The following is a 46924-nucleotide window of genomic DNA, read 5'->3' as shown; positions in this document are numbered from 1 at the left end:
CTGGATATCGTCTTGTGGAGTGCCCACACAGATTGTCTGATAAATTGTTAAAGAGCGTTCGTTACTGAGATAACTCTCGGTAACGCGGGAGGTGCATATTACGCCTTCCCGCTGAAGAGTCAAGCTTTTTTCTTATTAAGAAACGGTGTTTTCACCGGCTTGCTTCTTCCTGGCTGGGCGACTGGTTCTCGTTAGAGGAGTCGTTGTTCCCGGTCAGTGGAGGCGCATTATAGGGAGTTCTCAGAAGCCCGCAACCCCTAATTTCAATATTTTTTCCAACCGTTGAATGTTTAACCAAAACCCCGTTAAAGAGGCAGTTTTTTCAACGATTTAAAGCCATAACCCTGCAAAACGGGCAATAAAGCGTCAGTGTCTTCATTCAACGCCATGCAATACGCCAGATTATCTTCCTGAGTCGACACCAGATTTTCCTGCGAAGAAATAAGCCAAGCGGTGCGGCGAGCAATAGCCGCACCGGAATCCACCAGTCGGGTTCCCTCAGGCAACACCTGCATTAACTCTTCGGCTAATAAAGGGAAGTGGGTGCAACCGAGTACCACGGTATCCGGCGGCTCGCGCATGCTCAGCCATGGATGCAGAATTTTCTTCAGCGTGGCCAGCGGTACGGCTTCACCGTGCAGCTTGGCTTCCGCCAGTTCCACCAGTTCTGAAGATCCCAATAGCTCGATCTTGCAATCGGTAGCGAAGCGGGCAATCAACTCATGGGTATAGGTGCGCTGTACGGTACCCCGGGTCGCCAACAGCCCGACAACGCCATTGGCGGTCAAGCGGGCAGCAGGTTTAATCGCGGGCACTACGCCCACTACCGGGAAGGTAAAGCGCTCGCGCAGCGCCGGTAGCGATACGGTACTGGCGGTATTACAGGCGATGACGACGATCGCCAGAGGATGCCGCTGTTGCACCGCGCTGACAATCTCCAGCACGCGTTCAACGATAAACTCTTCGGATTTCTCGCCGTAGGGGAATGCCACGTTATCGAAGGCATAGATATAGTGGAGGTCCGGCAGCAATTGCCGAACCTCCTGATACACCGACAGCCCGCCGACGCCGGAATCAAATACCAGCACCGTCGGGCGGGGCGTCGCGGTGGTGTTAGAAGGTATAGCTTCCAGTGAGGTAGTATTCTCTTCCTGGAGTAGCGTAGCCATAAGCCGTCTCATAATCTTTATCAAACAGGTTGGCAATTCTACCACGAACTGTCAGATGAGATGTGACCGGATACGAAACTGCGAGATCCCACAGGCTGACGCCGCCGAGTTTAACGCTTTGCTCTGGGTAGGTGCTGTAGTCTTTGTCATAACGCTCACCCAGATATTGATAGGTGACTGCCCAGTCAAAATCATAAACCTGCCAATCCAGCTCATACTTCACCTGCTGTTTGGCACGACGCAGCAGAACTTCATTAGTTTTGGCATTGCGTGGATCGACATAGTCGTAACCAATGTGATGGGTTAACGGACCGGTGTCGAATGAGGCAGTAGCTTCAATACCTTTAATAGTGGCCTTGCCGACATTGTAATAAACGTAATTGGTCTCGCCGGTGGCATCAATCAGGTTATCAATATCGTTGCGGTAGCCGGACACGCGCCAGGTTACCGGCCCAGTCAAACCTTCAAAGCCGCCTTCCCACTGTTTGCTTTCTTCTGGCTTCAAATTAGTGTTGTTGCCGAAGTTGCCATACAGTTGGCTCATATTGGGTGCTTTAAACGCCGTGCCATAAGAAGCGATGAAACGATACCCGTCGACAAATTCCCAGGCAGCGCTAGTTTGCCAGGTGCCGTGCCAGCCGAATTCAGAGTGATCATCGCCACGTACCGCACCTTCCAACGTGACCGGGCCAACCAGTTGCTGCGCGGTAAGGTAAACACCGGCATTGCGTTGGGTTTTTTCACCGTTAACCGTAGTAGAGTCTGGCTTGATTTGCTGGTGTTGCCAGTCAATCCCTGAACTGACCGTCCCTTGGCCCACCTGAAGCGTGTTCCCCCACTGCAGATTGTATTGCTCGGCGTCTACCAAACTTGCCGAGCTGTCATGCATGCCCAGACGTGGATCGTAATCATAATCCTTACTGTGGCTGTAGCTGCCGATCAACTGCGTTGCGTAGATACCTTCCTTATAACGCAGGCCAGTATCCCAGGTTTGACTGTACAGTTTGCGGGTATCGACCAGCGGACTGGTTGGCGAAGAGTAGTAAGCGTCATAAGCCGTACGGTTGTCATAACCGTAGCCACGAACAAAACCGCTGATAGCCTCGCTGAATTGATGATCAACGGCGCCGTACAGCGACTTGCTCATGAAACCGTCGCGATCCTGCTGGCTTTGCATGCCAGTGTTGCCATAGGCCACCACATCATAGCCTTTGGTATAGGTATAGTTGCCTGCAACCGTCGCTACCGTACTCTCGCCCAGTTGTTGCTGAGTAGACGCATCGTAAGCCTGATAGCCATTGGAACCTACACCGGCGGAAAGCGTGGTGCCATTCTTCTCGCGGGTAGTAATAATGTTGACCACCCCGCCGATGGCATCAGATCCGTACGCTGCCGAACGCGGTCCGCGGATATATTCGACTTTTTGCACCAGCGAGATCGGGATCTGGCTGAGGTCGGAAGAGCCGCTGACGCCGGCCTGATTAAGGCGAATACCGTCAATCAGCACCAACACATGGCTGGAGTTGGTACCACGGATAAACAGCGAGCTTTTTTGCCCCAGGCCACCATTTTGCCCGACATCCACGCCCGGCAAACGACGCATCACGTCGGTCAGGCTTTTGGCCTGCCAGCGGTCGATATCATCACGGGTAACAACAGAGGTTGGCGCCAGCACGGAAGAAACCGGCTGCGGGAAGCGGTTGGCGGTAACCACCAGGTTATCGCTGTTATTGGCTGTGGTGTTGTCTTGCGCCCATCCAGAAAAAGCCGTGACGGAGGAAACCACCATCAGCAGCGTATTTTTTGTAATTGTCATGAAAAAGCATCCAAACTTAATTGGCGGATGCCGCAGGATCATGGCCGGTAATTCGCGACGGCCACGGACATTGCGACGTAATACCGGCAGGTCTTCGGGCTTGGGAGTTACAAGTTGCACAGGCAACCTGCACCAGGCGATGACTTCCCATCCTGCAGTGGACAGTGTCTGCGTAAAAACGCTATCGCCGTGACTTCCCCTTACCGCTGCGCGTCAGCTCCGGATTCACACCGGATTCCCTTTTCACTCGCTGCTTGAGGCCGGACGGCAATGCTACGATCAATGTAAATAGATGTCTAGACTTCCACTAATGTTACAAATAATAAACACGACAAAACTGGACTTCACGGGCTGATTCCCTACAATCCCCGCTGATCAAATTTGCCTGACGAGAAGAAACATGACGCCCGAGAATTTGCCTATTGAACGTTACGATGACCAACTGGCGGAGAAAACTGCCCGGCTGAAGACGCTGATGTCACCGTTCACGGCACCCGAGCCGGAAGTGTTCCGCTCGCAAGTCGAACATTACCGTATGCGCGCCGAATTCCGCATCTGGCATGATGAAGACGAGATGTATCACATCATGTTTGACCAGCAGACCAAGCAACGTATCCGCGTCGATCGTTTCCCGGCCGCCAGCGAATTGATTAACCGCCTGATGAGCGCACTGATCGCCGCTATCAAGCCAGAGCCCATCCTGCGCCACAAGCTGTTCCAGATTGACTATCTGTCGACCCGCAGCGGAAAAATCATTGCTTCGCTGCTGTATCACCGCAAACTGGATGAGGCCTGGCAACAACAGGCGGAAAAGCTGCGTGATAACCTGCGCGCACAGGGCTTTGATTTGCAGCTGATTGGCCGCGCGTCGAAAATGAAAATCATGCTGGATCAGGATTATGTAGACGAAGTCCTGCCGGTCGCCGGCCGCGATATGATCTACCGCCAGGTGGAAAACAGCTTCACCCAGCCGAACGCGGCAATGAACATACAGATGCTGGAATGGGCGCTGGACGTGACGACCGGATCTAAAGGCGACCTGCTGGAACTCTACTGCGGCAACGGTAACTTCTCGCTGGCGCTGGCGCGTAATTTCGAGCGGGTGTTGGCCACCGAAATAGCCAAACCTTCGGTCGCGGCGGCGCAGTACAACATTGCGGCCAACCATATCGATAACGTGCAAATTATCCGCATGGCGGCGGAAGATTTTACCCAGGCGATGAACGGGGTACGGGAGTTTAACCGGCTTAAAGGTATCGATCTGAGCAGCTATAACTGCGAAACCATTTTTGTCGATCCGCCGCGCAGCGGGCTGGACGATGAAACGGTAAAAATGGTGCAAGCCTATCCGCGTATTTTGTATATCTCATGCAACCCGGAAACGCTGTGCGCCAATCTGGAAACACTGCAGGAAACTCACCGCGTCAGTCGTCTGGCGCTGTTTGATCAGTTCCCGTACACCCATCATATGGAATGCGGTGTGCTGTTGGAAAAACGCGTATAACCTGACAGGGGCGCCGTTGCTGCGCCCCTGCCTAACCTTTACGCCTGCGTATTCCCCTCCAGCGCCTTGCGCGCCTTCAGCTTCACGCCAATCCAGAGCACCAGCGCCACTGCGACAATCGCAGGCAAGAAGTTAGAGCCAATCTGCGGGTATTCCGCGCGCACGATCGCACTGTATAACAACACCCCCAACAGGAAACAGGCTGCGGCCAGTTTCGGCATGCCATCCGGCATGGCGCGGTGCTGATAACGTTGGTGCAGGCAGTACACCGCCAGAGCCAAAGCGATTATCGGGAAAATAGAAAACGGCACTACCGAGCTGAACAACGCGGCAAACGAACCGTTGATTGAAAGGCCGGCAATCAACGCCAGCAGTAAAGTGCCATTCTCACGGCCTGATTTTTCCATCATTTTCTACCTTTATACGTGGGACACAGAAGCTTTTTCTTGCTCGCGGCGATACCAGTAATAAGCGCCCTTGGAAATCATCCGCAGTTGCAACACTAAACGTTCCTCAAGCCGACGACGTTGGTCGATGTCAATATCCAGCGCTTCGGCGCCGGCGCTGAACACGATAGTCACCATGGCTTCCGCCTGCGCTTCGGTGAAGCTGCGCGGCATATGGTTTTCCAGCTCGAGGTAATCCGCCAGTTCGGCGATAAAATGTTGGATCTCGCGCGCCACCGCCGCACGGAAGGCGGCCGAGGTACCGGAACGTTCACGCAACAACAGGCGGAAGGCGTTGGGGTTGTTGCCGATAAACTCCATAAAGGTGGAGACCGAGGTGCGGATCACACTGCCGCCCTTGGCGATACGCTGGCGCGCCTGCCGCATCAGTTGGCGCAGCATCAGGCCACTCTCATCGACCATGGTCAGCCCAAGCTCGTCCACGTCACGGAAGTGGCGGTAAAATGACGTTGGCGCGATGCCCGCCTCGCGTGAGACTTCGCGCAAACTCAGGCTGGCAAAGCTGCGTTCGGCGCTTAGCTGGCTGAATGCCGCCTCAATGAGGGAACGACGAGTCCGTTCTTTTTGTTGTGCTCTGACGCCCATATGCATATCCAGATAAGATCCATTCATTGAGTCTAACGCCGTGGAGTCGGCAATATAGCAAATTTTATTGCAACAGCATTTATACAAACGCGTCCTGTCACAGTTTCAGCCTGTACCATTTGTGCTTTGCCTCAAAAAGCCTAATGGTGATTGGGCGCTCAGCGCTATGATGTTAAGATACCGTTGTAATTTTGTATAAGAACAGGTCTCTCCTACATGCAACAGCACTATCAATTTGATGCCATTGTAATTGGCTCGGGCCCTGGTGGTGAAGGTGCCGCTATGGGGCTGGTGAAACAGGGCGCCCGCGTGGCCGTTATCGAACGGTACAATAATGTGGGCGGCGGATGTACTCATTGGGGTACCATCCCGTCCAAAGCCCTCCGCCACGCCGTCAGCCGCATTATCGAATTCAACCAGAACCCGCTTTACAATAATTCACGCACGCTCAGTGCAACCTTCCCTGACATTTTACGCCACGCCGATAACGTCATTAATCAGCAAACCCGAATGCGCCAGGGTTTCTATGAACGCAACCAGTGCAAACTGTTTGCCGGCGACGCGCGCTTTATCGACGCCAACACCGTCAGCGTCAGCTACATGGATGGCACCCAGGACACCATCCGCGCCGATCATATCGTGATCGCCTGCGGCTCGCGCCCTTACCACCCGGCCAGCGTCGACTTCAATCATCCGCGCATCTATGACAGCGATTCCATTCTCGAACTGAGCCACGAACCGCGGCACGTTATCATTTACGGCGCCGGGGTGATCGGTTGTGAATACGCGTCGATCTTCCGTGGCCTGAACGTGAAGGTGGATCTGATCAACACCCGCGATCGCCTGCTGGCATTCCTCGATCAGGAAATGTCGGACTCGCTGTCATACCACTTCTGGAACAATGGCGTGGTGATCCGTCACAACGAAGAGTTCGAGAAGATCGAAGGCACCGAAGACGGCGTGATTGTTCACCTGAAATCCGGCAAGAAAGTGAAAGCGGATTGCCTGCTGTACGCCAACGGGCGTACCGGTAACACCGATTCACTCGGGCTGGAGAAGGTCGGTCTGGAGTCAGACAGCCGCGGCCTGCTGAAAGTGAACAGCATGTACCAGACCGCGCTGTCGCACATTTACGCCGTGGGTGACGTGATTGGTTATCCGAGCCTGGCATCCGCCGCTTACGATCAGGGCCGCATCGCCGCACAGGCGATCGCCTCCGGCGAAGCCAGCGGGCATCTGATCGAAGACATTCCGACCGGTATCTACACCATTCCGGAAATCAGCTCCGTCGGTAAAACCGAGCAGGAACTGACGGCAATGAAAGTGCCGTATGAAGTGGGCCGCGCCCAGTTCAAGCATCTGGCACGTGCGCAAATTGCCGGGATGAACGTCGGCAGCCTGAAGATCCTGTTCCATCGCGACACCCTGCAGATCCTCGGGATCCACTGCTTCGGCGAGCGTGCGGCGGAGATCATCCACATCGGCCAGGCGATCATGGAACAGAAAGGTGAAGGCAATACTATCGAATATTTCGTTAATACGACCTTCAACTATCCGACCATGGCCGAAGCCTACCGGGTAGCAGCGCTAAACGGCTTAAACCGCCTGTTTTAACGTGGTACTGAAGTAGTTCTGCATGTGCTCGCGGATCGCCTCGGCCAATTGCTCATAACGACTGCGCAATGGGGAGCCGGGGCGGTACACCAGCGCAATGGTGCGCTTCGGTTCCGGTTTATAACAGTCGAGGTAGCAGACGCCGTCTCGCTCACGCTGCGGCGGTACCGCAAGCGTTGGCAACAGGGTAATGCCGCTGCCTGCCGCCACCATATTGCGCAGCGTTTCCAGACTGGTCGCGCGAAAGTGGGTATCCTCGTCCGCCCCCGCCTGGAAGCAAAAACCCATCGCCTGATCGCGCAGGCAGTGGCCATCTTCCAGCATCAGCAGTTTTTCGCCCGCCAAATCCGGCATCGCTACGCGATCGCGCTGCGCCCATGGGTGATCGGAATACACCGCCAGCTTCATCGGCTCATCAAATAGCGGCACTTCGATAAAAGCTTCCGTTTCCTTCACCAGCGCCAGAATGGCGCAGTCCAGCTTGCCGCTGTCGAGTTGCGCCAGCAGTTGATGGGTCTGCGCTTCATGCAGGTACATTTCCAGCTTGGGAAAGGTTTTATGCAGGGTAGGAATGATCTGTGGCAGCAAATAAGGCCCGACGGTAGGGATCAAGCCGATATGCAGCGGCCCTGACATAGCTTCCCCTTGTTGGCTGGCCATCTCTTTCAGGACTTTGACTTCGCGCAGCACGGTACGCGCCTGCTCCACCAGCAACAAGCCCGCCTGGGTGAATAACACCTTGCGGCTGGTACGTTCGAGCAGCATCACGCCCAGTTCGTCTTCCAGCTTGCGGATCTGCCCACTGAGCGTGGGTTGGCTAACATGGCATGAATCGGCGGCACGGCGGAAATGCCGGTGCTCGGCCAAGGCGACCAGGTACTCTAAATCACGAATATTCATTTTTTCCCTCCAGACCATGATAGCTCATGGCGATAGATAAGATAGCAATGAGCGATTAGATCTATCAAGCCCCGACGTCAATAATGTGTCCCAACGAAGCGATACAGCGCTAACGGTCAAAAATTATTTTCCTAATTAAGGGGTTAATTCATGTTTACCAGCCAAGAAGGCAAAAAAGTTCCTCAGGTTACTTTCCACACCCGTCAGGGCGACCAATGGATTGATGTCACCACCAATGACCTGTTCAAAGATAAAACCGTCATCGTATTTTCTCTGCCGGGCGCGTTTACCCCGACCTGCTCTTCCAGCCATTTGCCACGCTACAACGAGCTGTCCAGCGTATTCAAACAGCACGGCGTTGACAGCATCTTGTGCGTCTCGGTGAACGACACCTTCGTGATGAACGCCTGGAAAGCCGATCAGCACGCCGAGAACATCACCTTCGTACCGGACGGCAACGGAGAGTTCACCAAAGGCATGAACATGCTGGTCGAGAAAGCCGATCTGGGCTTCGGTCCACGTTCATGGCGTTACTCGATGCTGGTGCGCAACGGCGTGGTGGAAAAAATGTTCGTCGAGCCCAACAAACCGGGCGACCCGTTTGAAGTCTCTGACGCCGACACCATGCTGAAATACCTGGCGCCGGAATTCAAAGTGCAGGAATCGGTTTCGCTGTTCACCAAGCCCGGCTGCCCGTTCTGCGCCAAAGCCAAACAGATGCTGCAAGAACGCGGTATCCAGTATGAAGAAATCGTGCTGGGCAAAGACGCCACCACCGTCAGCCTGCGTGCCGTCAGCGGCCGCGCCACCGTACCTCAGGTATTTATCGGCGGCCGTCACATCGGCGGCAGCGATGACCTGGAAAATTTCCTGTCAGCCTGATTAATCAATAATAACGAAGCCAACGTGAACTTTGGCGGGCTCCGGCCCGCCCTTTTTTTTACCTTTCAGGAGCGGATATGAAACAGTTGAATGTTGACGTCGCGGTTATCGGCGGCGGCACCGCCGGTCTGGGCGCCTATCGCGCTGCCAAACTTTCTACCCCCAGCGTGGTGATGATCGAAGGCGGGCCTTATGGCACCACCTGCGCACGCGTTGGCTGCATGCCATCCAAATTGCTGATCGCCGCCGCCGAAGCAGTGCATCAAATCGAGCGCGCACCCGGCTTTGGCGTGTATCCCGCCGGTAAAACCACCGTTAACGGCCGTGAAGTGATGGATCGCGTCAAACGCGAGCGTGACCGCTTTGTCGGCTTTGTACTGGAAGGCGTCGACGAGATCCCGGCCGCCGACAAGATTCACGGCTACGCCCGCTTTATCGACGACAATACCCTGCAGGTCGATGAACACACGCGCATCGTGGCGCAGCGGATCGTTATCGCCACCGGTTCCCGCCCAAGCTGGCCGGCAGCATGGAATGCACTGGGTGACCGGCTGATCGTCAATGACGACGTGTTTAACTGGGACGATTTGCCGCAGTCCGTCGCGGTGTTTGGCCCGGGTGTCATTGGCCTGGAACTGGGTCAAGCACTGCACCGTCTGGGCGTCGACACCAAAGTGTTTGGCGTCGGCGGCGCCGTCGGCCCATTAACCGACGGTGCGGTGCGCAGCTATGCCGCCAAAGCCCTGGGCGAAGAGTTTTATCTTGATGCCGACGTGAAGGTCGAGATGATGCAGCGCGAAGGCGACAAGGTGTTTATTCGCTACCAGGATCTGCAGGGTCAGCCGCAGGAAATCATGGTGGATTACGTACTGGCCGCCACCGGCCGCAGGCCGAACGTCGATAAGCTGGGTCTGGAAAACACCGGCCTCAAACTCGACGCTCGAGGCGTGCCACAGGCCGATCGTTCGACCCTGCAAACCAACGTGCCGCATATTTTCATCGCCGGCGACGCCAGCAACCAGCTGCCGCTGCTGCATGAGGCCAGCGATCAGGCACGCATTGCCGGGGCCAACGCCGGCAGCTTCCCGGAAATCACCCCAGGCCTGCGCCGCAGCGCGATTTCGGTCGTATTCTCCGATCCGCAGATAGCCATGGTCGGTTCGACTTTCCGCGAACTCAACGAGAAATTCAGCGCTTGCGGCTGCTTCGACGTCGGCGAGGTTTCGTTCGAGAATCAGGGGCGCTCTCGCGTGATGCTGCGTAATAAAGGCCTCTTGCACGTCTACGGCGAGCAAGGCACCGGGCGTTTCCTGGGTGCGGAAATGATGGGGCCGGACGTGGAGCATATCGCTCACCTGCTGGCCTGGGCGCATCAGCAGCAGATGACCATCAACCAGATGCTGGATATGCCGTTCTACCACCCGGTGATCGAAGAAGGCCTGCGCACCGCACTGCGCGACCTGCAGACCAAGCTCAAACTGGGTGAGACCGAGGCGGAACGCTGCCAGCGCTGCCCGGGCGAGTAAACCTCCATAAAAAAAGCGCGGCTCACACTGTGAACCGCGCCTTTATGAACCGACTAACTTAACTTAAAACAACCGCTGTTTCGCTTCGGCGATCGCGCTGGCGACCTGCTGAGGAGAAACGCCGCCCTTGGCCGAACGCTTGTCCAGGCAAGATTGCAGCGCCAGAATCGGGTACACGTCGTCGCCAATCACCGCGCTGAACTTCTGCAATTCGGTCAGCGTCAGCGCCTCAAGCGCCTTGCCCTGTTGGATGGCTTCTACCACCGCTTCACCGACGATATGGTGCGCCTCACGGAACGGCACGCCTTTGGCGACCAGATAGTCCGCCAGTTCGGTCGAGTTGGCGTAACCCTGCTCAGCCGCCTCTTTGCAGCGTGGGCGTTTCACCTGAATGCCGTCCAGCACCAGCGCCGCCATCTGCAGGCAATCCATCCAGGTATCCAACGCGTCGAACAGCCCTTCCTTGTCTTCCTGCATGTCTTTGTTATACGCCAGCGGCAAGCCTTTCAGCGTCATCATCATGCCGGTCAATGCGCCCTGTACACGGCCGCATTTGCCGCGGATCAGTTCCAACGCATCCGGGTTTTTCTTCTGCGGCATCAACGAAGAGCCGGAGGTTACGCGGTCGGACAGATCGACAAACGCCGCTTCGCCGCTGTTGAAGAAGATCAGGTCTTCGGCAAAACGCGACAGATGCACCATGCTGATGGAGGCATTCGACAGCAGCTCCAGCACGTGGTCGCGGTCGGAAACGCTGTCCAGGCTGTTGCGGGTGGCCGAGGCAAAGCCCAACCAACCGGCAAGCTGTTCACGATCGATCGGATAAGCGGTGCCGGCTAGAGCGCCGCTGCCCAGCGGGCTGACGTCCAGGCGCTTGAGCGTATCTTGCAGGCGGCTTTCATCGCGCGCCAGCATTTCCACATAGGCCAGGCACCAGTGAGCGAAAGTGACCGGTTGCGCGCGCTGCAGGTGGGTATAACCCGGCATCACCGCATCCTGATTGGCTTCGGCAGTTTCCACCAGCGCCTGCTGCAGTTGCACGATGGCCTGATGCAGTTCGCCGATTTGCTGTTTGCACCACAGTTTCAGATCGGTCGCGACCTGATCGTTACGGCTACGGCCGGTATGCAGCTTCTTGCCCAGATCGCCGACTTTATCGATCAGCTTCTGCTCCACCCAGCTGTGAATATCTTCCGCATCGCTGCTGACAATCGCCTGCGGGTCGGCCTGCACCTCTTCCAACAACACGCTCAAAGCCTGCTCAAGCTGTTGCTGCTCGGTTGCCGTCAGCACGTTGACGGTGACCAGCGCTTTCGACCAGGCCACAGAGCCAACAATGTCCTGTTCCGCCAGGCGATAATCAAAGCGCAAAGAGTCGTTTAACTGTTTGAACCGCTGATCTGCCGCCTGACTGAACCGTCCGCCCCAAAGTGCCATACCTTTACTCCTGTACCCGTCATACTTCGAGCCGCAGGTGTGTTGGCTGCGAGCGCTCACCCGAATCACTTACCGATGTAAGCTCATCGGGACTCTCGCTCTTGCCGCCTTCCTGCAACCCGAATTATTTAGGGTATAAATTTTATACGAAAGGGCGCAGCACGCTGCGCCCTTAACAAGTCACGCCGAATAATGAAATTACTTGTTCTTTTTCTCGTTCAGCGCGCGAATGCGTGAAGAGAGCGAGAACAGGCGGATAAAGCCGCCCGCGTGGCTGTGATCGTAAACCTCATCTTCGCCAAAGGTAGCAAACTCTTCAGAGTACAGGCTGTTGGCGGATTTCTTCTGAATCGCCGTCACCTGGCCTTTGTACAGCTGCAGCACCACTTCGCCGTTCACTTCTTCGGCCAGCGCTTCTGCAGAGGCCTGCAGAGAACGACGCAGCGGAGCAAACCAGCGGCCGTCGTACACCACGTAGGACATTTCCAGGCCCAACTGCTCACGCCATTTGAAGCTGTCGCGATCCAGAACCAGTTGCTCAACGCCGCGCAGTGCCGCCACCATGATGGTGCCGCCCGGAGTTTCGTAGCAACCGCGAGATTTGATGCCTACCAGACGGTTTTCCACGATGTCGATCCGGCCCACGCCATGTTTGGCGCCCAGCACGTTCAGGGTTTCCAGACATTTGTATGGGCTCAAGGCTTCACCGTTAACCGCCACGACGCGGCCTTTTTCTACGGTGATGGTCACTTGCTCAGGCTGGTCCGGCGCTTCCTGCGGATCTACGGTCCAAACCCAGCAGTCTTTGTTCGGGGCATTCCACGGGCTTTCCAGCACGCCGCCTTCGGTAGAGATATGCCAGGCGTTCTCGTCACGGCTGTAGATTTTTTCCAGCGACGCAGTCGTTGGGATATTGCGCTCTTTCAGGTAATCCAGCAGCGCTTCACGGGAACGCAGGTTCCACTCACGCCAAGGCGCAACCACTTTCAGGTGTGGTGCCAGCGCGGTGTAGGTGGTTTCGAAACGCACCTGGTCATTACCTTTGCCGGTTGCACCGTGGCACAGCGCATCAGCGCCGACCTTCAACGCCAGCTCAACCTGCGCTTTAGCGATAATCGGGCGCGCCATTGACGTGCCCAACAGGTAGCTGCCTTCATACAGCGCACCGGTCTGCAGAACCGGATAAACGTAATCGCGGATGAATTCTTCACGCAGATCAACCACGTGACACTCAGAGGCACCGGATTGCAGGGCTTTTTGCTCCACGCCTTCCAGATCGCTGCGCTCCTGGCCGATATCCGCCACGAACGCCACCACTTCGCAGCCGCCGTAGTTTTCTTTCAGCCAAGGAATGATGGCCGAAGTATCCAGGCCGCCAGAGTACGCCAGAACGATTTTTTTGATGCCTTGGTTTTGCATGGTCTTTTCCTTTTTAATTCTAAATTTAAGCGAGGATCCGGGTGCCAATCGACACGCCGTTAAACAGAGCTGGAAGCTGATCGGCATGGCGCCAGCTGGCGATATCCACCGGCCGGCCAAGGGTGCGGGCCGCGTCGAGCGCCGCATTCACCTTCACCACCATACCATCGGTGATGATGCCTTGGGCAATCAGTTGTTCCGCTTTTTGTGCCGTCATTTCTGCAATGCGTTGCCCTTTCCCATCGAGAATGCCACTGACATCCGACAGCAGGATCAAATCCGCACCCAGCGTGGCGGCCAGGGCCGTCGCCGCCTGATCGGCGTTCACATTCATTAATTCCCCTTCGGCGGTGATGCCGATAGAACTGATCACCGGCAGGTAGCCAGCGCCCAGCAGGGTATTGAGCAGCACCGGTGAACCCGGTTGCGCGTTGCCTACGTGGCCCAGCGCCGGATCGAGTTGGGTCACGGAAACGCTGCCGCCGTCCGCCAGGCTCAGGCCCACCGCATTGATCCGGTGCTTGATGGCCCACGCCAGCAGGGTCTTGTTGGCAGTACCGGCCAGCGCGCCGGTAATGATGTCGATCTGGCCAGCAGGGGTCACCCGCAGGCCGTTTTTCTTCACCACCGGCAGAGAAAGTTGTTTCATCAGCTCATCCACCAGGCAACCGCCGCCGTGAACGATAACCAGCGGGCGCTGATGCTGCTGACGGTAGCTGTCCAGGGCGGTGAATAAACGCTCCAGCGCCTCTTCACTGTCTAATAACACGCCACCTAACTTGATAATTAACGGATTCATCGCTGTTTACATCCCACGCTGGTTATTCATTAAAGTAATGACTGGGTTTCCGGGAACCCAAAACGGATATTCAGGCATTGCACCGCCTGAGCAGCCGCGCCTTTCAACAGGTTGTCTTCCGCCGCTACCGCGATCAGGTGTTCGCCCTGAACGGCAAAGCCGATATCGCAGAACGGCAGGCCCACCACCGCTTTCAATGCCGGCACGCCTTTGTCGTACAGCCGCACCAGCGGTTTGTCGTCATAGGCGGCGTGATAGGCTGCGGCCACGTCCTGCGCGGTAACGCCGGCTTTCAAACGGCAGGTGATGGTTTCGAGAATACCACGCGGGAAGTTACCCAAATGTGGCGTGAAGATGACCGGCACACCCAGATGCGCAACGATTTCCGGGTGATGACGGTGGTTGAAGATACCGTACGGCTGCAAACTTACTTCACAGAAGCTGGTGGTCACGCTGGCTTTGCGGCCCGCGCCGCTGACGCCGCTGGTGGCGTTGATGACCGGCCATTGGTCAAGATTCAACAGCTGTTGATCGATCAAGGGTTTCAGCGCCAACTGCGCCGCCGTCGGGTAGCAGCCCGGTACGGCGATCAGTTGCGCCTGTTTGATTTTTTCGCTCTGCCACTCCGCCAGGCCATATACCGCCTGATCCAGCAGCTCAGGATGCTGATGCTCGAAACCGTAGTACTGGGTATAGAAACCGGCGTCTTTTACGCGGAACGCACCGGACAGATCGAACACCACACAGCCCGCAGCCAGGAACAAAGGCGCGATATCGTGGCTGACCTCGTGCGCCGTGGCCAGGAACACCACGTCGATGCCATCGGCGGCGGCAGCCACGTCAACCAGCGGTTGTAACGGCAGATCGACGATGCCTTTTAACTGGGGATGCAAATCAGAAAGCAATTTTCCTGCATCTGCACTTTGCGCTGAAACCGCTAATGCGGTTATGTTCATATGTGGGTGACGATTCAGGTAAGCCGTGAGCTCCGCTCCGGCGTAACCGCTGGCACCAACGATCAGCGTATTCAACATGTGGCCTTTCACCTTCTTGGCTTACGAGTGGTCGTATTCGACTCAGGTAACCGGGCTCACCAGCGTTGTTTCGCCGTTCACCCACGTGGTCGAGCGTTGATGTTTTTATAATCATCCGGGAATCGGGTTCCCTTACGCTCTAGCTTACTGTATTTTTATTCAAAATAAATGCATGAATATTGATACTACCCTAACCAAAGGCTGTCAACAGTGAAGATGAAATTACCTCCATTTATTGAGCTGTACCGGGCGTTGATCGCCACTCCGTCGATCAGTGCCACCGATGGCGCCCTCGATCAGAGTAATGAAGCGTTAATCAACTTGCTGGCCGGATGGTTTGCCGATTTGGGCTTTCGCGTCGACGTACAGCCGGTGCCCGATACCCGCAACAAATTCAACCTGCTCGCCAGCATCGGCGAAGGCAGCGGCGGCCTGCTTTTGGCGGGCCACACCGACACCGTACCTTATGACGAAGGCCGCTGGACGCGCGATCCCTTCACCCTGACCGAACACGACAATAAGCTGTACGGTCTGGGCACTGCGGACATGAAAGGCTTCTTTGCCTTTATTCTGGATGCCGTGCGCGACATCGATGCCGGCAAACTGACCAAGCCGCTGTATATTCTGGCCACCGCAGATGAAGAAACGACGATGGCCGGCGCGCGTTATTTCGCCGCCTCGACCGCCATCCGCCCGGATTTCGCGATTATCGGCGAGCCCACCTCACTGCAACCGGTGCGCGCGCACAAGGGGCATATGGCCAACGCCATCCGCATTGTCGGCCAGTCCGGCCACTCGAGCGATCCGGCGCGCGGCGTCAACGCCATCGATTTGATGCACGAAACCATTGGCCGCCTGATGGAACTGCGCAAAACGCTGCAGGAGCGCTACAACAATCCGGCATTCGCCGTGCCTTATCCGACGATGAACTTCGGCCATATCAGCGGCGGCGACGCGGCCAACCGCATCTGCGCCTGCTGTGAACTGCACCTGGACATTCGTCCGCTGCCGGGCATGACGCTCGACAATATCAACGAGCTGATGCACCAGACGCTGGAGCCGGTCAGCCAGCGCTGGCCGGGCCGCCTGAACATTGAAGAACTGCATGCCTCGGTCCCGGGCTACGAGTGTCCGACCGATCATCATATGGTGGCGGTGATTGAGAAACTGCTGGGCACCCGCACTCAGGTGGTCAACTACTGCACCGAGGCGCCGTTCGTCCAGCAGGTGTGCCCGACGCTGGTGCTCGGCCCGGGGTCAATCAACCAGGCGCACCAGCCGGATGAATACATCGATACGGCGTTTATCGAGCCGACGCGCAAGCTGCTGGGCCAGTTGGTCGAGCACTTTTGCCATCAATAAACCTGACACAAGGTAGGGGTAATGATTTATCATCGCCCCTACCTATTAAGAAGTATCAAAACAATATAATAAGCCAGACTGATAACCGGCGTGCCGTAATTAAATTTCAGAAAATGCGCCGATTTTGATGTTTTTTTGCTAAAAATAGTGTCAATTGACGATTGGACAGGAACGTGGCGAGATGAAACAGGCGCTCTTCGCCTGACACGTGAAATTTACTTACAAGATAAAAAATCATACAGAACTGGGCCAGGGGTTATATGAACGAACAATATTCGGCAATGCGAAGTAATGTCAGTATGCTCGGCAAATTGCTCGGCGATACCATCAAAGATGCGCTGGGCGAGCATATTCTCGATCGCGTTGAAACTATCCGTAAGCTTTCCAAATCTTCACGTGCCGGTAACGAGGCGCATCGTCAGGAGCTGCTTTCCACCTTGCAGAACCTGTCCAACGACGAGTTGCTGCCGGTCGCGCGCGCCTTCAGCCAGTTCCTTAATCTGACCAACGTCGCCGAGCAGTACCACAGCATTTCGCCCAATGGCGAAGCCGCCAGCAATCCCGAAGCGCTGGCCCAGCTGTTCACCCGGCTGAAAGACAAAAAGCTCAGCACCAAAGAGCTGCAAAATGCGGTCTCTCAGCTCTCCATCGAGCTGGTGCTGACGGCGCACCCGACGGAAATAACCCGCCGCACCCTGATCCACAAGCTGGTTGAGGTCAACACCTGTCTGAGCCAACTCGATCATAACGATCTGGCCGATTACGAGCGCAACAAGATCATGCGCCGCCTGCGCCAGCTGGTTGCCCAGTCATGGCACACCGACGAGATCCGTAAAAACCGCCCTTCGCCTATCGACGAAGCCAAGTGGGGCTTTGCGGTGGTGGAAAACAGCCTGTGGGAAGGGGTGCCTGCCTTCCTGCGCGAATTCAACGAGCAGTTGGAAAACTCCATCGATTACAGCCTGCCGGCGGAAGCCGTGCCGGTGCGTTTCACCTCCTGGATGGGCGGTGACCGCGACGGTAACCCGAACGTGACCGCCGAAATCACCCGTCACGTGCTGCTGCTCAGCCGCTGGAAAGCCTGCGACCTGTTCACCCGCGATATCCAGGTGTTGGTGTCCGAGCTGTCGATGACCGAATGTACTCCGGAATTGCGCGCCCTCGCCGGTGGCGACGAAGTGCAGGAACCGTACCGCGAAATCATGAAACAGCTGCGCGGCCAGTTGATGCGCTCTCAGGCCTATCTGGAAGGCCGCCTGAAAGGCGAACGCGTGCTGAAACCGAACGACCTGCTGGTAAGCAACGATCAGCTGTGGGAACCGTTGTTCGCCTGTTATCAGTCGCTGCAGGCCTGCGGCATGAGCATCATTGCCAACGGTCAGTTGCTGGATACCCTGCGCCGCGTTCGCTGCTTTGGCGTGCCGCTGGTGCGTATCGACGTCCGTCAGGAAAGCAACCGCCATACCGAAGCCATCGCCGAACTGACCCGTTATCTGGGCCTCGGCGACTACGAAAGCTGGTCAGAAGCCGACAAACAAGCATTCCTGATCCGCGAACTGAATTCCAAACGCCCGCTGGTGCCGCTGAAGTGGGAACCGAGTGCCGATACCCAGGAAGTGCTGGAAACCTGCCGCGTGATCGCCGAAGCGCCGCAAGGCTCCATCGCCGCCTACGTCATCTCCATGGCACGCACCCCTTCTGACGTGCTGGCGGTCCATCTGCTGCTGAAAGAAGCCGGTTGCCCGTTTGCGCTGCCGGTCGCGCCGCTGTTCGAAACCCTCGACGACCTGAACAACGCCGACGACGTGATGACCCAGTTGCTGAATATCGACTGGTATCGCGGCTTTATCCAGGGCAAGCAGATGGTGATGATCGGCTATTCCGACTCGGCGAAAGACGCCGGGGTGATGGCCGCGTCCTGGGCGCAGTACCGCGCGCAAGATGCCTTGATCAAAACCTGTGAAAAGGCCGGAGTGGCGTTAACGCTGTTCCACGGCCGTGGCGGTTCGATTGGTCGCGGCGGCGCGCCTGCGCATGCGGCGCTGCTGTCGCAGCCTCCGGGCAGCCTGAAAGGTGGCCTGCGCGTGACCGAGCAGGGTGAGATGATTCGCTTCAAATTTGGCCTGCCGGAAGTGGCCATCAGCAGCCTCGCGCTGTATGCCGGCGCGGTTCTGGAAGCCAACCTGTTGCCGCCGCCGGAGCCGAAGAAAGAGTGGCGTTCGCTGATGGACGACCTGTCGGAGACATCGTGCAAAATGTACCGCGGCTACGTGCGCGAGAATCCGGACTTCGTGCCTTACTTCCGCGCCGCAACGCCGGAGCTGGAACTGGGTAAACTGCCGCTGGGTTCACGCCCGGCCAAGCGCAAGCCAAACGGCGGCGTAGAAAGCCTGCGCGCCATTCCGTGGATCTTCGCCTGGACGCAGAACCGCCTGATGCTGCCGGCCTGGCTGGGTGCCGGTGCAGGTTTGCAGGAAGCGGTGAAAGCCGGCAAACAGAATCAGTTGGAGGCCATGTGCCGCGACTGGCCGTTCTTCTCTACCCGTATCGCCATGCTGGAAATGGTCTTCGCCAAGGCCGACCTGTGGCTGGCGGAATACTACGATCAGCGCCTGGTCGACAAATCGCTGTGGCCGCTGGGCCAGCAGCTGCGCGATCAGCTCGAAAGCGACATCAAGGTCGTGTTGACCATCGCCAATGACGCTCACCTGATGGAGGATCTGCCGTGGATCGCCGAATCCATCGCGCTGCGCAACGTGTATACCGATCCGCTGAACGTGCTGCAGGCAGAACTGCTGCACCGCTCGCGCCAGCAGGAACATCCTGATACCCGCGTTGAACAGGCATTGATGGTCACCATTGCCGGCGTCGCCGCCGGCATGCGCAACACCGGCTAGGTTGCGCGTCAAAGCACGGCTCCTGTTCACAGGAGCCGTTTTTCTATGTGTCGCTGACGGGCGCGGAGGTGCGCGATGGCGTTATCCCTCTCGGACTGGTTTGTTGCCAACGATATCGAATGCTCGCGCCTGACGGCGATCAATGCCTCCTTCCCCCGTCACACCCACGATGAATACGTGATCAGCGCCAATTTGAGCGGTACCGAACAGATTTGGCTGGACGGCAAAACCTCGCTGGTACGCGGTGGCGAAATCACCGTTTACAACCCGGCCAGCATTCAGTCCTCGCAATTTGGCAGCGAGCAAGTCGAATTCTGCAGCGTGCATTTACCGCAATCACTGCTGCGCAGTCTGGCCAACAACCATAACCTGAGTTCCGATCGCCAGGCGCCGGCGCTGACCGAAGGCGTGCTGCGCAACCCGGCGCTGTTCGACGCCATTTGCCGCTATGCCTGCACTCCGCACGACGCCGTTGAACAAGAGCAAAATCTGCTGTGGCTGCTGGGTACCCTGCTGGACGATCGCACCGCGGATCACCCGCAACCGACGGAAACCGTCGGCCGGGCACTGGAATTCATGCGCGACAACCTGACGCTGAAAATCAGCCTGGACACGTTGGCCCAGGTCAGCGGTATGAGTAAATATCATTTTGTCCGGCTGTTCCGGCAACGCGTCGGCATGCCGCCGCTGCAATATCACATGCAGTTGCGGCTGCTGGAGGCGCGTAACCTGTTGCGGCAGAATCAACACACGCTGGACGTGGCGCTGGCCCTGGGTTTTTACGATCAAAGCCATTTTATTAACGCTTTTCGCAAAACGATGGGCATCACGCCGCATCACTATCTGCAATCCTTCACCCGCTAAATAAACTCACGGTAGCCCGACACCACCACGTACAGCGCGAAGTAGCCAAAAATCACCGCCGAAGCAAAGTAAGAATATTTCAGCAGGCGTGCCCCCAGCATTTTGCCGCCCAGGCTGCCAACGGAACAAAGCACCGCCGTCCACACCACGCCGGCAATAAAAAAGCCGGAGAGGAACCACGACGTTGCCGCCGGCCCCCCCTGACCCATACGTGAAATCAGCGCGCCGCCCACCGCCGCAAACCACAGGATCGCCGTAGGAGATGACATAGCCAGCACCACGCCGCGCAGAAAGTTGCGCGGCACCGAGCGTGGCGTCTCCGGCTCAGCCACCGCCAGCTCAGTCGCCCTGGCGAAGGCCGCCCGCAGCATTTTGTAAGCGAACCACAGCAGCATCATTGAGCCGCCGATCCACAGTACCCAGCGGACACCTTGGTATTGCAACAGCACCGCCATGCCCGCCAGCGCCAGCACCGCATAAATCAGGTCACCCACGCAGGTACCGATCCCCAGCCAGAAGCCGTGAAAATAGCCGCGTTGCATCGCCAGCGTGATCATGGCGATATTGGCGATGCCAATATCCAGACAAAGCGACAAACTGAGTAAAAAACCATTGGAAAACGGCATCATGGTGACGAGCTCTTTTCATGGGGATGATGCGTCATCTCACCATGCCGCTAAAGAGGGGTATTGGAAGAAATTGCGCCCAACAAAAAGGGCGCTGTTTTTACGCAGCGCCCCTCCCGATAGCGAATGGATTATGCAGCGGCCGGGCGCACACCCAGCGTATGGCAGATGGCATAGCTCATCTCGGCGCGGTTCAGCGTATAGAAGTGGAAATCTTTCACCCCTTCGCGGCTGAGGATCTTCACCATGTCCATCGCGATATTGGCGCCGACCATTTTGCGGGTTTCGGCGTCGTCGTCCAGCCCTTCAAACATGCTGGTCATCCAGCTCGGTACGCGTACGTTGGTCATGGTGGCGAAACGCTGCAGCTGCTTGAAGTTGGATACCGGCAGAATGCCCGGCACGATTTCCACGTCAATACCGGTGGCGACACAGCGATCGCGGAAACGCAGATAGCTTTCCACGTCGAAGAAAAACTGGGTGATCGCGCGGTTGGCGCCGGCATCGATTTTACGCTTCAGGTTAATCAGATCCGCCTGCGGGCTTTTCGCCTCCGGATGCACTTCAGGGTAGGCGGCAACGGAGATATCGAAATCGCCGACTTCTTTCAGCAACCGAACCAAATCGGTCGCGTACATGTCCGGCTTGCCGCCACCCGGAGGCAGATCGCCGCGCAGCGCCACGATATGACGAATGCCGTTGTTCCAATAATCGGTGGCGATTTCACGCAGCTGAGCCGGGCTGGCGTCGATGCAGGTCAGGTGTGGAGCCGCATCCAGACCGGTGCGGTCCTTGATCCCTTTGATGATGCTGTGGGTGCGATCGCGCTCGCCCGAGTTTGCACCATAGGTCACAGAGACAAATTTAGGTTTCAGGCTGCTCAGACGATCAATGGACTGCCACAGGGTATCTTCCATCTCGCTGGTGCGCGGCGGGAAAAACTCAAACGATACGTTAATCTGGCCGTTTAATTCCGCCAGACTCTGATTCAGCGCTTCCCGCTGGTTTGCGTGAAAAAAACTCATACCCTGTCCGCCTCTTATCGATCACTGTTTTGCATTTTGCTTTATTTTAATAAGCGTCTATACGTTTAGACGTCTAAATAGAAAATGCCGTATGTTGGCTAAAGAGTCAACAGGAAACTGGGGGAATAAGATGATTAATCCTCACCGGCAAAGAGAAAGAATTTCATGTTCGAAACAAGATGAATTATGGCAGGAAAAACGAGGGGCGCGGTGAACCCGCGCCCGCAAGAAAATTAAAGCAGTTGCGCCAAACGGTTAAGGTCTGACTGGATCGCCCCGGCCGTGACGTCGCGGCCGGCACCCGGCCCGCGGATCACCAACGGATTATCGCGGTACCAGCGGCTTTCGATAGCAAACACATTGTCGCACGGCAACAGAGCCGCCAGCGGGTGCTCCGGACGCACCGCCTCTACCCCGACACGCGCCTTGCCGTTGGCATCGAAGCGCGCCACGTGCCGCAGCACCAGCCCCATTTCGCTGGCAGCCTCAAAACGCTGCAGCATCTGTTGGTTCAGCGCATCGCCGTTCTCGAAGAACTGATCGACAGAGCCCTGCTCGGCACCGGCAGGCACCAGCGACTCTACCCGCACCTGATTCGGTTCGATGTCATAGCCCGCCTCGCGCGCCAGAATGACCAGCTTGCGCATTACGTCCTGGCCGGAGAGATCGACGCGCGGATCCGGTTCCGTCAGCCCCTGCTGCCAGGCCTGATCCACCAGTTCGGTGAACGGCACCGTGCCGTCGAACTGCAGGAACAACCAGGAAAGCGTACCGGAGAAGATACCGCTGATCGCCAAAATGCTGTCGCCGCTGTCGCGCAGATCGCGCACCGTATGATTGACCGGCAGGCCCGCGCCGACGGTAGCGTTATACAACCAATGGCGGCCGGTTTTGGCGAAGGCATCGCGGATTTGGCGGTAGTTATCACCGCACGACGCGCCCGCCAGCTTGTTGGCGCTAATCACGTGAAAACCGTAGCTGGCGAAGTCCAGATACTGCTCGGCCAGATTTTCACTGGCGGTAACGTCAAGCACCACCAGATCGTCGAACGGGTGCGCACGCATCCACAGGAACAGAGACTCTTCGTCCAGTTCCTGCGCTTCGTCCTCGAAGAATGCCAGCGCGCGGCTGGCGTCCAGCCCGTCGTAATCCAGCAGGCTGCGGCGGCTGTCCACCACCCCGGCCAGAGTGAATTCAAAACCGCTGCGGGCGGAAATATTTTTCTGCTCGCGGGCAAACAGTTCCAGCCAGCGTGCGCCAATGTTACCTTTGCCGAACAGCACCAGACCGATGCGTTTCTCAGCGCGGAACAATGACTGGTGCAAGCCCTGAATCAGCAAGGCAGTCGGCCCCTGACGCAGTACCGCCACCAGGCTGATGCCGTCTTCCGCCTGCCAGATAAACTCAACCGGCTGGTCTTTCAACTGTTGGTAGAAACGATGGCTGTGCAGCGGGTTTTTGCAAACCCCCGCCCCCACCAGCGCCACCAGCGCCAGCCCTTCGCGCAGCTTCAGTTCCCCCGGCAACCCGGCATCCTGCAAGGTACGCAGCACGCTGTTCACCACTTCCGAGGTGTAGCACAGCTGAACCAGGTTGCGGTCCGGATGAATGCCGACGGCCAAGGGTTTGATCTGCGCGCGCTTCAGCACCAGATCCAGCTCTTTCTGCGCCAGCTTGAAATCATGCTGGCTGGCGACGCGCAGCTCAATCAGGCACACGTCATCATGGCTGGTGACAATCTTCGCGCCCGTGCCGGAAGCCAGCACGCGTTCGATGCGCGTTGAACCCTGTTCCGGCTGGTAACTGCATCGCAGCTGGAGATCGATATCGCTGCCGGAAACCGGCTGCAAGGTGCGGGTATGCAGCACCGGTGCCGCCAGACGCGCCAGTTCGCTGGCTTCATCCAACCGCAGCAGCGGCAGCAGGCAGGCATCTTTCACTTTACGTGGGTCGGCGCTGTACACCCCGGCCACGTCGCTCCAGATAGTCACGCGCTCCACGCCGGCCAAAGCGCCGACCTGGGTCGCGGAATAGTCACTGCCGTTACGCCCCAACAGCACGGTTTCACCGGCGTCGTTGCGTGAAATAAAGCCGGTCACCACCAGGCGTTTGCCTGGGTGCTGAGCCAGCAATTGTTGCAGCAGCGGGTAAGAACGGCCTTCATCAACCTGCGGCTGAGCAGAACGTTCCGTACGCAGGAAATCGCGCGCATCCAGCCAGGCCGCCTGCATATCCAACTTGTTCAGTACCGCAGCCATCAGCCGCGCCGACCAGATTTCGCCGTGGCCGACGACCTCGGCATAAGTCACGTCGTCAATCTTGTCATCCAGCAAAACTGCCAGACGCTCCAGATCCTGAATAAATTCGGCGATCAGCGGTTCGGCGGTTTCCGGCGGCAATAAACCGCCGATCAATTCGCTGTGATAACGACGCAGCGTCTGCTGAACCTGATGCGCAGAAAGGCGATCGCTCTGGCTGAGCTTCAGCCAGTTAATCAGTTGGTTGGTGGTGCTGCCGGCAGCCGACACCACCATCATATCGCCCGGCTGGCTGTATTCGGCCATGATCCCGGCCACACGCAGATAACACTTCACGTCCGCCAGGCTGCTGCCGCCAAACTTGTGCAGTTGACGCCCGCTCACCGGCCCTGCTACCGCAATTGCATTCATGCTTACCTCGTTGCCGCCGCCTGGAAAGCACGTTCCAGATCGGCAATCAAATCTTCGCTGTCTTCAATACCCACGGAAATACGCAGCAGGCTCTCGGAGATACCGGCCGCCGCACGTGCTTCCGCTGCCATACCGGCATGGGTCATGGTCGCTGCATGCGAAATCAGGCTTTCTACGCCCCCTAAGGATTCTGCCAGAGTAAACAGCTCAAGGGCAGAGAGGAAACGGCGAAGAAGCGCCTCATCACCATCCAGTTCAAAACTGAGCATCGCGCCAAAGCCGCGTTGCTGGCGGCGCGCAATCTCGTGCCCTGGGTTCTGTGGCAGAGAAGGATGATACAGCTTTTTCACCAGCGGTTGCTGCTGTAAATAACTGACAATCGCTTCGGCGTTTTGTTGCGCCGCCTTGATGCGTGGCGACAGGGTACGCATGCCGCGCAACAGCAAATAGCTGTCGAACGCGCCGCCGGTAACGCCGATATTATTGGCCCACCAAGCCAGCTCCACCGCCAGATCTTTATCTTTGGCGATCACCGCGCCGGCCACCACATCGGAATGGCCGTTGAGGTATTTGGTGCAGGAGTGAACCACCAGATCGGCTCCCAGTCCAATCGGCTGCTGCAGCGCCGGGCTGAGGAAGGTGTTATCCACTACCGTCAGCGCGCCTGCCGCATGCGCCGCCTCGCAAATCGCCGCAATGTCCACCACGCGCAAAAGCGGGTTGCTCGGGCTTTCTATCAGCACCAGTTTTGGCTTTTGCGCCAACGCCTGCGCCAACGCCTCTTCATTACTCTGATCGACAAACAGCACGCGGTAAGCGCCTCGCTTGCTCAGGCTGTCGAAAAGACGGTAGCTGCCACCGTAGCAATCGTGCGGCGCCACCAGCAGATCGCCGGGTTTCAGGAACACGGTGGTCACCAGATGGATCGCCGACATTCCGCTACTGGTCATTACCGCACCGGCGCCGCCTTCCAGCTCCGCCAGCGCACGTTGCACCACATCGCGCGTCGGATTGCCGCGGCGCGAGTAGTCATGAGCGCGAGGCTGGTTGAAATCGGTGAAATTATAGGTGCTGGAAAGATGGATCGGCGGGACAACGCAGCCGTACTGTTCGTCATCGTTCAGGCCGCTACGTACGGCAATCGTGGCTGGTTTACGCGTCATAGGGTCGCTCGGCTCTCAGGATTCGGATGAATGAGGGCTAAAGATTAATCGCAGCGGAGATGGACGTCAATACATCTGGACATCTAAACTTCTTTGCGTATAGATTGAGCAAAGCGGTAATACCCGCTAAAATTATGCCGGTTTGATATGACGATACGATGTTAACGCGAAATGCATAGGCGACACCTATTGATCTTGAGCATACAGTGACCCTGGTCGCGTAAAATTGACATTTATTTAGTGAGAACAGTGAAGATCGGGCATAATTGGCCGGTTTTTAGAATTTTGTAATTTTTCTGACAAATTTAAGGTGTCCCATGGCTGAGTGGAACGGCGAGTATGTCAGCCCTTACGCTGAACACGGTAAAAAAAGCGAGCAAGTAAAAAAAATCACGGTATCCATTCCGCTGAAGGTCCTGAAAATCCTCACCGATGAGCGGACTCGTCGCCAGGTCAATAACCTGCGCCACGCCACCAACAGCGAATTGCTGTGCGAAGCATTCCTGCATGCTTTTACCGGCCAGCCGCTGCCGAACGATGAAGACCTGCGCAAAGAACGCAGCGATGAAATCCCGGAAGCCGCAAAAGTGCTGATGCGTGAATTGGGTGTGGATCCCGATACCTGGGAATACTAACAGGTCGGCCTGCGAAAGCAGGAGGCAGAAACGAAAAAAGGCGCCGAAGGCGCCTTTTTCATCTGACGGTAAGAAATATTATTTCTTAGCGCCTGGTACGCTGAAACGCTTGTTGAAGCGGTCAACGCGGCCACCGGTAGCAACGTCACGCTGCTTGCCAGTGTAGAACGGGTGGCATTGACCACAAACGTCCAGGTTCAGATCGTGACCCACGGTAGAGCGGATTTTGATCACGTTACCGCAAGAGCAGTTAGCAGTAACTTCTTCGTATTTTGGGTGGATACCTTGTTTCATGGGAAACCTCAGTTAAGGCCGTGTCGCTATCCAGCCCTGTTTCGCCAGACACCACACGTGGTTGATAATATATTTTGGTATCGGATTATACCAAAGGCGGCAAACTATACAGAAATTCAATGTAGCGCGCAATTGGAACCGTACATTTTGCGGCCCGCAGTGTAAACTACCCGACACTTTTTCCATCTGGATGGCCGCCACATGCCCGTTGTACACGTTGCTTTACCGGTTCCCCTCGCCCGCACCTTCGACTATCTGCTGCCGCAAGGCCTGCAGCCGGTAGCCGGCGCGCGCGTTTGCGTACCCTGGGGTAAGCAACGGGCAATCGGCATCGTCACCGGCAGCAGCGACACCAGCGAACTGCCGCTGGATAAGCTCAAGCCCATCGACAGCATCATCGACAACGCCTCCCTGTTCTCCCCCAGCCTGTGGCGCATTCTTCGCTGGGCCAGCGACTATTATCATTATCCTATCGGCGAAGTGCTGTTCCACGCGCTGCCGATCCTGCTGAGGCAAGGCAAACCGGCTGAAGCCGCGCCGCTGTGGCAATGGTTCGCCACTGAACAGGGCCGCGCCACGCCGCCGGAAAGCCTGAAACGCGCCCCCAAACAACAACAGGCACTAGCCGCGCTGCTGCAACGCCCGGTGTATCGCCACCAGGTCAGCGAACTTGAACTGACCGAGAGCGCACTACAGGCATTGCGCGCCAAAGGGCTGATCGACTTACGGGCTCAGACTTTGGCGACGCAGGACTGGCGACCGGGTTTTGCAGTGCTCGGCGAACGGCTGCGGCTGAATACCGAGCAGGCCACCGCCGTGGGTGCGATCCGCAGCGAAGACGATCAGTTTGCCGCCTGGCTGCTGGCTGGGGTCACCGGCTCCGGCAAGACAGAAGTCTATCTCAGCGTGCTGGAAAACATTCTGGCCATGGGCAAGCAGGCGCTGGTGCTGGTGCCGGAAATCGGCCTGACGCCGCAAACCATCGCCCGCTTTCGCGAGCGCTTCAATGCGCCGGTAGACGTACTGCACTCCGGCCTCAACGACAGCGAACGGCTGGCGGTATGGCTGCGCGCCCGCAGCGGTGAAGCGGCGATTGTCATAGGCACCCGCTCTGCGCTATTTACTCCGTTCTCACGCCTGGGCGTGATCATTATCGACGAAGAGCACGACAGCTCCTATAAACAGCAGGAAGGCTGGCGCTACCACGCACGCGATCTGGCGGTGTTCCGCGCCCGGGAAGAGAACATCCCGATGGTCATGGGTTCCGCCACGCCGGCGCTGGAAACGCTGCACAACGTGCAACTGGGTAAATACCGTCAACTCAAGCTCACCCAGCGCGCGGGCAACGCCAAACCGGCGGCGCAGCATCTGATCGACCTGAAAGGCCTGCCGCTGAAGGTGGGTCTGTCGCAGCCTTTGCTGAAAAGCATGCAGCACCACCTGAAAGCCGGCAATCAGGTGATGTTATTCCTTAACCGTCGCGGCTATGCGCCGGCGTTGTTGTGCCACGAGTGCGGCTGGATTGCCGAATGCCAACGCTGCGATCATTACTACACCTTCCATCAGAACCATCGCCAACTGCGCTGCCACCACTGCGACAGCCAGCGGCCGGTACCGCACCAGTGTCCGCAATGCGGTTCAACGCACCTGGTCTCGGTCGGCGTCGGTACCGAGCAATTGGAAAACGAACTGGCGCCGCTGTTCCCGGAAACGCCGATCACCCGTATTGACCGAGACACCACCAGCCGCAAGGGCTCGCTCGAGCAGCATCTGGCGGATATTCACCGTGGTGGCTCACGCATTTTGATCGGCACCCAGATGTTGGCAAAAGGTCACCATTTCCCGGACGTGACGCTGGTCGCCCTGCTGGACGTCGACGGCGCGCTGTTTTCGGCTGATTTCCGTTCCGCTGAACGCTTTGCCCAACTGTATACCCAGGTCTCCGGCCGTGCAGGCCGCGCCGGCAAACAGGGTGAAGTCCTTTTGCAGACTCACCACCCGGAGCACCCGCTGCTGCAAATTCTGTTGCAGCAGGGCTACGAGGCCTTTTCCAAACAGACGCTGGCGGAACGCAACAGCGTCTTCCTGCCACCCTACACCAGCCATATCATCGTGCGTTCGGAAGATCACGATAACCAACAGGCGCCGCTGTTCCTGCAGCAGTTGCGCAACCTGCTGGAAGCCAGCCCGCTGAAAGACGACTCGTTGTGGGTCATGGGGCCCGTCCCGGCATTGCAGTCAAAACGCGGCGGCCGCTTCCGTTGGCAACTGCTGTTGCAGCACCCTTCGCGACGCGTGCTGCAACAGTTGATGAAAAGCTCGTTGCCGTTGATCGGTACACTGCCACAGGCACGTAAGGTGAAATGGACGCTGGACGTCGATCCGATAGATAGCTGAACCCGGAAAAGTCTGATTCAGTTCAGGCAAGGCAAACGTTTACCCTTGAAATTGCGAGCGAACGCTAAAAAACCTTCCTGGGTCACACTTTTTATGCAAATTAGGTAACAAAGGCGGGACATATTCTGTTTAGAATGTCTGCCAAGGCAATTTTGGCACCTAAAGTAGCACCGTGACAGAATGTTCGAATGCGGATGGCGCTAAATGATAACAACACCACCGTACGCCAAAATTTGTGAGCAAACTGCAGTAGTCGCGTTGGCATGGGGCTAACGCAAGGAGAAAGGCGTTGGAACACAAGAAAGAATTACCCATGGCAACCATGAAAGACGTTGCCGAGATGGCGGGCGTTTCAACGGCAACCGTGTCGCGCGCGCTGATGAACCCGGAGAAGGTGTCAACGCCGACGCGTCAGAAAGTGGAGCAGGCCGTCTTGGCCGTGGGCTACTCTCCTCATGCCCTCTCGCGCAATATCAAGCGCAATGAATCCCGTACCATTCTGGTGATCGTCCCCGACATTTGCGATCCGTTCTTCGCCGACGTGATCCAGGGGATCGAGCAGACTGCGGCGCAACAAGGCTATCTGGTGCTGATTGGCGATTGCGCTCAGCAAAACCAGCAGGAACGAACCTTCGTCAATCTGATTATCACCAAGCAAATCGACGGTATGCTGCTGCTCGGCTCCAACCTGCCCTTCGACGCCAGCAAGGAAGAGCAGCGCAATCTGCCGCCGATGGTGATGGCCAACGAGTTTGCCCCGGAGCTGGAACTGCCGACGGTACACATCGATAACCTGACCGCCGCCTTTGAGGCTGTACATTATTTGCACCAGCTCGGACACAAGCAAATCGCCTGTGTCGCCGGACCGGAACAGATGCCTCTCAGCCATTATCGGCTGCAAGGTTACATTCAGGCGCTACGTCGTAATGGCATTAACGTCGAAAGCAGCTATATTACCCGGGGTGATTTCACGTACGAAGCCGGTGCGCAGGCGCTGACAGCGCTGATGGCGCAACCAAAACCCCCGACGGCAATATTCTGCCACAGTGACGTCATGGCAATCGGCGTGCTGTCACAGGCGAAAAAAATGGGGCTGCGAGTACCGCAGGACCTTTCCATCGTCGGCTTTGACGACATCAAGCTGACGCAGTATTGCGATCCGCCGTTAACCACGGTGGCTCAACCGCGCTATGAGATCGGCCGGCAAGCGATGCTGCTGTTGTTGGAACAACTGCACGGACAGACAGTACCAAGTGGCTCCCGGCTATTGGACAGTGAATTAATTATCAGAGGCAGCACCGCTGCCCCTAAACGCTAGTCAAATATTTTAGGGTTCAGTAACATGCAGGACTTATCTCCTCATCAGGACACAGCGGAATAATAGTGGCACAAAAAGACTATGTAGGCCGTGGGCGCACAGGAGCGCGGCGCAAAACCCCCAGCCGTAAAAAGAGCAGTTCTCCGAAAGTATCCAAAACCGTGCTGGCGCTAGCCGTAGCACTTCTGGTGATCTTTATCGGTGGCCTCTATTTCATTACGCACAATAAACCGGACGATGTACCGTTGTTACCTGCACACAGCAACCGCCCTGGCAATGGCCTGCCGCCGAAGCCGGAAGAGCGCTGGCGCTATATCAAAGAGCTGGAGAACCGCCAGATTGGCGTGCAGACCCCGACCGAGCCAACGGCCGGCGGCGAAGTCAACTCCAAGACTCAGTTGACCACTGAACAACGCCAACTGCTGGAACAAATGCAGGCGGATATGCAACAGCGCCCAACGCAGTTGAATGAAGTGCCGTATAACGATCCTTCTCAAGCCGCGGCGCGCGGCAACAGCCGCCAGCAGCAGGTGCAGCAACAACAAATGCAGCAGCAAGTTCAGCAACAGGTGCAGCAACCACAGGTTACCCAGCCGCGTAATCCGTTTAACAACGGCGCAACCACGGCGCCGGTGCAACAGCACCAGCAGCAGGCTCAACCCAAACCCAAGCCGCAGCCGGTAACGCCGCCGCCGGTCCAGGTTAAGCAGCCTGAGCCTAAACCGCAGCCAAAACCTGAGGCAAAACCGGAAACCAAGCCGGAAGTGAAACAGGAAACGGCCAAGCAGGAAACCAAGCCTGAGCAGAAACAGAAGTGGATGGTGCAATGCGGTTCGTTCCGTGCCACCGATCAGGCGGAATCCGTCCGTGCGCGCCTGGCGTTTGAAGGTATCGAAAGCCGCATCACCGCCGGCGGCGGTTGGAATCGCGTGGTGCTCGGCCCCTACAGCAGCCGCGCAACAGCGGACAAAACCCTATCGCGTCTGAAGGGCGCTGGCATGTCAAGTTGCATTCCCCTCGCCGTTGGGGGTTGAAAAGCGTCAATCCCCCCCCATCTATACTCTCAATATGCCTCGTAGTGTCTGCGCAAGCAGACGCTGCGAGGGCTTCTTTCCGTCTTCAACGAGGGTCTGCTCGTGACAACAATTGTAAGCGTACGCCGCAACGGCCAGGTAGTGATCGGTGGCGATGGCCAGGCCACCTTGGGCAATACGGTAATGAAGGGCAACGTCAAGAAAGTGCGTCGCCTGTATAACGACAAAGTGATTGCCGGTTTCGCCGGTGGCACTGCGGATGCCTTCACGCTGTTTGAGCTGTTCGAGCGCAAGCTGGAAATGCACCAGGGCCATTTGGTTAAAGCGGCCGTTGAGTTGGCTAAAGACTGGCGTACCGACCGCATGCTGCGCAAGCTTGAAGCGCTGCTGGCCGTGGCGGATGAACACTCTTCGCTGATCATCACCGGCAACGGTGACGTGATCCAGCCTGAAAATGATTTGATTGCGATCGGTTCCGGCGGCCCATACGCCCAGGCTGCCGCTCGTGCGATGTTGGAAAATACCGAGCTGAGCGCCCGCGAAATCGTTGATAAATCCCTCAACATCGCCGGTGACATCTGTATTTACACCAACCATTTCCACACCATCGAAGAATTGCCTTCCAAAGCGTAAGGATCGAATACCATGTCTGAAATGACCCCGCGCGAGATCGTCAGCGAGCTGGACAGCTACATTATCGGCCAGAACAAGGCCAAACGTGCCGTTGCCATCGCCCTGCGTAACCGCTGGCGCCGGATGCAGCTCGATGAGATGCTGCGTCATGAAGTTACGCCAAAAAATATTCTGATGATCGGCCCGACCGGCGTCGGTAAAACTGAAATCGCCCGTCGTCTGGCGAAGCTGGCCAATGCCCCCTTCATCAAGGTAGAAGCCACCAAGTTCACCGAAGTAGGTTATGTCGGTAAAGAAGTGGATTCCATCATCCGCGATCTGACCGACGCCGCGATCAAAATGGTGCGTCTGCAGTCGATCGAGAAAAACCGCACCCGCGCCGAAGAGATGGCGGAAGAACGCATTCTCGACGTCCTGATCCCACCGGCCAAAAACAACTGGGGTCAGCCGGAAGAACATCAAGAGCCGTCGGCCGCGCGTCAGGCATTCCGCAAGAAACTGCGTGAAGGCCAGCTGGACGACAAAGAGATTGAAATCGATCTGGCTTCTGCGCCAATGGGCGTGGAAATCATGGCGCCTCCGGGCATGGAAGAGATGACCAATCAGCTGCAGTCGATGTTCCAGAATCTGGGCGGCCAGAAGCACAAACCGCGCAAGCTGAAGATCAAAGAAGCCTTCAAGCTGTTGATCGAAGAAGAAGCCGCCAAGCTGGTGAACCCGGAAGAGCTGAAAGAGCAGGCGATCGAAGCGGTTGAGCAACACGGCATCGTGTTTATCGACGAGATCGACAAAATCTGTAAGCGCGGTGGTCAAAGCTCCGGCCCGGACGTGTCACGCGAAGGCGTGCAGCGCGATCTTCTGCCGCTGGTGGAAGGCTGTACCGTTTCCACCAAGCACGGCATGGTGAAAACCGATCACATTCTGTTTATCGCCTCCGGCGCATTCCAGACCGCCAGCCCGTCGGATTTGATCCCGGAACTGCAGGGTCGCCTGCCGATCCGCGTTGAATTGCAGGCGCTGACCACCGAAGATTTCGAGCGTATCCTGACCGAGCCAAGCGCCTCGCTGACCGAGCAGTACAAAGCGTTGATGGGCACCGAAGGCGTCAATATCGAGTTCACCGCCGAAGGTATCCGCCGCATCGCCGAAGCCGCGTGGCAGGTTAACGAAAGCACCGAAAACATCGGCGCGCGCCGTCTGCACACCGTGCTTGAGCGTCTGATGGAAGATATTTCCTACGATGCGAGTGAAATTAACGGCCAATCCATTACAATTGATGCGGATTACGTGCGTAATCATCTGGATGAACTGGTAGCGGATGAAGATTTGAGTCGTTTTATCCTATAATCGCTCAATCATGTCCTGTCGGTCATCTGTGTGGGAGGCATTGCCTCCCACAATTATTTCTAACGGACACAGCCACTTACTCTGAAGCGAAAAATGAGCTCATCAACTTCCACCTCCCCGGCCAGAGCCTGGCTTGAAAGTTTACGACCGCGCACCCTGCCGCTGGCCTTTGCCTCGATCGTGGTCGGCTCCGCCATTGCCGCCTTGCATGACAGCCTGAAACCCGGCGTGGCGCTGCTGGCACTGCTGACCGCCGGTCTGCTGCAAATTCTCTCCAATCTGGCGAACGACTATGGCGATGCGGTAAAAGGCAGCGACAAGGAAGATCGTATCGGACCGCTACGCGGCATGCAGAAAGGCATGATCACCCAGGCACAGATGAAACGCGCGCTGGTCGTGACGGTGGTATTGATTGCCATCGCCGGTTGTTCGCTGATCGCCGTGGCCTGTGAGCAGCCCAGCGACGTCATAGGCTTTCTGGTGCTGGGCGGGCTTTCTATCGTCGCCGCCATTACCTACACCGTAGGTAACAAGCCTTACGGTTATCTGGGATTGGGCGATATTTCGGTGCTGGTGTTCTTTGGTTGGCTGAGCGTAGCGGGCACCTACTACCTGCAAACCCACGCTTTTGACAGCATAGTGATGTTGCCGGCCACCGCCTGCGGTCTGCTGGCAACCGCGGTACTCAATATCAATAACCTGCGCGATATCGAAAGCGATCGCGCCAACGGCAAAAATACCCTGGCGGTGCGGCTCGGCCCGCAGAAGGCGCGCTACTACCACGCCCTGCTGCTGATTGGCGCGGTTGCGTGTTTTGCGCTGTTTACGCTGCTTAATCTGCATAGCCTGTGGGGTTGGCTGTTTGTGCTGGCTATCCCGCTGCTGGTGCGTCATGGCCTGCGCGTACTGCGCGATCCGACCCCGGCCGGCATGCGGCCGATGCTGGAACATATGGTCAAGGCGGCGCTGCTGGCCAACGTATTGTTCGCCATCGGCGTGGCGCTCAGTTAAAAACTGATGATTTTGCCAACAGGGCGAATAAAGGGATATACTGATTATTCCAGCGGCAAACAGACGTAAAATCCTATGAAATACGATACTTCCGAACTTTGCGACATCTATCATGAAGAGGTGAACGTTGTTGAACCTCTATTCTCCAATTTTGGCGGGCGTACTTCATTTGGCGGGCAAATCACTACGGTGAAATGCTTTGAGGATAACGGCCTGTTATTCGATCTGCTCGAGGAGAACGGCCGTGGCCGCGTCCTGCTGATCGACGGTGGCGGCTCGGTGCGTCGCGCACTGATCAACGCTGAGCTGGCGCGTCTGGCAACCCAGAACGAATGGGAAGGCATCGTGGTTTACGGTGCAGTGCGCCAGGTAGAGGATCTGGAAGAGTTGGACATCGGCATTCAGGCGATGGCGGCCATTCCGGCGGGCGCCATCAGTGAAGGCGTCGGCGAAAGCGATATTCGCGTTAACTTTGGCGGCGTCACCTTCTTCTCCGGCGATCATCTCTATGCCGACAATACCGGGATCATTCTGTCTGAGGACCCGCTCGATATCGAGTAACCCGCAGAGATGAAAAAGGGCGCCTAAGGCGCCCTTTTCGATTCTGGCATCAGGGAATCAAACTTCTTCCATTTTGCCCAGCAGCGCGCGCAGGCGATCTTGCCATACGTGCTGCTCTTCTTTCAGTTGCTGATTTTCACGCACCAGAGATTCGTGGTTGCCTGAAGCAGCCTGAACTTCGTGAGACAGAGTATTGTTTTTGTCTTTCAGTTCTTCAATTTCCATCTGCAGCAGGGTGATGGTATCGATCGCCTGCTGAACTTTTGCTTCCAATTTCTCAAATACTTCAAATGACATTCTTCAGTCCCCTCATGATAGCAAGGCGTACATCTATAGCTAACGGCCGCAACTCAGGTTGCAACCGCTGCGAATATGCATCGCGCCAAGTGACACGCGCTTTTATTGAAAAAACGCGCCTGTCTCGATAAAACGGTTCTTTCGATAAAAACGATTGTAAGTAGCCTGTCCCCGACTGTCTAGCAACATACCGGCTCATCGCGCAGTCTGTTGCAATTTTCCTGCCCTCACTATCAGCAAAAACTGAAAATGCCCGTCGAACAAAAAAGGGTTTGTTAACAATTGGTGGGAAAACCACTGGTCAGATCACACTTTCATGGCGCAGAAAGAACACCAGACGACGCGAATTCGCTCAATTTTATGACGAAGCACACACATTTTGATTTCGCTATTTCTCGTTTATGTTCGTTAACGATAAATTTACATCACGTCCTCAATTAATAATTGGACGAGATGAAAAAAACTGTACCCATAGGCCAAGTGGATTAGCACAGTGAGCCTATAAACCTATAACCGCCGTTTTGCAGGACAACAACATTATGAGCCAAACCACCAGTCCGACCCTAAAAGGCCAGTGTATCGCCGAGTTCCTCGGCACAGGTTTGTTGATCTTTTTTGGCGTAGGCTGCGTTGCCGCACTGAAACTGGCGGGCGCCAGCTTCGGCCAGTGGGAAATCAGCATCATTTGGGGCCTGGGCGTTGCCATGGCCATCTATCTGACTGCTGCCATCTCCGGTGCGCACCTTAACCCGGCCGTCACTATCGCGCTGTGGTTGTTCGCCTGCTTTGACGGACGCAAAGTACTCCCTTACATTGTCGCGCAGATCGCCGGAGCCTTCTGCGCAGCAGCCCTGGTCTACGGGTTGTATTACAACCTGTTCTTCGATTTCGAAGCGGCCAACCATATGGTCCGCGGCAGCGACGAGAGTCTTGCTCTGGCCGGTATCTTCTCCACTTATCCTAACGCGCACATCTCCGTCGGCCAGGCCTTCCTGGTGGAAACGGTGATTACCGCGATTCTGATGTGCCTGATTCTGGCGCTGACCGACGACGGCAACGGTATTCCACGTGGCCCGCTGGCACCGCTGCTGATCGGTATTCTGATTGCCGTTATCGGCGCCTCCATGGGACCATTGACCGGCTTTGCTTTGAACCCGGCGCGTGATTTCGGCCCGAAACTGTTCGCTTATCTGGCAGGTTGGGGCAAAGTGGCCTTCACCGGGGCACGTGATATCCCGTACTTCCTGGTGCCAATCTTTGGCCCTATCCTCGGTGCCGGTCTGGGTGCCTTCGGCTACCGCGCCCTGATTGGCCGCCATCTGCCGTGCGATGTTTGCGTAGAGGAAGAAGAACCCGCTACCAAGGCCCAACAGCGCAAAGCGTGATTGACACAGTTTTAAAACGGTTAACAACAGCAGGATTAAGATCATGACAGTAGAAAAAAAATACATTGTCGCTCTCGACCAGGGAACCACCAGTTCACGTGCCGTAGTGCTCGATCACGATGCCAATATTGTTGCGGTATCTCAGCGCGAGTTCACGCAGATTTACCCGAAAGCCGGCTGGGTTGAACACGATCCGATGGAGATCTGGTCATCACAAAGCTCCACGCTGGTGGAAGTGCTGGCAAAAGCCGACATCAACTCCGATCAGATTGCCGGCATCGGCATCACCAACCAGCGTGAAACCACCATCGTGTGGGAAAAAGAGACCGGCAAGCCGATTTACAACGCCATCGTCTGGCAATGTCGCCGCACCGCCGACATCTGCGAAAAGCTCAAGCGCGATGGCCTGGAAGAGTACATTCGTCACAACACCGGCCTGGTGGTCGACCCGTACTTCTCCGGCACCAAGGTGAAGTGGATCCTCGATAACGTTGAAGGTGCCCGTGAACGCGCCAAACGCGGCGAGCTGCTGTTCGGCACCGTCGACACCTGGCTGGTGTGGAAAATGACCCAGGGGCGGGTGCACGTGACCGATTACACCAACGCCTCGCGCACCATGATGTTCAATATCCATGAGCTGGACTGGGACGATCGCATGCTGGAAGCGCTGGACATTCCGCGCGTCATGCTGCCGAAAGTCCGTCCATCCTCCGAGGTGTACGGCCAGACCAATATCGGCGGTAAAGGCGGCACGCGTATTCCTATCGCCGGTATCGCCGGCGACCAGCAGGCGGCGCTGTACGGCCAACTGTGCGTTCAACCGGGCATGGCGAAAAACACCTACGGCACCGGTTGCTTCCTGCTGATGAACACCGGCAAAGAAGCGGTGCGATCCAGCCACGGCCTGCTGACCACCATCGCCTGCGGCCCACGCGGTGAAGTGAACTATGCGCTGGAAGGCGCGGTATTTATCGGCGGCGCCTCTATCCAGTGGCTGCGCGATGAGCTGAAACTGATCAGCGATGCGGCCGACTCCGAATACTTCGCCACCAAGGTGAAAGACAGCAACGGCGTCTACGTCGTACCGGCCTTCACCGGCCTGGGCGCCCCTTACTGGGACCCGTATGCCCGTGGCGCCATCTTCGGCCTGACCCGCGGTGCGAACAGCAACCACATCATCCGCGCCACGCTGGAGTCCATCGCCTACCAGACGCGCGACGTGCTCGACGCCATGCAGGCCGACTCCAACACCCGCCTGCAGTCGCTGCGTGTGGACGGTGGCGCAGTGGCCAACAACTTCCTGATGCAGTTCCAGTCCGACATCCTCGGTACCCGTGTTGAGCGCCCTGAAGTGCGAGAATCGACGGCTCTGGGTGCGGCCTTCCTGGCGGGCCTGGCCATTGGTTACTGGAACGATCTGGATGAGGTGAAGAGCAAAGCCGTTATCGAGCGTGAGTTCCGCCCAAGCATTGAAACCACCGAGCGTAACTTCCGCTACAGCGGCTGGAAAAAAGCGGTTGCCCGCGCCCAGGCATGGGAAGATCACGACTAACCCCCCCTTTGCTTTGTTGACCGAATCACGCGCTGCCCCCGGGCGGCGCGTTTTTTTGCCCCGCCCGCTGCCGCCCTGCTGTGATAAACTTTGCCGATATTTTCTTCCTTTCTCACAACGGGTTTTGCCATGAAACGTGAATTAGCCATCGAATTTTCCCGCGTTACCGAAGCCGCCGCGCTGGCGGGCTACAAATGGCTGGGACGCGGCGACAAGAATGCCGCCGACGGCGCTGCGGTCAACGCAATGCGCATTATGCTCAATAAAGTGGATATCGATGGCCGCATCGTGATCGGCGAAGGCGAAATTGATGAAGCGCCCATGCTGTATATCGGCGAGCACGTCGGCAGCGGGCAGGGCGATGCGGTAGATATCGCGGTCGACCCCATCGAAGGCACCCGCATGACCGCCATGGGCCAACCCAACGCGCTGGCCGTGCTGGCGGTGGGCGATCGCGGCACCTTCCTGCACGCGCCGGACATGTATATGGAAAAGCTGGTGGTAGGCCCGGCGGCGCGCGGCGCTATCGATCTCAATCTGCCGCTGGCAGAAAACCTGAACCAGGTCGCAGCCCGACTGAACAAGCCGCTGGCGCAGTTGACGGTGGTCATTCTGGCCAAACCGCGCCACGACGGCGTTATCGCGCAGATGCAACAGCTCGGGGTGCGGGTCTTCGCTATCCCCGACGGCGACGTAGCGGCCTCCATCCTGACCTGCTTGCCGGAAAGCGAAGTCGACGTGATGTACGGTATCGGCGGCGCACCTGAAGGGGTGATTTCCGCTGCGGTGATCCGTGCGCTGGACGGGGATATGCAGGCGCGACTGCTGCCGCGTCATCAGGTGAAAGGCGACAGCGCCGAGAACCGCCGCATCGGCGAAGAAGAACTGGCGCGGTGCAACGAGATGGGGATTGAGGCCGGCAAGGTGTTGGTATTGGACCAAATGGCGCGCAACGACAACGTCATTTTCTCCGCCACCGGCATCACCAAGGGCGATCTGCTGGAAGGCATTAGCCGCCAGGGCAATATGGCCACCACGGAAACCTTGCTGATCCGTGGTAAGTCCCGCACTATCCGCCGCATTCGCTCAACCCATTATCTGGACCGTAAAGATCCGGCGCTGCACGAGTTCTTGCTGTAATTCAACAGGGCGCCATTGGCGCCCTGTTGGTTTTATGCGGTATGCCCCTGATGCTGGAGACGATTTGACAACGGCCACCAGCACAGCAAAATCAGCAGCGCCATCGCAAACATCAGCAGGCCGAGGCTGAACTGCCCGGTCTGCGGCAGCATGGCGGAGAGCCAGGTCGCCAAACCCGAGCCCATATTCTGCATACCGCCCACCAAGGCGCCCGCCGCACCCGCCAGATAGGGGAATGGCTCCATCGCGCCGGTGGTAGCCAGCGGGAACAACATCCCTGCGCCGAAAAAGAACAGCGCCGCCGGCACGATCAGCGTCCAGATGTTCATCACGCCAAACCAACCCGGGATCCACATCATCAGACCTGCCAGCAGACAGCTGATGACCGAATGCCACATCAGGCTGTGGAAGGTTTTGCCGTCACGGCCGGCGTACCAGGCACCGAAAAACGCGGCAGGGATCGGCAGGATAAACAGGATACTGACGGTCAGCCCGCTCAAGCCCAACACGCCGCCCATCAGCACGCCGCAGCTGGCCTCGAACACCGCGATCCCCGCTAGTGCACCGATCAGCATCACCAGATAACAGCTGAAAGTGCCGTCGGCCAGCAGCTTGCCGAAACTCGCCAGCATGCGCCGTTTTTCTGTCTGTTGCGGCCGGGTTTCCGGCAGCCAGCGGAACATGGCGAAGGCAACGCCGGCGCAAAGCGCCAACAGGAAAGCGTAGCAAGCGCGCCAGCCGAATATCATCGCCAATGCCCCACCGATAATCGGCGCCAGCAGCGGGCTCACCAGAATGCCCATATTGAGCAGGCTGTTGGCATAGCGCAGTGAGGTCCCGGCATACAGGTCACGCGGCATGGTACGCGCCATCACCCCCGCCACGCCGGTGCCCATTCCCTGAATGGCGCTGGCGGCAACCAGCATCGTCAGGCTATTGGACAAGAACGCGCCCAGGGCACCAATCAGGAAAATCATCATCCCGGCGAGGATCACCGGGCGGCGGCCAATGCGGTCCGACAGCGGGCCGTAAATCAGCTGTGAAAAGCCATAGGTCATCAGATACGCCGCCATCACGCGCTGCACCGCACCGGTGCGCACCGACAGATCTCGGGCAATGTCGGCAATGACAGGAACATAAATGGTTTGCGCCATCTGACCGACGGCCACCAACAGGGTGAGCATCACCAGCAGGTGAAAATTGTCTATTTTTCTCATTGTCTTCGTTAGCGTATTAACTCGTCACAGCGTCCCGGCATGACTCCGGATTGAGTCAGAACGGCGAGCAGCCCTCTATGGCGGCATAAGCTAACAAATCTGATTTTTTTAGCGAGTTTCAGACAGATATTGATCCCGGTCACACTGGCAGCAAAGGCAACCAACCTCGTAAATTAAACTGTACGTCTAACGCTTAAGGGGTAAAAATGGCGAGATCGTCGTAATTTGGCTTTAGCATTTAATCGATAATTATTTTCATCATCTTGAAATAAAATAACACCATAGGGATTTGGTTCATGAAAACACCAGAGCTGATTTTATTGCAGTTGAAAACCTTGGGGCCGCATTCCGCCAAAATGCTGGCTGAGCGTCTGGACATCACCCCAATGGGTATCCGTCAGCATCTGCAATCCCTGGAAAGACGTGAGCTGGTTTGTTACGAAGAAGCGCGTACCAAAGTAGGCCGCCCAACGCGTTACTGGTCGCTGACCCAGCAAGGCCACGCTGAGTTCGCCGATTGCCACGATACGCTTGCCACGGCGTTACTGGAGTCTGCCCATCAGTTGTTTGGCGCCGAAGGTGTGGAACAGCTGATTAGCGAACGGGAAGAAAAGCTCTATCAGCGCTATGCCAAAGAGCTGTCGGAAGAACGCAGCCATCAAGGCAAACTCGCCCGGTTGGTGCGCCTGCGGCAGCACGATGGCTACATGGCCGAACTGTTCGAACATCCGCAGGGCATGCTGCTGGTGGAAAACCACTGCCCGATCGGCGTGGCGGCCACCGTCTGCAGCAACCTGTGCAACTCGGAACTGCGGTTGTTTCACCGCCTGTTTGGCCACGGCTACCGAATAGAACGCGCTGCGCATGCCATTTCCGGCTCACGACATTGCGCTTATTTGATTCGACCATTGGAGCTTTAGAGTATGGCTGACTGGGTTAATGGCAAGGTTACGCAGGTAGAGCAATGGACCGACGGGCTGTTCAGCATTACCGTCCATGCCCCTATTGATACCTTTACCGCCGGGCAATTTGCCAAACTGGCGCTGGAAGTTGACGGTGAGCGCGTGCAGCGCGCCTATTCCTACGTCAATGCGCCCAGCGATCCGAATCTGGAGTTTTACCTGGTCACCGTGCCGGAAGGCAAACTGAGCCCGCGGCTCAATCAACTGCGACCGGGATCGGAAGTGATGGTGACCAAAGAGGCCGCCGGTTTCTTCGTGCTGGAAGAAGTGCCGGAGTGCGACACCCTGTGGATGTTGGCGACCGGTACCGCCATCGGCCCTTACCTGTCCATCCTGCAGGAAGGCAAAGACCTGGAACGCTTCAAAAATTTGGTGCTGGTGCATGCCACCCGCTTTGCGCGCGATCTCAGCTACCTGCCGCTGATGCAGCAATTGCAGCAGCGCTACAACGGTAAGCTGCGCATTCAGACCGTCGTCAGCCGCGAAGACGCCGCAGGTTCACTGACCGGGCGCGTGCCGGCGCTGATCGAAGACGGCCGGCTGGAAGCGGCGGTGGGGCTGCCCCTAGATGCCGAAACCTGCCACGTCATGCTGTGCGGTAACCCGCAGATGGTGCGAGACACCCAGCAGACGCTGAAGGATCAGCGGCAGATGCGTAAACATCTGCGCCGCAAGCCGGGCCATATGACCAGCGAGCATTACTGGTAACCGCAGGCTTATTTCCTGCGGAACCTGACCGGCTCGGCTTCCGGGCCGAAACGGTTGTTCCTTGGGGTGCCGACAAAGGCGCCCAGATCAATCATCATCATCACGAGAATCAGCGTCGGGATAAAACGCCCGATGCCCCACTGCCAGATTGGCGCCAGCATCTGCCAATTGCCCGCCGCCAGCATCCACGCCAGAATCAACAGCAGCGCCCACCAGCCGGCCTTGTTGCGATCGTGCAAGCGCTTGATCAGCACCGCCGCAGTTGGCCACAGCAACGCAACGATAAAGAACGCTATCGACTGGATAGCCACCAGTTGGTAATTCGCCAGCGTAAAGGCGACGGCCATCAATACCAGCCAGGCACCCATCCAAATCCAGAAGTCACGCCGCCCGATACGGCCCTTAAAAGAAAAACACCACTGCTGTAACGTCATCGATTCCTGCGCTCTTAGCCTGCCCATATTCTGTCGCGCAGTGTAACATAGGCTCCGCCGGGCGGAGATTTACGCCCTGCATTACGCGGAGTAACGCACAGCTTTCCTGTCAGCGAGCGATAATGGCGCGGGATCTTTGACAATCCCCCTCGGTTATCGCTTTAATCGGAGCCATCTTTGTTCTTGATGCCGTGTATGCCATGCTGAGAAAATCCATCGCCATCGCCTGCCTGTTGCTGGGTATCAGCAGTGCCTGGGCCGATCCACCGGATGCCGCCGCCAGTGCGTCGCCCACCGCACCTTACCTGCTGGCCGGCGCGCCGACGTTTGATCTGACGGTGGTAATATTCCGCGAAAAATACAATCGCGATAATCCAACGCTGCCGATCGGCGAATTTCGCGCCATTGCAACCGCAGAAGACGACTCGCCATTGCTGACGCGTGCCGCCAGCAAGCTGAATGAAAACCTCTATGCCTCCACCGCGCTGGAAAAAGGCACCGGTAAAATCAAAACGCTGCAGATCACTCACCTGCCGCTGCAACAAAGCAGCGAAGAGAAAGCCGCTCGCAGCGTTGCCGTCAGCTACATGGCCGCGCTGATGCGCCAATTTGAACCTGCGTTGACGGTGGAGCAAAGTCTGGCGAAAGTGACCAGCCTGTTGGAAAAGGGCAAAGGCTCACGCTTCTACCAACAGCAGGTCGGCGCGATCCGCTACGTGGTATCGGACAACGGCGATAAAGGGGTAACTTTCGCTGTTGAACCGGTTAAGCTGGCGTTATCCGAGCCTTAACAGCTGGGTATTTAATGACGAAAAGCAAAGCCTTCGCGCTTAATCATCTCTATACTGTTGGCCAGGTAAACTGCCGGTCCGGCAGTGGTTATTTCGACTCTCGCGTTCCCTTGTTGGAGGAAAAAACATGCGTCATCCATTAGTTATGGGTAACTGGAAGCTTAACGGCAGCACTCACATGGTTAACGAACTCATTGCCGCTCTGCGCAATGAACTGAGCAGCGTTGACGGTTGTGGCGTGGCTATCGCACCGCCGGTGATGTACCTGGATCAGGCCAAGCACGCTCTGGCCGGCAGCCGCATTGCTCTGGGCGCTCAAAATGTAGACGTGAACCTGTCCGGTGCATTCACCGGCGAAGTTTCCGCTGACATGCTGAAAGATGTAGGCGCGCAATACATCATCATCGGCCACTCCGAACGTCGCACTTACCACAAAGAAACCGACGCTGCGATCGCCGAAAAATTTGCCGTGCTGAAAGCGGCCGGTCTGATCCCGGTGCTGTGCATCGGTGAAACCGATGCAGAAAACGAAGCGGGTAAAACCGAAGAAGTTTGCGCACGCCAGATCGACGCCGTGCTGAAAACCCAGGGCGCTGAAGCGTTCAAAGGTACCGTTATCGCTTATGAGCCAGTTTGGGCCATCGGTACCGGCAAGTCAGCTACGCCTGCGCAAGCACAGGCAGTACACAAATTTATCCGCGATCACATCGCCAAGCAGGACGCAGCCGTAGCTGCAGAAGTGATCATCCAGTACGGCGGTTCTGTAAACGATAAGAATGCTGCCGAGCTGTTCACCCAGCCGGACATCGACGGCGCGCTGGTTGGCGGCGCATCACTGAAAGCTGACGCTTTCGCCGTGATCGTCAAAGCCGCTGCAGCCGCTAAAAAAGCCTGATTTCATTCGGCTCATAAATAACAAAACCCCGGCATGCCGGGGTTTTTTATTGCAGTCACAAAAGCATCAGCGCTTGCTGATCTCGTCGAATACGCCGCCGGTGGCAAAGTGCACCTTCTGCGCTTCAGTCCAGCCGCCGAAGGTATCATCCACGGTGAACAGCTTCAGTTTCGGGAACTGGTCGGCAAATTTGGCCGCCACCGCCGCATCACGCGGGCGATAGTAGTTTTTCGCCGCGATGGTCTGCCCTTCCGGCGTATACAGATACTTCAGGTAAGCCGTAGCCACATCGCGAGTGCCGCGCTTATCGACCACTTTATCTACCACTGAGACGGTCGGCTCTGCCAGAATCGATTCGCTCGGGGTGATAATTTCAAACTTGTCTTTGCCCAGCTCTTTTTCCGCCAACAACGCTTCATTTTCCCAGGCAATCAGCACATCACCGATACCGCGTTCGACGAAGGTATTGGTTGAGCCACGCGCACCGGAATCCAGCACTTCAACGTTTTTATACAGATTTTTCACGAACTCCTGCGCCTTGGCTTTATCGTTATTGTTGTGGTGCAGCGCGTAACCCCAGGCAGCCAGATAGTTCCAACGAGCACCGCCGGAGGTTTTCGGATTCGGTGTAATCACCGACACGCCCGGTTTAATCAAATCGGCCCAGTCGTGAATTTGTTTTGGGTTGCCTTTGCGCACCAGGAACACGATGGTCGAGGTATAAGGCGCGGAGTTGTCCGGCAGACGTTTAATCCAGTCTTTATCGATGCGCCCACGCTCGGCGATGGCATCCACATCATAGGCCAGCGCCAGTGTGACCACGTCGGCCTCAATACCGTTAATCACCGAGGTGGCCTGCTTGCCGGAACCGCCATGCGACTGACGCACCGTCACTTTATCGCCGGTTTGCTGCTGCCAGTACTTACCGAATGCGGTGTTGTATTCCTGATAGAACTCACGCGTCGGGTCGTACGAAACGTTCAGCAGTTGGATATCTTTCGCCATGGCACCGGACGCCAGCAGCATTATTGTCAGACCTACACCCCATTTACGCATCGACTCGCTCTCCCAGGAAAATAATCGCAACCTCAATCGGTTGATTTAGCATCAGAGCCTGCCAGAAACTCTCCCACCAATTAAAGAATTAAAAATTTTGGGCTAGACGATTATGGAATATAAACGCGCCGGACAAAAAAAAGCCCCCGCATGCGGAGGCTGTGACTGCTGGGCTGGACGGGGATCAATACAGTTTTTTCGCCGTATCCAACCAGTCGCCCTTAAACGGGCGCTTCATGTTTTCGATCGCATCGATGATGTCGTGATGCACCATCTTCTCGTTCTGGATACCGACGCAACGGCCACCGTAGCCTTGCAACAGCAGTTCGATGGCGTAAGCGCCCATGCGGGAAGCCAGAATACGATCGTAAGCCACCGGCGAACCGCCGCGCTGAATATGCCCCAGCACGGTAGCACGGGTTTCGCGCTTGGTTTCTTGTTCGATATGGCGCGCCAGTTCATCGATATCGCAGATGTGCTCGGTGATCGCCACGATCGCGTGTTTTTTGCCTTTGGCGATGCCGGCCTTGATTTCACAAACCAGGTCTTCGCGGTTGAATTCGGTTTCAGGCAACACGATAAATTCACAGCCGCCGGCGATGGCCGCCGCCAGCGTCAGATCGCCGCAATAGCGCCCCATCACTTCAACGATGGAAATACGCTGATGCGAAGATGAGGTATCGCGCAGACGGTCAATCGCTTCGACCACGGTTTCAAGCGCGGTGAAGAAGCCGATGGTGTAGTCGGTACCGGCCACGTCGTTATCAATGGTGCCCGGCAGGCCGATACAAGGGAAACCTTCTTCCGTCAGGCGCTTGGCCCCCATATAGGAACCGTCGCCGCCGATCACCACCAACGCATCGATACCACGGTTCTTCAGGTTTTCAATCGCCTTGGCACGCACGCTGTCGTCTCTGAACTCAGGGAAACGCGCTGAACCGAGGAAGGTGCCACCGCGGTTGATCATATCGGACACGCTATAGCGGTCCAACCGTTCCATGCGATCTTCGTACAAACCAAGGTAGCCATCGTAAATACCAAAAACTTCCAGACCTTCCGAAAGCGCGGCACGCACAACGCCACGGATCGCAGCATTCATACCCGGCGAATCACCGCCACTCGTCAGTACACCGATTTTCTTGATCATGACTACCTCTGAACTGTAGATGCAATTTCTTAAGAATTCTGTATTCGCCGATTGCCTTGGAACCTCTCCGGCTGCAGAAAACCAGCGTTACGGCTTTATTGCTGGATATTATAACAAAAACACCCAGCTGAATTGATTCAAGTCACGCAATATTACGGTAAAAAATCGACATGGCACGCTGAGCTAACTCGTTATTCGCCTGCCGTACTTATCCTGACCGCCCTGCATGAATTATAGCTCCCAATGCCCCTGCCGGCCCGATGGCACCACGGAACAAGGGTCCTGGTGGATGAGGACATCCGCCCCCGGAAAACGGTGCAACAGCGCCTGCTCCACCTGTTCGGCCAGAATG

The 46924-nt window shown here is 56.9% G+C and carries 42 protein-coding genes and 1 riboswitch (1 of these 43 only partly in view); of the genes, 22 read left to right on the top strand and 20 right to left on the bottom strand.

What is annotated here, in order from left to right; translation table 11 throughout:
- Positions 1-305: 305 nt before the first annotated feature.
- Together murI and btuB are read right to left on the bottom strand one after the other, a co-directional pair.
- Entirely contained in the window at positions 306-1169 is an 864-nt protein-coding gene (murI, locus tag ACUTQW_RS22880; protein WP_020457658.1) for a glutamate racemase, read from the bottom strand.
- Positions 1114-2985, bottom strand: coding sequence for a TonB-dependent vitamin B12 receptor BtuB (btuB, locus tag ACUTQW_RS22875; protein WP_020439986.1), 1872 nt, complete (start codon positions 2983-2985; stop codon positions 1114-1116). Before btuB ends, murI begins: the two co-directional genes overlap by 56 nt.
- 68 nt (positions 2986-3053) lie before the next feature.
- A riboswitch (cobalamin riboswitch) is annotated at positions 3054-3265 on the bottom strand.
- Positions 3266-3385: 120 nt separating this feature from the next.
- Between btuB and trmA the strand changes: the two genes are divergently transcribed.
- On the top strand, positions 3386-4489 hold the full coding sequence (gene trmA, locus ACUTQW_RS22870; RefSeq protein WP_006328795.1) for a tRNA (uridine(54)-C5)-methyltransferase TrmA: 1104 nt from the start codon (positions 3386-3388) through the stop codon (positions 4487-4489).
- A gap of 38 nt (positions 4490-4527) precedes the next feature.
- Here trmA and ACUTQW_RS22865 read toward each other — a convergent pair whose 3' ends face one another.
- Both ACUTQW_RS22865 and fabR read right to left on the bottom strand, forming a co-directional pair.
- Positions 4528-4896 (bottom strand): YijD family membrane protein, encoded by a 369-nt coding sequence (locus ACUTQW_RS22865; RefSeq protein WP_006328796.1) that lies wholly within the window; start codon positions 4894-4896, stop codon positions 4528-4530.
- Positions 4897-4908: 12 nt separating this feature from the next.
- Positions 4909-5541, bottom strand: a complete 633-nt coding sequence (gene fabR, locus ACUTQW_RS22860) for an HTH-type transcriptional repressor FabR (RefSeq protein ID WP_006317771.1) — start codon at positions 5539-5541, stop codon at positions 4909-4911.
- Between the two features lie 216 nt (positions 5542-5757).
- Between fabR and sthA the strand changes: the two genes are divergently transcribed.
- Positions 5758-7155 (top strand): Si-specific NAD(P)(+) transhydrogenase, encoded by a 1398-nt coding sequence (gene sthA / locus ACUTQW_RS22855; RefSeq protein ID WP_004953133.1) that lies wholly within the window; start codon positions 5758-5760, stop codon positions 7153-7155.
- Here sthA and oxyR read toward each other — a convergent pair.
- Positions 7138-8055, bottom strand: coding sequence for a DNA-binding transcriptional regulator OxyR (gene oxyR, locus ACUTQW_RS22850; protein WP_013814983.1), 918 nt, complete (start codon positions 8053-8055; stop codon positions 7138-7140). The genes sthA and oxyR overlap by 18 nt on opposite strands.
- Positions 8056-8205: 150 nt before the next feature.
- Here oxyR and ACUTQW_RS22845 point away from each other — a divergent pair, with 150 nt between their 5' ends.
- Positions 8206-8937, top strand: a complete 732-nt coding sequence (locus tag ACUTQW_RS22845; protein WP_004953139.1) for a glutathione peroxidase — start codon at positions 8206-8208, stop codon at positions 8935-8937.
- Positions 8938-9014: 77 nt separating this feature from the next.
- A complete protein-coding gene (locus ACUTQW_RS22840; RefSeq protein WP_006328813.1) occupies positions 9015-10463 on the top strand; it encodes a dihydrolipoyl dehydrogenase in 1449 nt (482 codons plus the stop codon).
- A 63-nt stretch (positions 10464-10526) separates the two neighbouring features.
- Here ACUTQW_RS22840 and argH read toward each other — a convergent pair whose 3' ends face one another.
- The 4 genes from argH to argC all read right to left on the bottom strand — a co-directional run bounded on the left by argH (position 10527) and on the right by argC (position 15152).
- On the bottom strand, positions 10527-11900 hold the full coding sequence (argH, locus tag ACUTQW_RS22835) for an argininosuccinate lyase (protein WP_004953144.1): 1374 nt from the start codon (positions 11898-11900) through the stop codon (positions 10527-10529).
- 198 nt (positions 11901-12098) lie between these two features.
- Complete coding sequence (locus tag ACUTQW_RS22830; RefSeq protein ID WP_004953146.1) at positions 12099-13319, bottom strand: argininosuccinate synthase; 1221 nt, start codon at positions 13317-13319, stop codon at positions 12099-12101.
- 25 nt (positions 13320-13344) lie between these two features.
- Positions 13345-14118, bottom strand: coding sequence for an acetylglutamate kinase (gene argB / locus ACUTQW_RS22825; RefSeq protein WP_006328814.1), 774 nt, complete (start codon positions 14116-14118; stop codon positions 13345-13347).
- 29 nt (positions 14119-14147) lie between these two features.
- On the bottom strand, positions 14148-15152 hold the full coding sequence (gene argC, locus ACUTQW_RS22820; protein WP_006328815.1) for an N-acetyl-gamma-glutamyl-phosphate reductase: 1005 nt from the start codon (positions 15150-15152) through the stop codon (positions 14148-14150).
- Positions 15153-15368: 216 nt separating this feature from the next.
- Between argC and argE the strand changes: the two genes are divergently transcribed.
- From argE to ACUTQW_RS22805, 3 genes are all read left to right on the top strand, one after another.
- The gene (argE, locus tag ACUTQW_RS22815) at positions 15369-16514 is read left to right on the top strand and encodes an acetylornithine deacetylase (RefSeq protein ID WP_004953157.1); all 1146 of its coding nucleotides are present in this window, start codon (positions 15369-15371) and stop codon (positions 16512-16514) included.
- Between the two features lie 260 nt (positions 16515-16774).
- Positions 16775-19411, top strand: coding sequence for a phosphoenolpyruvate carboxylase (gene ppc, locus ACUTQW_RS22810; protein WP_004953159.1), 2637 nt, complete (start codon positions 16775-16777; stop codon positions 19409-19411).
- Between the two features lie 75 nt (positions 19412-19486).
- Positions 19487-20275 (top strand): helix-turn-helix domain-containing protein, encoded by a 789-nt coding sequence (locus ACUTQW_RS22805; protein ID WP_006328818.1) that lies wholly within the window; start codon positions 19487-19489, stop codon positions 20273-20275.
- On the opposite strand, the gene ACUTQW_RS22800 is transcribed toward ACUTQW_RS22805, so the two are convergent.
- The 4 genes from ACUTQW_RS22800 to metB form a co-directional block, all read right to left on the bottom strand.
- A complete protein-coding gene (locus ACUTQW_RS22800) occupies positions 20272-20904 on the bottom strand; it encodes a LysE family transporter (protein ID WP_004953165.1) in 633 nt (210 codons plus the stop codon). The genes ACUTQW_RS22805 and ACUTQW_RS22800 overlap by 4 nt on opposite strands.
- 128 nt (positions 20905-21032) lie before the next feature.
- Entirely contained in the window at positions 21033-21926 is an 894-nt protein-coding gene (gene metF / locus ACUTQW_RS22795; protein ID WP_004953167.1) for a methylenetetrahydrofolate reductase, read from the bottom strand.
- Positions 21927-22159: 233 nt separating this feature from the next.
- The gene (locus tag ACUTQW_RS22790) at positions 22160-24595 is read right to left on the bottom strand and encodes a bifunctional aspartate kinase/homoserine dehydrogenase II (protein WP_006328830.1); all 2436 of its coding nucleotides are present in this window, start codon (positions 24593-24595) and stop codon (positions 22160-22162) included.
- 2 nt (positions 24596-24597) lie between these two features.
- Positions 24598-25758: a cystathionine gamma-synthase gene (gene metB / locus ACUTQW_RS22785; protein ID WP_004953172.1), complete on the bottom strand. Its 1161-nt coding sequence runs from the start codon at positions 25756-25758 to the stop codon at positions 24598-24600.
- 317 nt (positions 25759-26075) lie between these two features.
- Between metB and metJ the strand changes: the two genes are divergently transcribed.
- Positions 26076-26393 (top strand): met regulon transcriptional regulator MetJ, encoded by a 318-nt coding sequence (metJ, locus tag ACUTQW_RS22780; protein ID WP_006317756.1) that lies wholly within the window; start codon positions 26076-26078, stop codon positions 26391-26393.
- 78 nt (positions 26394-26471) lie between these two features.
- Here metJ and rpmE read toward each other — a convergent pair whose 3' ends face one another.
- Positions 26472-26687 carry a 50S ribosomal protein L31 gene (rpmE, locus tag ACUTQW_RS22775; RefSeq protein ID WP_004953176.1) on the bottom strand — a complete coding sequence of 72 codons (216 nt, stop codon included), beginning with the start codon at positions 26685-26687 and terminating at the stop codon, positions 26472-26474.
- A gap of 201 nt (positions 26688-26888) precedes the next feature.
- Here rpmE and priA point away from each other — a divergent pair, with 201 nt between their 5' ends.
- The 7 genes from priA to rraA all read left to right on the top strand — a co-directional run bounded on the left by priA (position 26889) and on the right by rraA (position 34988).
- The gene (gene priA / locus ACUTQW_RS22770) at positions 26889-29084 is read left to right on the top strand and encodes a primosomal protein N' (RefSeq protein ID WP_006328832.1); all 2196 of its coding nucleotides are present in this window, start codon (positions 26889-26891) and stop codon (positions 29082-29084) included.
- Positions 29085-29373: 289 nt separating this feature from the next.
- Positions 29374-30402 carry a DNA-binding transcriptional regulator CytR gene (cytR, locus tag ACUTQW_RS22765; protein ID WP_006328842.1) on the top strand — a complete coding sequence of 343 codons (1029 nt, stop codon included), beginning with the start codon at positions 29374-29376 and terminating at the stop codon, positions 30400-30402.
- Between the two features lie 65 nt (positions 30403-30467).
- Positions 30468-31436 carry a cell division protein FtsN gene (gene ftsN, locus ACUTQW_RS22760; RefSeq protein WP_006328844.1) on the top strand — a complete coding sequence of 323 codons (969 nt, stop codon included), beginning with the start codon at positions 30468-30470 and terminating at the stop codon, positions 31434-31436.
- Positions 31437-31538: 102 nt separating this feature from the next.
- Positions 31539-32069: an ATP-dependent protease subunit HslV gene (gene hslV, locus ACUTQW_RS22755; RefSeq protein WP_004953184.1), complete on the top strand. Its 531-nt coding sequence runs from the start codon at positions 31539-31541 to the stop codon at positions 32067-32069.
- Between the two features lie 12 nt (positions 32070-32081).
- Positions 32082-33416: an HslU--HslV peptidase ATPase subunit gene (gene hslU, locus ACUTQW_RS22750; protein WP_004953188.1), complete on the top strand. Its 1335-nt coding sequence runs from the start codon at positions 32082-32084 to the stop codon at positions 33414-33416.
- Between the two features lie 93 nt (positions 33417-33509).
- On the top strand, positions 33510-34427 hold the full coding sequence (locus ACUTQW_RS22745) for a 1,4-dihydroxy-2-naphthoate polyprenyltransferase (RefSeq protein ID WP_006328846.1): 918 nt from the start codon (positions 33510-33512) through the stop codon (positions 34425-34427).
- A gap of 75 nt (positions 34428-34502) precedes the next feature.
- The gene (rraA, locus tag ACUTQW_RS22740) at positions 34503-34988 is read left to right on the top strand and encodes a ribonuclease E activity regulator RraA (RefSeq protein ID WP_004953191.1); all 486 of its coding nucleotides are present in this window, start codon (positions 34503-34505) and stop codon (positions 34986-34988) included.
- 57 nt (positions 34989-35045) lie between these two features.
- On the opposite strand, the gene zapB is transcribed toward rraA, so the two are convergent.
- The gene (zapB, locus tag ACUTQW_RS22735; protein WP_004953193.1) at positions 35046-35285 is read right to left on the bottom strand and encodes a septal ring assembly protein ZapB; all 240 of its coding nucleotides are present in this window, start codon (positions 35283-35285) and stop codon (positions 35046-35048) included.
- Positions 35286-35824: 539 nt separating this feature from the next.
- Here zapB and ACUTQW_RS22730 point away from each other — a divergent pair.
- The 3 genes from ACUTQW_RS22730 to glpX all read left to right on the top strand — a co-directional run bounded on the left by ACUTQW_RS22730 (position 35825) and on the right by glpX (position 39362).
- Positions 35825-36670: an MIP/aquaporin family protein gene (locus tag ACUTQW_RS22730; RefSeq protein ID WP_004953195.1), complete on the top strand. Its 846-nt coding sequence runs from the start codon at positions 35825-35827 to the stop codon at positions 36668-36670.
- Positions 36671-36713: 43 nt separating this feature from the next.
- Complete coding sequence (glpK, locus tag ACUTQW_RS22725) at positions 36714-38222, top strand: glycerol kinase GlpK (RefSeq protein WP_006328848.1); 1509 nt, start codon at positions 36714-36716, stop codon at positions 38220-38222.
- 129 nt (positions 38223-38351) lie between these two features.
- Positions 38352-39362, top strand: coding sequence for a class II fructose-bisphosphatase (gene glpX / locus ACUTQW_RS22720; RefSeq protein WP_006328849.1), 1011 nt, complete (start codon positions 38352-38354; stop codon positions 39360-39362).
- A 32-nt stretch (positions 39363-39394) separates the two neighbouring features.
- Here the strand turns inward: glpX and emrD are convergent, their stop codons facing one another.
- Complete coding sequence (emrD, locus tag ACUTQW_RS22715) at positions 39395-40579, bottom strand: multidrug efflux MFS transporter EmrD (protein ID WP_004953205.1); 1185 nt, start codon at positions 40577-40579, stop codon at positions 39395-39397.
- 296 nt (positions 40580-40875) lie between these two features.
- Between emrD and ACUTQW_RS22710 the strand changes: the two genes are divergently transcribed.
- The gene (locus ACUTQW_RS22710) at positions 40876-41499 is read left to right on the top strand and encodes a helix-turn-helix transcriptional regulator (protein WP_004953208.1); all 624 of its coding nucleotides are present in this window, start codon (positions 40876-40878) and stop codon (positions 41497-41499) included.
- Positions 41500-41502: 3 nt separating this feature from the next.
- Positions 41503-42249 carry a ferredoxin--NADP(+) reductase gene (gene fpr / locus ACUTQW_RS22705; protein ID WP_004953210.1) on the top strand — a complete coding sequence of 249 codons (747 nt, stop codon included), beginning with the start codon at positions 41503-41505 and terminating at the stop codon, positions 42247-42249.
- Between the two features lie 8 nt (positions 42250-42257).
- Here the strand turns inward: fpr and ACUTQW_RS22700 are convergent, their stop codons facing one another.
- Complete coding sequence (locus ACUTQW_RS22700) at positions 42258-42683, bottom strand: DUF805 domain-containing protein (protein WP_006328852.1); 426 nt, start codon at positions 42681-42683, stop codon at positions 42258-42260.
- A 200-nt stretch (positions 42684-42883) separates the two neighbouring features.
- Here ACUTQW_RS22700 and ACUTQW_RS22695 point away from each other — a divergent pair, with 200 nt between their 5' ends.
- Both ACUTQW_RS22695 and tpiA read left to right on the top strand, forming a co-directional pair.
- Positions 42884-43474 carry a DUF1454 family protein gene (locus tag ACUTQW_RS22695; protein ID WP_006328853.1) on the top strand — a complete coding sequence of 197 codons (591 nt, stop codon included), beginning with the start codon at positions 42884-42886 and terminating at the stop codon, positions 43472-43474.
- Positions 43475-43601: 127 nt separating this feature from the next.
- Positions 43602-44369, top strand: coding sequence for a triose-phosphate isomerase (gene tpiA / locus ACUTQW_RS22690; protein WP_004953219.1), 768 nt, complete (start codon positions 43602-43604; stop codon positions 44367-44369).
- Positions 44370-44435: 66 nt separating this feature from the next.
- On the opposite strand, the gene ACUTQW_RS22685 is transcribed toward tpiA, so the two are convergent.
- From ACUTQW_RS22685 to fieF, 3 genes are all read right to left on the bottom strand, one after another.
- Positions 44436-45425, bottom strand: a complete 990-nt coding sequence (locus ACUTQW_RS22685) for a sulfate ABC transporter substrate-binding protein (RefSeq protein WP_004953224.1) — start codon at positions 45423-45425, stop codon at positions 44436-44438.
- A gap of 184 nt (positions 45426-45609) precedes the next feature.
- On the bottom strand, positions 45610-46572 hold the full coding sequence (pfkA, locus tag ACUTQW_RS22680) for a 6-phosphofructokinase (protein ID WP_004953227.1): 963 nt from the start codon (positions 46570-46572) through the stop codon (positions 45610-45612).
- A 231-nt stretch (positions 46573-46803) separates the two neighbouring features.
- Positions 46804-46924: the 3' end of a CDF family cation-efflux transporter FieF gene (gene fieF / locus ACUTQW_RS22675; protein ID WP_006328866.1), read on the bottom strand. 782 nt of this gene lie beyond the right edge of the window; the window shows 121 of its 903 coding nt (coding positions 783-903); its start codon lies off the right edge, out of view; its stop codon occupies positions 46804-46806.

Source organism: Serratia sp. TSA_7, from assembly GCF_052692135.1.
This window is presented reverse-complemented; position numbering and strand designations above follow the sequence as displayed.

What these genes read in the sequence shown, in the direction of transcription:
- murI (WP_020457658.1), bottom strand. Translation starts at nt 1,169, where the DNA reads ATGGCTACGCTACTCCAGGAAGAGAATACTACCTCACTGGAAGCTATA.
- btuB (WP_020439986.1), bottom strand. Translation starts at nt 2,985, where the DNA reads ATGACAATTACAAAAAATACGCTGCTGATGGTGGTTTCCTCCGTCACG.
- trmA (WP_006328795.1), top strand. Translation starts at nt 3,386, where the DNA reads ATGACGCCCGAGAATTTGCCTATTGAACGTTACGATGACCAACTGGCG.
- ACUTQW_RS22865 (WP_006328796.1), bottom strand. Translation starts at nt 4,896, where the DNA reads ATGGAAAAATCAGGCCGTGAGAATGGCACTTTACTGCTGGCGTTGATT.
- fabR (WP_006317771.1), bottom strand. Translation starts at nt 5,541, where the DNA reads ATGGGCGTCAGAGCACAACAAAAAGAACGGACTCGTCGTTCCCTCATT.
- sthA (WP_004953133.1), top strand. Translation starts at nt 5,758, where the DNA reads ATGCAACAGCACTATCAATTTGATGCCATTGTAATTGGCTCGGGCCCT.
- oxyR (WP_013814983.1), bottom strand. Translation starts at nt 8,055, where the DNA reads ATGAATATTCGTGATTTAGAGTACCTGGTCGCCTTGGCCGAGCACCGG.
- ACUTQW_RS22845 (WP_004953139.1), top strand. Translation starts at nt 8,206, where the DNA reads ATGTTTACCAGCCAAGAAGGCAAAAAAGTTCCTCAGGTTACTTTCCAC.
- ACUTQW_RS22840 (WP_006328813.1), top strand. Translation starts at nt 9,015, where the DNA reads ATGAAACAGTTGAATGTTGACGTCGCGGTTATCGGCGGCGGCACCGCC.
- argH (WP_004953144.1), bottom strand. Translation starts at nt 11,900, where the DNA reads ATGGCACTTTGGGGCGGACGGTTCAGTCAGGCGGCAGATCAGCGGTTC.
- ACUTQW_RS22830 (WP_004953146.1), bottom strand. Translation starts at nt 13,319, where the DNA reads ATGCAAAACCAAGGCATCAAAAAAATCGTTCTGGCGTACTCTGGCGGC.
- argB (WP_006328814.1), bottom strand. Translation starts at nt 14,118, where the DNA reads ATGAATCCGTTAATTATCAAGTTAGGTGGCGTGTTATTAGACAGTGAA.
- argC (WP_006328815.1), bottom strand. Translation starts at nt 15,152, where the DNA reads ATGTTGAATACGCTGATCGTTGGTGCCAGCGGTTACGCCGGAGCGGAG.
- argE (WP_004953157.1), top strand. Translation starts at nt 15,369, where the DNA reads ATGAAATTACCTCCATTTATTGAGCTGTACCGGGCGTTGATCGCCACT.
- ppc (WP_004953159.1), top strand. Translation starts at nt 16,775, where the DNA reads ATGAACGAACAATATTCGGCAATGCGAAGTAATGTCAGTATGCTCGGC.
- ACUTQW_RS22805 (WP_006328818.1), top strand. Translation starts at nt 19,487, where the DNA reads ATGGCGTTATCCCTCTCGGACTGGTTTGTTGCCAACGATATCGAATGC.
- ACUTQW_RS22800 (WP_004953165.1), bottom strand. Translation starts at nt 20,904, where the DNA reads ATGATGCCGTTTTCCAATGGTTTTTTACTCAGTTTGTCGCTTTGTCTG.
- metF (WP_004953167.1), bottom strand. Translation starts at nt 21,926, where the DNA reads ATGAGTTTTTTTCACGCAAACCAGCGGGAAGCGCTGAATCAGAGTCTG.
- ACUTQW_RS22790 (WP_006328830.1), bottom strand. Translation starts at nt 24,595, where the DNA reads ATGAATGCAATTGCGGTAGCAGGGCCGGTGAGCGGGCGTCAACTGCAC.
- metB (WP_004953172.1), bottom strand. Translation starts at nt 25,758, where the DNA reads ATGACGCGTAAACCAGCCACGATTGCCGTACGTAGCGGCCTGAACGAT.
- metJ (WP_006317756.1), top strand. Translation starts at nt 26,076, where the DNA reads ATGGCTGAGTGGAACGGCGAGTATGTCAGCCCTTACGCTGAACACGGT.
- rpmE (WP_004953176.1), bottom strand. Translation starts at nt 26,687, where the DNA reads ATGAAACAAGGTATCCACCCAAAATACGAAGAAGTTACTGCTAACTGC.
- priA (WP_006328832.1), top strand. Translation starts at nt 26,889, where the DNA reads ATGCCCGTTGTACACGTTGCTTTACCGGTTCCCCTCGCCCGCACCTTC.
- hslU (WP_004953188.1), top strand. Translation starts at nt 32,082, where the DNA reads ATGTCTGAAATGACCCCGCGCGAGATCGTCAGCGAGCTGGACAGCTAC.
- ACUTQW_RS22745 (WP_006328846.1), top strand. Translation starts at nt 33,510, where the DNA reads ATGAGCTCATCAACTTCCACCTCCCCGGCCAGAGCCTGGCTTGAAAGT.
- rraA (WP_004953191.1), top strand. Translation starts at nt 34,503, where the DNA reads ATGAAATACGATACTTCCGAACTTTGCGACATCTATCATGAAGAGGTG.
- zapB (WP_004953193.1), bottom strand. Translation starts at nt 35,285, where the DNA reads ATGTCATTTGAAGTATTTGAGAAATTGGAAGCAAAAGTTCAGCAGGCG.
- ACUTQW_RS22730 (WP_004953195.1), top strand. Translation starts at nt 35,825, where the DNA reads ATGAGCCAAACCACCAGTCCGACCCTAAAAGGCCAGTGTATCGCCGAG.
- glpK (WP_006328848.1), top strand. Translation starts at nt 36,714, where the DNA reads ATGACAGTAGAAAAAAAATACATTGTCGCTCTCGACCAGGGAACCACC.
- glpX (WP_006328849.1), top strand. Translation starts at nt 38,352, where the DNA reads ATGAAACGTGAATTAGCCATCGAATTTTCCCGCGTTACCGAAGCCGCC.
- emrD (WP_004953205.1), bottom strand. Translation starts at nt 40,579, where the DNA reads ATGAGAAAAATAGACAATTTTCACCTGCTGGTGATGCTCACCCTGTTG.
- ACUTQW_RS22710 (WP_004953208.1), top strand. Translation starts at nt 40,876, where the DNA reads ATGAAAACACCAGAGCTGATTTTATTGCAGTTGAAAACCTTGGGGCCG.
- fpr (WP_004953210.1), top strand. Translation starts at nt 41,503, where the DNA reads ATGGCTGACTGGGTTAATGGCAAGGTTACGCAGGTAGAGCAATGGACC.
- ACUTQW_RS22700 (WP_006328852.1), bottom strand. Translation starts at nt 42,683, where the DNA reads ATGACGTTACAGCAGTGGTGTTTTTCTTTTAAGGGCCGTATCGGGCGG.
- ACUTQW_RS22695 (WP_006328853.1), top strand. Translation starts at nt 42,884, where the DNA reads ATGCTGAGAAAATCCATCGCCATCGCCTGCCTGTTGCTGGGTATCAGC.
- tpiA (WP_004953219.1), top strand. Translation starts at nt 43,602, where the DNA reads ATGCGTCATCCATTAGTTATGGGTAACTGGAAGCTTAACGGCAGCACT.
- ACUTQW_RS22685 (WP_004953224.1), bottom strand. Translation starts at nt 45,425, where the DNA reads ATGCGTAAATGGGGTGTAGGTCTGACAATAATGCTGCTGGCGTCCGGT.
- pfkA (WP_004953227.1), bottom strand. Translation starts at nt 46,572, where the DNA reads ATGATCAAGAAAATCGGTGTACTGACGAGTGGCGGTGATTCGCCGGGT.